The 54,799-nt window shown below is 68.7% G+C and carries 58 protein-coding genes and 1 tRNA gene (2 of these 59 only partly in view); 42 read left to right on the top strand and 17 right to left on the bottom strand.

The genetic code is table 11. The annotated features are described in order from the left end of the window. From AB0L60_RS20980 to AB0L60_RS20965, 4 genes are all read left to right on the top strand, one after another. A protein-coding gene (locus tag AB0L60_RS20980) for a hypothetical protein (protein ID WP_364616391.1) crosses the window boundary here: on the top strand, window positions 1-859 show its 3' portion. Its footprint begins 344 nt before the window's first position; the window shows 859 of its 1,203 coding nt (coding positions 345-1,203); its start codon lies beyond the left edge, outside the window; its stop codon occupies window positions 857-859. 69 nt (window positions 860-928) lie between these two features. Next, window positions 929-1,483, top strand: a complete 555-nt coding sequence (locus AB0L60_RS20975; protein ID WP_364616388.1) for an NADAR family protein — start codon at window positions 929-931, stop codon at window positions 1,481-1,483. A 29-nt stretch (window positions 1,484-1,512) separates the two neighbouring features. After that, a complete protein-coding gene (locus tag AB0L60_RS20970) occupies window positions 1,513-2,049 on the top strand; it encodes an NUDIX hydrolase (RefSeq protein ID WP_364616385.1) in 537 nt (178 codons plus the stop codon). Between the two features lie 10 nt (window positions 2,050-2,059). Next, the gene (locus AB0L60_RS20965; RefSeq protein ID WP_364616383.1) at window positions 2,060-2,317 is read left to right on the top strand and encodes a hypothetical protein; all 258 of its coding nucleotides are present in this window, start codon (window positions 2,060-2,062) and stop codon (window positions 2,315-2,317) included. A gap of 39 nt (window positions 2,318-2,356) precedes the next feature. Here AB0L60_RS20965 and AB0L60_RS20960 read toward each other — a convergent pair whose 3' ends face one another. Further along, entirely contained in the window at window positions 2,357-3,106 is a 750-nt protein-coding gene (locus AB0L60_RS20960; RefSeq protein WP_364616380.1) for an SDR family oxidoreductase, read from the bottom strand. An 84-nt stretch (window positions 3,107-3,190) separates the two neighbouring features. On the opposite strand from AB0L60_RS20960, the gene AB0L60_RS20955 reads away from it, so the two are divergent. Both AB0L60_RS20955 and AB0L60_RS20950 read left to right on the top strand, forming a co-directional pair. Next, a complete protein-coding gene (locus AB0L60_RS20955) occupies window positions 3,191-4,018 on the top strand; it encodes a helix-turn-helix domain-containing protein (RefSeq protein WP_364616377.1) in 828 nt (275 codons plus the stop codon). A gap of 112 nt (window positions 4,019-4,130) precedes the next feature. Further along, window positions 4,131-5,303 (top strand): FAD-dependent monooxygenase, encoded by a 1,173-nt coding sequence (locus AB0L60_RS20950; protein WP_364616374.1) that lies wholly within the window; start codon window positions 4,131-4,133, stop codon window positions 5,301-5,303. A gap of 131 nt (window positions 5,304-5,434) precedes the next feature. Here AB0L60_RS20950 and AB0L60_RS20945 read toward each other — a convergent pair whose 3' ends face one another. Beyond that, the gene (locus AB0L60_RS20945; protein ID WP_364616371.1) at window positions 5,435-6,322 is read right to left on the bottom strand and encodes a helix-turn-helix domain-containing protein; all 888 of its coding nucleotides are present in this window, start codon (window positions 6,320-6,322) and stop codon (window positions 5,435-5,437) included. A 290-nt stretch (window positions 6,323-6,612) separates the two neighbouring features. Here AB0L60_RS20945 and cysD point away from each other — a divergent pair, with 290 nt between their 5' ends. The 5 genes from cysD to AB0L60_RS20920 are packed head-to-tail and all read left to right on the top strand — an operon-like array spanning window position 6,613 to window position 12,522. Continuing rightward, the gene (gene cysD, locus AB0L60_RS20940; RefSeq protein WP_354851579.1) at window positions 6,613-7,518 is read left to right on the top strand and encodes a sulfate adenylyltransferase subunit CysD; all 906 of its coding nucleotides are present in this window, start codon (window positions 6,613-6,615) and stop codon (window positions 7,516-7,518) included. Next, a complete protein-coding gene (cysC, locus tag AB0L60_RS20935) occupies window positions 7,518-9,380 on the top strand; it encodes an adenylyl-sulfate kinase (protein ID WP_364616367.1) in 1,863 nt (620 codons plus the stop codon). The genes cysD and cysC overlap by 1 nt, the downstream gene beginning before the upstream one ends. Beyond that, the gene (locus tag AB0L60_RS20930) at window positions 9,380-10,576 is read left to right on the top strand and encodes a hypothetical protein (protein ID WP_364616364.1); all 1,197 of its coding nucleotides are present in this window, start codon (window positions 9,380-9,382) and stop codon (window positions 10,574-10,576) included. Before cysC ends, AB0L60_RS20930 begins: the two co-directional genes overlap by 1 nt. After that, on the top strand, window positions 10,573-11,370 hold the full coding sequence (locus AB0L60_RS20925) for an SDR family oxidoreductase (RefSeq protein ID WP_364616361.1): 798 nt from the start codon (window positions 10,573-10,575) through the stop codon (window positions 11,368-11,370). Before AB0L60_RS20930 ends, AB0L60_RS20925 begins: the two co-directional genes overlap by 4 nt. Window positions 11,371-11,388: 18 nt before the next feature. Further along, the gene (locus AB0L60_RS20920; RefSeq protein WP_364616358.1) at window positions 11,389-12,522 is read left to right on the top strand and encodes a sulfotransferase; all 1,134 of its coding nucleotides are present in this window, start codon (window positions 11,389-11,391) and stop codon (window positions 12,520-12,522) included. A 341-nt stretch (window positions 12,523-12,863) separates the two neighbouring features. On the opposite strand, the gene AB0L60_RS20915 is transcribed toward AB0L60_RS20920, so the two are convergent. Continuing rightward, a complete protein-coding gene (locus AB0L60_RS20915) occupies window positions 12,864-13,508 on the bottom strand; it encodes a TetR family transcriptional regulator (RefSeq protein WP_364616355.1) in 645 nt (214 codons plus the stop codon). A 105-nt stretch (window positions 13,509-13,613) separates the two neighbouring features. Here AB0L60_RS20915 and AB0L60_RS20910 point away from each other — a divergent pair, with 105 nt between their 5' ends. From AB0L60_RS20910 to AB0L60_RS20895, 4 genes are all read left to right on the top strand, one after another. Beyond that, entirely contained in the window at window positions 13,614-14,426 is an 813-nt protein-coding gene (locus AB0L60_RS20910; RefSeq protein WP_364616352.1) for an SDR family NAD(P)-dependent oxidoreductase, read from the top strand. A gap of 2 nt (window positions 14,427-14,428) precedes the next feature. After that, window positions 14,429-15,262, top strand: coding sequence for a TIGR03619 family F420-dependent LLM class oxidoreductase (locus AB0L60_RS20905; protein WP_364616571.1), 834 nt, complete (start codon window positions 14,429-14,431; stop codon window positions 15,260-15,262). Window positions 15,263-15,275: 13 nt separating this feature from the next. Further along, window positions 15,276-15,776 carry a nuclear transport factor 2 family protein gene (locus AB0L60_RS20900; RefSeq protein WP_364616349.1) on the top strand — a complete coding sequence of 167 codons (501 nt, stop codon included), beginning with the start codon at window positions 15,276-15,278 and terminating at the stop codon, window positions 15,774-15,776. A gap of 86 nt (window positions 15,777-15,862) precedes the next feature. After that, complete coding sequence (locus tag AB0L60_RS20895; RefSeq protein ID WP_364616346.1) at window positions 15,863-17,218, top strand: TIGR03118 family protein; 1,356 nt, start codon at window positions 15,863-15,865, stop codon at window positions 17,216-17,218. 77 nt (window positions 17,219-17,295) lie between these two features. Here the strand turns inward: AB0L60_RS20895 and AB0L60_RS20890 are convergent, their stop codons facing one another. After that, window positions 17,296-17,715 carry a hypothetical protein gene (locus AB0L60_RS20890; RefSeq protein WP_364616343.1) on the bottom strand — a complete coding sequence of 140 codons (420 nt, stop codon included), beginning with the start codon at window positions 17,713-17,715 and terminating at the stop codon, window positions 17,296-17,298. Between the two features lie 639 nt (window positions 17,716-18,354). On the opposite strand from AB0L60_RS20890, the gene AB0L60_RS20885 reads away from it, so the two are divergent. After that, a complete protein-coding gene (locus tag AB0L60_RS20885; protein ID WP_364616340.1) occupies window positions 18,355-18,768 on the top strand; it encodes a VOC family protein in 414 nt (137 codons plus the stop codon). Window positions 18,769-18,783: 15 nt separating this feature from the next. Here AB0L60_RS20885 and AB0L60_RS20880 read toward each other — a convergent pair whose 3' ends face one another. From AB0L60_RS20880 to AB0L60_RS20870, 3 genes are all read right to left on the bottom strand, one after another. Beyond that, window positions 18,784-18,939, bottom strand: coding sequence for a hypothetical protein (locus AB0L60_RS20880; RefSeq protein ID WP_364616337.1), 156 nt, complete (start codon window positions 18,937-18,939; stop codon window positions 18,784-18,786). 122 nt (window positions 18,940-19,061) lie between these two features. Next, complete coding sequence (locus AB0L60_RS20875; RefSeq protein ID WP_364616334.1) at window positions 19,062-20,141, bottom strand: alkaline phosphatase family protein; 1,080 nt, start codon at window positions 20,139-20,141, stop codon at window positions 19,062-19,064. Window positions 20,142-20,237: 96 nt separating this feature from the next. After that, window positions 20,238-20,909 (bottom strand): TetR family transcriptional regulator, encoded by a 672-nt coding sequence (locus AB0L60_RS20870; RefSeq protein WP_364616331.1) that lies wholly within the window; start codon window positions 20,907-20,909, stop codon window positions 20,238-20,240. A gap of 142 nt (window positions 20,910-21,051) precedes the next feature. Here AB0L60_RS20870 and AB0L60_RS20865 point away from each other — a divergent pair, with 142 nt between their 5' ends. Genes AB0L60_RS20865 through AB0L60_RS20845 form a run of 5 tightly spaced genes read left to right on the top strand, consistent with a single transcriptional unit; the run spans window position 21,052 to window position 26,135 of the window. Beyond that, a complete protein-coding gene (locus AB0L60_RS20865; RefSeq protein ID WP_364616328.1) occupies window positions 21,052-22,203 on the top strand; it encodes an acyl-CoA dehydrogenase family protein in 1,152 nt (383 codons plus the stop codon). A 29-nt stretch (window positions 22,204-22,232) separates the two neighbouring features. Beyond that, window positions 22,233-22,982, top strand: coding sequence for a 3-oxoacyl-ACP reductase FabG (gene fabG, locus AB0L60_RS20860; protein ID WP_364616325.1), 750 nt, complete (start codon window positions 22,233-22,235; stop codon window positions 22,980-22,982). An 18-nt stretch (window positions 22,983-23,000) separates the two neighbouring features. Beyond that, window positions 23,001-24,158, top strand: coding sequence for an acyl-CoA dehydrogenase family protein (locus tag AB0L60_RS20855; RefSeq protein ID WP_364616322.1), 1,158 nt, complete (start codon window positions 23,001-23,003; stop codon window positions 24,156-24,158). Window positions 24,159-24,182: 24 nt separating this feature from the next. After that, window positions 24,183-25,667, top strand: a complete 1,485-nt coding sequence (locus AB0L60_RS20850) for a long-chain fatty acid--CoA ligase (RefSeq protein WP_364616319.1) — start codon at window positions 24,183-24,185, stop codon at window positions 25,665-25,667. A 15-nt stretch (window positions 25,668-25,682) separates the two neighbouring features. Then, window positions 25,683-26,135, top strand: a complete 453-nt coding sequence (locus tag AB0L60_RS20845) for a MaoC family dehydratase (RefSeq protein WP_364616316.1) — start codon at window positions 25,683-25,685, stop codon at window positions 26,133-26,135. A 75-nt stretch (window positions 26,136-26,210) separates the two neighbouring features. Here AB0L60_RS20845 and AB0L60_RS20840 read toward each other — a convergent pair whose 3' ends face one another. Further along, complete coding sequence (locus tag AB0L60_RS20840; RefSeq protein ID WP_364616313.1) at window positions 26,211-26,975, bottom strand: YdcF family protein; 765 nt, start codon at window positions 26,973-26,975, stop codon at window positions 26,211-26,213. 299 nt (window positions 26,976-27,274) lie between these two features. Between AB0L60_RS20840 and AB0L60_RS20835 the strand changes: the two genes are divergently transcribed. Continuing rightward, a complete protein-coding gene (locus tag AB0L60_RS20835) occupies window positions 27,275-27,739 on the top strand; it encodes a carboxymuconolactone decarboxylase family protein (RefSeq protein ID WP_364616310.1) in 465 nt (154 codons plus the stop codon). 19 nt (window positions 27,740-27,758) lie between these two features. Here AB0L60_RS20835 and AB0L60_RS20830 read toward each other — a convergent pair whose 3' ends face one another. After that, window positions 27,759-28,040 (bottom strand): carboxymuconolactone decarboxylase family protein, encoded by a 282-nt coding sequence (locus AB0L60_RS20830; protein ID WP_364616307.1) that lies wholly within the window; start codon window positions 28,038-28,040, stop codon window positions 27,759-27,761. A 52-nt stretch (window positions 28,041-28,092) separates the two neighbouring features. On the opposite strand from AB0L60_RS20830, the gene AB0L60_RS20825 reads away from it, so the two are divergent. Continuing rightward, a tRNA-Asp gene (locus AB0L60_RS20825) sits at window positions 28,093-28,167 on the top strand. 46 nt (window positions 28,168-28,213) lie between these two features. On the opposite strand, the gene AB0L60_RS20820 is transcribed toward AB0L60_RS20825, so the two are convergent. Next, window positions 28,214-29,065: an NAD(P)H-binding protein gene (locus AB0L60_RS20820; protein ID WP_364616304.1), complete on the bottom strand. Its 852-nt coding sequence runs from the start codon at window positions 29,063-29,065 to the stop codon at window positions 28,214-28,216. Between the two features lie 85 nt (window positions 29,066-29,150). On the opposite strand from AB0L60_RS20820, the gene AB0L60_RS20815 reads away from it, so the two are divergent. Further along, entirely contained in the window at window positions 29,151-29,621 is a 471-nt protein-coding gene (locus AB0L60_RS20815) for a MarR family transcriptional regulator (RefSeq protein WP_364616301.1), read from the top strand. A gap of 66 nt (window positions 29,622-29,687) precedes the next feature. Beyond that, window positions 29,688-29,963 (top strand): Lrp/AsnC ligand binding domain-containing protein, encoded by a 276-nt coding sequence (locus tag AB0L60_RS20810; RefSeq protein WP_040856541.1) that lies wholly within the window; start codon window positions 29,688-29,690, stop codon window positions 29,961-29,963. Window positions 29,964-29,972: 9 nt separating this feature from the next. On the opposite strand, the gene AB0L60_RS20805 is transcribed toward AB0L60_RS20810, so the two are convergent. Further along, window positions 29,973-30,281: a hypothetical protein gene (locus AB0L60_RS20805; protein ID WP_364616297.1), complete on the bottom strand. Its 309-nt coding sequence runs from the start codon at window positions 30,279-30,281 to the stop codon at window positions 29,973-29,975. 106 nt (window positions 30,282-30,387) lie between these two features. Between AB0L60_RS20805 and AB0L60_RS20800 the strand changes: the two genes are divergently transcribed. Beyond that, window positions 30,388-30,942, top strand: coding sequence for a hypothetical protein (locus AB0L60_RS20800; RefSeq protein WP_364616294.1), 555 nt, complete (start codon window positions 30,388-30,390; stop codon window positions 30,940-30,942). A gap of 11 nt (window positions 30,943-30,953) precedes the next feature. Here AB0L60_RS20800 and trpD read toward each other — a convergent pair whose 3' ends face one another. Next, window positions 30,954-32,009, bottom strand: coding sequence for an anthranilate phosphoribosyltransferase (gene trpD, locus AB0L60_RS20795; protein WP_364616291.1), 1,056 nt, complete (start codon window positions 32,007-32,009; stop codon window positions 30,954-30,956). A 68-nt stretch (window positions 32,010-32,077) separates the two neighbouring features. Further along, window positions 32,078-32,500 (bottom strand): hypothetical protein, encoded by a 423-nt coding sequence (locus tag AB0L60_RS20790; protein ID WP_364616288.1) that lies wholly within the window; start codon window positions 32,498-32,500, stop codon window positions 32,078-32,080. Window positions 32,501-32,669: 169 nt separating this feature from the next. Between AB0L60_RS20790 and AB0L60_RS20785 the strand changes: the two genes are divergently transcribed. From AB0L60_RS20785 to AB0L60_RS20765, 5 genes are all read left to right on the top strand, one after another. Beyond that, on the top strand, window positions 32,670-33,281 hold the full coding sequence (locus AB0L60_RS20785; protein ID WP_083868641.1) for a heme-copper oxidase subunit III: 612 nt from the start codon (window positions 32,670-32,672) through the stop codon (window positions 33,279-33,281). A gap of 82 nt (window positions 33,282-33,363) precedes the next feature. Beyond that, complete coding sequence (locus AB0L60_RS20780) at window positions 33,364-34,224, top strand: cytochrome c (RefSeq protein ID WP_354843124.1); 861 nt, start codon at window positions 33,364-33,366, stop codon at window positions 34,222-34,224. Continuing rightward, window positions 34,221-35,369 (top strand): ubiquinol-cytochrome c reductase iron-sulfur subunit, encoded by a 1,149-nt coding sequence (locus AB0L60_RS20775; RefSeq protein ID WP_364616283.1) that lies wholly within the window; start codon window positions 34,221-34,223, stop codon window positions 35,367-35,369. Before AB0L60_RS20780 ends, AB0L60_RS20775 begins: the two co-directional genes overlap by 4 nt. Beyond that, window positions 35,366-36,985, top strand: coding sequence for a cytochrome bc complex cytochrome b subunit (locus AB0L60_RS20770; protein WP_364616280.1), 1,620 nt, complete (start codon window positions 35,366-35,368; stop codon window positions 36,983-36,985). The genes AB0L60_RS20775 and AB0L60_RS20770 overlap by 4 nt, the downstream gene beginning before the upstream one ends. Before the next feature lie 112 nt (window positions 36,986-37,097). Beyond that, complete coding sequence (locus tag AB0L60_RS20765; protein WP_364616277.1) at window positions 37,098-38,057, top strand: AraC family transcriptional regulator ligand-binding domain-containing protein; 960 nt, start codon at window positions 37,098-37,100, stop codon at window positions 38,055-38,057. Window positions 38,058-38,136: 79 nt separating this feature from the next. Here the strand turns inward: AB0L60_RS20765 and AB0L60_RS20760 are convergent, their stop codons facing one another. After that, window positions 38,137-38,757: a class I SAM-dependent methyltransferase gene (locus AB0L60_RS20760; protein ID WP_364616274.1), complete on the bottom strand. Its 621-nt coding sequence runs from the start codon at window positions 38,755-38,757 to the stop codon at window positions 38,137-38,139. Between the two features lie 107 nt (window positions 38,758-38,864). Next, window positions 38,865-40,658 carry a DEDD exonuclease domain-containing protein gene (locus AB0L60_RS20755; protein ID WP_364616271.1) on the bottom strand — a complete coding sequence of 598 codons (1,794 nt, stop codon included), beginning with the start codon at window positions 40,656-40,658 and terminating at the stop codon, window positions 38,865-38,867. 616 nt (window positions 40,659-41,274) lie between these two features. On the opposite strand from AB0L60_RS20755, the gene AB0L60_RS20750 reads away from it, so the two are divergent. The 10 genes from AB0L60_RS20750 to AB0L60_RS20705 all read left to right on the top strand — a co-directional run bounded on the left by AB0L60_RS20750 (window position 41,275) and on the right by AB0L60_RS20705 (window position 50,677). After that, window positions 41,275-41,901, top strand: coding sequence for a C40 family peptidase (locus AB0L60_RS20750; RefSeq protein WP_364616268.1), 627 nt, complete (start codon window positions 41,275-41,277; stop codon window positions 41,899-41,901). 257 nt (window positions 41,902-42,158) lie between these two features. Next, the gene (locus AB0L60_RS20745) at window positions 42,159-43,163 is read left to right on the top strand and encodes an NlpC/P60 family protein (RefSeq protein ID WP_364616569.1); all 1,005 of its coding nucleotides are present in this window, start codon (window positions 42,159-42,161) and stop codon (window positions 43,161-43,163) included. A 111-nt stretch (window positions 43,164-43,274) separates the two neighbouring features. Continuing rightward, on the top strand, window positions 43,275-44,285 hold the full coding sequence (locus tag AB0L60_RS20740; protein ID WP_364616265.1) for a hypothetical protein: 1,011 nt from the start codon (window positions 43,275-43,277) through the stop codon (window positions 44,283-44,285). 73 nt (window positions 44,286-44,358) lie between these two features. After that, window positions 44,359-45,513 (top strand): glycosyltransferase family 4 protein, encoded by a 1,155-nt coding sequence (locus AB0L60_RS20735; RefSeq protein WP_364616262.1) that lies wholly within the window; start codon window positions 44,359-44,361, stop codon window positions 45,511-45,513. 32 nt (window positions 45,514-45,545) lie between these two features. Beyond that, a complete protein-coding gene (locus AB0L60_RS20730; RefSeq protein ID WP_364616259.1) occupies window positions 45,546-45,938 on the top strand; it encodes a polyketide cyclase / dehydrase and lipid transport in 393 nt (130 codons plus the stop codon). A gap of 19 nt (window positions 45,939-45,957) precedes the next feature. After that, entirely contained in the window at window positions 45,958-46,395 is a 438-nt protein-coding gene (locus tag AB0L60_RS20725; protein WP_364616256.1) for an SRPBCC family protein, read from the top strand. Next, window positions 46,392-47,768 (top strand): ArsA family ATPase, encoded by a 1,377-nt coding sequence (locus tag AB0L60_RS20720; protein WP_364616567.1) that lies wholly within the window; start codon window positions 46,392-46,394, stop codon window positions 47,766-47,768. The genes AB0L60_RS20725 and AB0L60_RS20720 overlap by 4 nt, the downstream gene beginning before the upstream one ends. Next, window positions 47,765-48,667, top strand: coding sequence for a hypothetical protein (locus AB0L60_RS20715; protein ID WP_364616253.1), 903 nt, complete (start codon window positions 47,765-47,767; stop codon window positions 48,665-48,667). Before AB0L60_RS20720 ends, AB0L60_RS20715 begins: the two co-directional genes overlap by 4 nt. Further along, window positions 48,664-49,668, top strand: coding sequence for an ROK family glucokinase (locus tag AB0L60_RS20710; protein WP_364616250.1), 1,005 nt, complete (start codon window positions 48,664-48,666; stop codon window positions 49,666-49,668). Before AB0L60_RS20715 ends, AB0L60_RS20710 begins: the two co-directional genes overlap by 4 nt. Before the next feature lie 283 nt (window positions 49,669-49,951). After that, complete coding sequence (locus AB0L60_RS20705) at window positions 49,952-50,677, top strand: lysophospholipid acyltransferase family protein (RefSeq protein ID WP_364616565.1); 726 nt, start codon at window positions 49,952-49,954, stop codon at window positions 50,675-50,677. Between the two features lie 63 nt (window positions 50,678-50,740). Here the strand turns inward: AB0L60_RS20705 and AB0L60_RS20700 are convergent, their stop codons facing one another. Then, window positions 50,741-51,238 carry a polyadenylate-specific 3'-exoribonuclease AS gene (locus tag AB0L60_RS20700; RefSeq protein ID WP_364616563.1) on the bottom strand — a complete coding sequence of 166 codons (498 nt, stop codon included), beginning with the start codon at window positions 51,236-51,238 and terminating at the stop codon, window positions 50,741-50,743. 138 nt (window positions 51,239-51,376) lie between these two features. Between AB0L60_RS20700 and AB0L60_RS20695 the strand changes: the two genes are divergently transcribed. After that, window positions 51,377-52,765, top strand: coding sequence for a class II 3-deoxy-7-phosphoheptulonate synthase (locus AB0L60_RS20695; RefSeq protein ID WP_354843080.1), 1,389 nt, complete (start codon window positions 51,377-51,379; stop codon window positions 52,763-52,765). Between the two features lie 216 nt (window positions 52,766-52,981). Here AB0L60_RS20695 and AB0L60_RS20690 read toward each other — a convergent pair whose 3' ends face one another. Next, window positions 52,982-54,799, bottom strand: the 3' portion of a protein-coding gene (locus tag AB0L60_RS20690; RefSeq protein WP_364616246.1) for a PASTA domain-containing protein. 183 nt of this gene lie beyond the right edge of the window; only the last 1,818 of its 2,001 coding nucleotides appear in the window; its start codon lies off the right edge, out of view; its stop codon occupies window positions 52,982-52,984.

The raw sequence follows: 54,799 nt of genomic DNA, 5'->3' as shown, positions 1-54,799 counted from the left end.
GCGGGACCTGGTGCTCTCGCGCCCGGCGCTGCCGTTCCTGACCGAGATGGTGGTCATCGATCTGCCCAGCACCGTGCAATTCGTGACGAAGCAGGAACTGTCGAGCTGGGGCGTGGACGCGGAGCAGGTCTATGCCGTCGCGCACGCCAATCTCACCGAGCTGGCCATGAACACGCTGGAGGCCCTCGAACCGCCGCAGGGGATGCGGGTGATGGACTTCGTCGACGACGACGGCGAGAGCTATGTCGGTTCGCTGCCGCTGGTGGCCGGGTGGCTCGAGGGTGTGCGGGCCCGAACCGCCACGCGCCCACTGCTTTTCCTACCCGGGCACCTGGGCATGCTGGTCGTGCTGGGCGCGACGCCCGCCGCCCTGCCGCAATTGCTGGCGCTGGCGGCGGAGCGGCTCGAGGGCGCGCTGCGACCGTTGTCCGCGGTTCCGTACACCGTCGACGACAACGGCGACGTGGTCCCCTTCGAAGTGGCCGCGGACCATCCGGCCCACGGGCTCATCCGCCGCGCGCACGCGCAGCTCGCGGTGGGGGCGTATCACGCGCAGACCGAGCGATTGCGCGCCGAGGCGGAGCGTGAGGGCGCGATCATGGAACTGCTGCACGTGCGGGCGCCCGACAGCAGCGAGTACACCATGACCTCCTGGACCGACGGGGTCACGAATCTGCTGCCCGCCGCCGATTTCATCTGCTTCGTCACCGGCGACGGCGATGTCTTCCGCGTCGCCTGGGAGGACGTGTCCGGGCTGGTGGCACTGGAACTCGCCGCCGAGTACGACCCGCCGCGCTATCGCGTGCACGACCATCCGCCCGCCGAGATCATGACCCGCCTGCGCGCACTCGCGACCTGATCGCGGCGCGTCGGCGGTGTGGCGCGATATCCGCACGATTCTGTCACCTCGGTCGGCTAGGGTCGCGGCGTGGACAGGGCGCAGCTGACAGCGGACATGGCCGACGGGGCGAGACCGGAGTTCCTCTTCTTCTGGGGGCACACCCGCACCCCCGGCCACGAGGTCGGCAAGTGGGTGCTCAGCCAGTGGTGGCCGGTCGAATTCAGTGTCGACGGCCAGAACTACGGCAGCGCAGAGCATTTCATGATGGCCGAGAAGGCGCGCCTGTTCGGCGACGAGGACATGCGCACCCGCATCCTGACCAGCGACACCCCCGCCGACGCCAAGCGCATGGGCCGCGCCATCTCCGGCTTCGACCAGGACACGTGGGAAGCCCACCGCTTCGACATCGTGCTGCGCGCCAGCATCGCCAAATTCGGCCAGCACGAACAGCTCCGCGACTTCTTGCTCGCCACCGCCGGCAAGGTGCTCGTCGAAGCCGCTCCCCGCGACACCATCTGGGGCATCGGCCTGGGCGCCGACAACCCCTCGGCCACCGACCCGGCGCGCTGGCGCGGCGAGAACCTGCTGGGCTTCGCCCTCATGGACGCCCGGGACGCCCTGGCCCCGGCCCGCCAGTCCTGACCCACCCCGCGGTGGGGGAGGATCGGGGGATGGACATGCTGCGGAGTCGTGAGGTGTACGCGAATGAGTGGATCACGCTGCGGGAGGACGTGGTTCGGCAGGCCGACGGGGAGGAGTCGGTGTACGCCTACATCCGGAAGGCGGACTTCGCGATCGTGATTCCGTGGGATGGCGAGCGATTCCACCTGGTCGAGCAGTATCGGTATCCGCTGGGGCGCAGGAGCTGGGAGTTCCCGGGCGGGGCGGTGGCGGGGCAGAGCGATCCGATCGCGGTGGCTCGGCAGGAGTTGCGGGAGGAGACGGGGTTGCGGGCCGGCCGGCTGACGGCGCTGGGGAAAGTGGCTCCCGCCCCTGCCACCAGCACGCACTACGGGACCGTGGTGCTGGCCACCGAGCTGACGGCGGGGCCGCACGAGCGGGAGCCCTCCGAGATGGACATGGAGTCCGCCTGGTTCACCCGGGACGAGTTGGAGGCCATGATCCTGGCGGGCGCGATCGTGGATGCCCAGAGTGTGGCCGCGTATTCCCTGCTGTTGCTGCACGAAAGGCGCGGCGGGCTGGGCTAGCCCGGTCGGCGTGCTCGGTCGCCACGGGAGCGGTGAGCAGGGCGACCACTATCAGTGCCCCGCGGCGGGCGTCACCGCGGCCCGCCACCACGATGGCGATCAGGTTCAGGACGGATCCGGCGGCCAAGGCGGATTCGGCGGTGGCCAAGGCGGATTCGGCGATCAGAACGGACCACGCGACCAGGGTGACTGGTGGTTCGTCCACCACTGCATCCAGCAGCACGAGTGGTGGCAGCAGCGGTGCCGCCGCGACGGCCCCGACATGTGACACCGCGGTGACCCGCAGCCGAACGGCAGCTGGGAGGCCTCACCATTCGATGCGGCCGTACTCCTCCTGTCCCCAGATGTGACCCCAGAACGTGCCGGTCGGGCCGTCGGCGGGCAGTGTCGCGAGGTGGACGCTGGGCTCGGCGCCCTGTTCGGCGGTGCGGAAACCGCTGTTGGCGTTGAGATCCGTCGCCGTGTAGCCGGGGTTGGCGGCGTTCACCTTGATGGGGGTGTCCTTCAGTTCGAGTGCGTACAGGACCGTCACCATGTTCACGGCGGTCTTGGACGAGGTGTACGGGATGGCCGAGACCATGTGCGACATGGGGCTGTTCGGATCGGTGCGCCCGGCCAGGGAACCGACCTCGCTGGACACGTTGACAATCCGGGCCGCCTCCGCGCGCCGCAGCAGCGGCAGCAGGGCATTGGTGACGGCGACCAGTCCGAAGACATTGGTCTCGTATACGTGCCGGAGAGTGGCGAGTGTTCCCGACGACGGCTTGCCGTCACCGTCGAGGCCGCCGCTGATGGCGGCATTGTTGACAAGGATGTCCAGCCGGCCGAAGTCCGCCTCGACCTGGGCGGCCGCCGCGGCAGTGGACTGCTCGTCGGCGACGTCGATCCGGACGAAGTGGGCGTCCGCGCCCTCGGCCCGCAGTTTGGCGGCCGCGGCCTGCCCGAGTTCTGGATCCCGCGCACCGAGCAGGACGGTCATGCCGCGCGCGGCCAGCTGCCGTGCGGTCTCGTAGCCGATGCCCTTGTTGGCGCCGGTGATGAATGCGGTGATGGTCATGGGAGAAGCATCACGCCGGGCGGGTTGCGGCGGGAGGACCGAGTTGTACCACCCAAAATCGAGACAGCGGCCCACACTGGAGCCATGGCTGACAGGAGCGAACTCGCGGCCTTTCTGAAGGCTCGGCGTAATCGGCTGACACCCAGCGATGTCGGCCTTCCCAATGGGCTCAACCGCCGCGCCCTGGGATTGCGCCGGCAGGAGGTGGCACAGCTGGCGGGAATCTCGGTGGATTACTACATCCGCATCGAGCAGGCCCGCGGTGCGAAGCCGTCGCGGCAGGTGCTGGCGGCGCTGGCGCGGGCGCTCATGCTCACCGTGGACGAGCGGGAATACCTGTTCCGGATGGCGGGGGAGTCGCCGCCGGTCACGGCCGGGCCGCACAAGACTGTGCCGCAGGCGGTCCGGTCCATCCTCGACAATCTGGCGGCTCCGGCGTATCTGGTGGACGCGACCTATGAGGTGCTCGCCTGGAACCGGGCGGCCACGCCCTTCGTCGGCGATCTCGACACCGTGCCCGAGCACGAGCGCAATATGATCCGCTGGATGTTCCGGGAGGCCGCCGACCATCCGCAGTGGGCCGACGCCGAGACCCGCGACTTCGCCCGCGCCCTGATCGCCGATCTGCGCGCGGCCTATGCCCGGTATCCGGGGCATCCGGCGCTGGCCGCGCTGGTCACCGAACTGCTGGGCACATCGAAGCGGTTCGCGGACATGTGGGCCGCCCACGATGTGGAGGTGCGCCGGATCCACCGCAAGCGCATCCGTCATCCGGAGCTGGGGCCGCTGGACTTCCACTGCCAGGTGCTGCACATCTCCGACACCGATCAGCGGGTCATCGTCTACTGCGCGATGCCGCACACCCGGACCGCCGCCGTCTTCCAGTCGCTGGCCGCCGCCACCGACGGCTGAAGGTTTGCCAACATTCGTTGGCCAACAAGTGTTGACATGACTACGACCGGGTCGTACGGTCTAAATCAACAGACGTTGGCCAACAAACGTTGGCAGAGCCTCAGGAGTCGTCATGAACACCGTCCCCGCCACCGCCTCGGTCGTCATCGTGGGTGCCGGTCCCGCCGGGCTGACCGCGGGCATCGCCCTCGCCGACGCGGGTGTGAACGTGGTGTTGCTCGACAAGCTGGCCGAGGGCGCCAACACCTCCCGCGCGGTCGTCGTGCACGCCCGCACCCTGGAGGTGCTCGAGCGGTTCGGCGTCACCGAGACCCTCCTCGAGCGCGGAATCGTGGTGCCGCACTTCGTGATGCGCGACGGCGACCACGTGCTGGCCCGCATCTCGTTCGAGGGCCTGCCCACCGCCTACCCCTACACCGTGATGATCGGTCAGGAATCGACCGAGGCGATCCTGCTGGCGCGCCTCGAGCAGGCGGGCGGGCAGGTGCACCGGCACACCGAGGTCACCGGCGTCGTCCAGGACGCCGACGGTGTCACCGTCTCCTTCACCGATGCCGACGGCGCCGCGAATTCCGTTCGCGCGGACTGGGTCATCGGTGCGGACGGCATGCACAGCCCGGTCCGCGAGGCCGCCGGGATCGGTTTCACCGGCGCCACCTACCCCGAGTCCTTCGTGCTGGCCGATGTCCGCATGACCTGGCCGGACCCGCGCGACGAGGTCTCCCTGCACCTGTCGCCCGAGGGTGTCACGGTCGTCGCGCCACTGCCCGACCCGCAGCCCGACCGCTTCCGCATCGTCGCCACCGTGGCCGACGCTCCCGAACATCAGGATCTGGCCTATGTGCAGGCGCTGGTCGACGCCCGCCGGCCCGGTGCGTACGCGAAGATCGAGGAGATCGTCTGGAGCTCGCGCTTCCGCGTGCACCACCGGGTCGCCGACCACTACCGCGCCGGGCGCATCCTGCTCGCCGGGGACGCCGCGCACGTGCACAGCCCGGCGGGCGGCCAGGGTATGAACACCGGCATCCAGGACGCCGCCATGCTCGGCCGCCTGCTCGCCGCGGTGGTCGCGGGCGCCCCCGAGTCCACCCTCGACGAGTACGAGCAGACCCGTCGCCCGGTGGCACTGGGCGTGGTCAGGTTCACCGATCGCATGACCCGTATGGCCACCCTGCGTCCGGTGCCCGCCCGGCTGGTCCGCAACCTCGTCATCAGCACCGCCGCCCGCATCCCGGCGTTCCGTCGCAACATGGCCTACCAGCTCTCGGAACTGGCCAATCGCTGACTGCCGCAGCATGATTCGGCGGCCCGCACCCTCGGGTGCGGGCCGCCTGCCGGGTGGGATTCGACGATCACGCCGCGTCGATCAGTGGCCGTCGCAGTTATCAGTGGCCGTCGCAGGACGCGGATTACGTCTCAGCCGCGCAGGGACGTGGTGACGGTATCGGCCGCGGCAATGGTGGCGGTGGCCAGCTCGTGCAGGCGGGCGGCGGGGAGATTGGTGTCGGGGCAGGAGACGATCGACGCGATGACCGAGCCGTCGGAGGCGAAGATCGGGGCGGCCACCGAGACGACCGCATTGTGGTCGCCGAGTTCGGCGGGGAGATAGTCGATGGTGATGAGGTCGGCGATCATGGCGCTGAGACGGTGCCGCAGCGGATCGGTGACAGGGGAATGGCGAAGTGCCCCCAGGGCTTCCAGCATGGGTGCGGACTCGTCGGCGAGGCGTTCGACGGAATAGCCGCGGGCGGCGATGACGTCGAGGACCGCGGTGAGGCGGGGGCGGTGGCGCGGGTCGGCGGCCTGCAGCCAGGTCTCCCGCTCGGATTCCGGTGCCCAGGCGATGAATTCGCGGCACACCGGCGGCGCGAACGGCATGCGGCGGGCGGGGCGGATCCACGGGACCGACGGGGTGCCGAGCACCTCGGTGATGACGATGGCCTCCTGTTCCCGCTCGGCCAGGAAGATGGGGACGCCGTGGGCGGCGGCCAGTGCGTGCATGGGCTCCACGGCCAGGCGGCGCAGCGGAAAAGCGGTGTCGGCTCGCCGCGCCACCGCCAGTAGGCCGAGGCCGAGGCTGTAGTTCCCCTCGCTGTCGCGCACGGTCCAGCCGTCGGCGGCGAGCTGGGTGAGCACGGCGTGCGCGGTGGCCCGGGACATGCCGGTGGCACGCACGATGCGGGCCAGCGAGAGGCGCTCGCCGGAATGCCGCGACAGCAGCTCGATCGCCTGCACGACCCGGTGGGTCGGCGGTGAGGCGGGCGCGGAACCTGCTCCGGCCGCCGTTCCCGGTTCGGAAGCCACAGGGGCGGTGGTGGATTCAGGCAACTCGATCCCTGCTGGTGTCGGTCCCGGCGCTGCGGGAGGTTCGCGCCCGATCGTATCGACCGGGGTATCGGTCATCCGCACCGGAGTGGCCCGGATCCGGTGTGTCCGAGCTACTCCGATGCGCGGCAATTCGGACGCGGGTATTGACCGTCGCCCGGGTACCGACCTATCGTCGGTGTCACATTATCGAACAATAGCGTCGAATATTCGACACCGCAAGGTCGAATGACCGGACGGATCGGATGACGCGGCGAATGGGACGAGAGATGCGCACGGGATATGAGCTGTCGCACCTGAACGCCTTGGAGGCGGAATCGGTGCACATCATCCGGGAGGTGGCGGCCACCTTCGAGCGGCCGGTGCTGCTGTTCTCCGGTGGTAAGGACTCGGCGGTCATGCTGGAGCTGGCGCGGCGGGCGTTCTGGCCCGCGCCGCTGCCGTTCCCGTTGCTGCACATCGATACCGGGCGCAATTTCGACGAGGTCATCGACTTCCGGGATCGCACCGTGGCGCGGCTGGGAGCCCAGCTGCTGGTCGGTAGCGTGCAGGACGATATCGACGCGGGCCGGGTCACCGAACGGCCCGGTGAGACCCGGAACCGGCTGCAGACCACCACCCTGCTGCGCACCATTCGCGAGCACCGCTTCGACGCGGTATTCGGCGGGGCGCGCCGCGATGAGGAGAAGGCGCGCGCCAAGGAGCGGGTGTTCAGCTTCCGCGACGAGTACGGCGCCTGGGAACCGCGGGCGCAGCGCCCCGAGGTGTGGAACCTCTACAACGGCCGGCACCGTAAGGGCGAGCACATCCGGGTGTTCCCGCTGTCGAACTGGACCGAGCTCGACATCTGGGAGTACATCGACCAGGCCGAGGTGGAGCTGCCGTCGCTGTACTACGCACATCGGCGCACCGTGGTGGCGCGCGACGGAATGCTGCTGGCGGACAACCGATTCCTGGAGTTCGGCCCGGAGGAGAAGCGCTTCGAGGCCACCGTGCGCTTCCGGACCCTCGGCGATGCCGACTGCACCGGTTGCGTGGAATCCACCGCGGCCGACCCCGCCGAGGTGATCGCCGAAACCGCCGCCACCCGGCTGACCGAGCGTGGCGCCACCCGCGCCGACGACCGCATCTCGGAGTCCGGCATGGAAGATCGCAAGCGAGAGGGCTATTTCTGATGCGTCGCAACCTGTTACGACTGGCCACCGCGGGCAGTGTGGACGACGGTAAATCGACCCTCATCGGGCGGTTGCTGTTCGACTCCAAGAGCCTGTTCAGCGATCAGCTGGATGCCATCGAGCGCGCGAGCCTGTCGCGCGGCGGCGACGGGCCGGACCTGTCGCTGGTGACCGACGGCCTGCGCGCCGAACGCGAGCAGGGCATCACCATCGATGTCGCGTACCGCTACTTCGCCACGCCGCGAAGGAAATTCATCATCGCCGACACCCCGGGACACGTGCAGTACACCCGGAACATGGTGACCGGCGCCTCCACCGCCGACCTGGCGCTCATCCTCGTCGACGCGCGCAAGGGCGTCTCCGAGCAGACCCGCCGCCACGCCTTCCTGTCCTCGCTGCTGGGGGTCGGGCACCTGGTGCTGTGCGTGAACAAGATGGACCTGGTCGACTGGTCCGAGCGGCGCTTCGAGGAGATCCGGTCGGAATTCGCGGATTTCGCCACCAAGCTGGATGTCGGCGATCTGAGCTTCATCCCGGTGTCGGCGCTGCACGGCGACAATGTGGTGGATCCGTCCACACGCACCGCCGGCTGGTACCCGGGCCCGCCGCTGCTGCGGCACCTGGAAGAGGTGCACGTGGCCTCCGACCGCAACCTCATCGACAACCGGCTGCCGGTGCAGTACGTCATCCGGCCGCACGGGGAGAACCAGCGCAGCTACGCGGGCACTGTCGCGGGCGGCATCTTCAAGCCGGGCGACGAGGTCGTGGTGCTGCCGTCGGGGCGCACCAGCCGGGTCAACCAGATCTGGGGGCCGGGCGGCGGGAAGGTCGACGAGGCCTTCACCGGTATGGCGGTGTCGCTGACCCTGGACGACGAAATCGATATCGGCCGTGGCGATATGCTCGCCCGCCCCGGCAACCAGCCGCACGCCGATCGTGAGCTCGACGCCATGGTGTGCTGGTTCTCCGACGACACCGAGCTGCGGGCCGGCAACTCCTACGCCATCCGCACCGCCACCCAGACCTCCAAGGTGGAGGTGAGCGAGCTGGACTACCGGCTGGACGTGAACACCCTGCACCGGCAGACGGACGCGGATCGGCTGGGGCTCAACGACATCGGACGCGTGACGATCAAGAGCCGGCAGTCGCTGCTGTTCGACCCGTACCGGGAGAACCGCGCCACCGGCAGCTTCATCCTCATCGACGAGACCACCAACCAGACGGTGGCCGCGGGCATGATCACCGGACGCTCCACGGGCGCACCGCGGGTCGGGCAGAAGTCCTCGAATGTGGTGTGGCACAGCTCCGCCGTGGAGCGCGGGCAGCGGCTCAGCACCGGCGCGACCGTCTGGCTGACCGGACTGTCGGGCTCCGGGAAGTCCACCATCGCAGTCGAATTGGAGCGGCAGCTCATCGAATCCGGCCAGCCCGCCTACCTGCTCGACGGCGACAACCTGCGGCACGGGCTGAACAAGAACCTGGGCTTCACCGACGAGGACCGGCGGGAGAACATTCGTCGTGTCGCCGAGGTGGCGGCGCTGTTCGCGGATGCCGGCGTGGTCGCCATCGTCTCGCTCATCAGCCCGTTCCGTGCCGAACGGCGCGAGGCGCGCAAGCTGCACGACTCCAGGAATCTGTCGTTCCGGGAGATCTTCGTGGACACCCCGCTCGAGGAGTGCGAGCTGCGCGACTCGAAGGGCCTGTACAAGCGGGCCCGTGCCGGGGAGCTGCGCGAATTCACCGGCATCAGTTCGCCGTACGAGCGGCCGGAGTTCGCCGACCTGACCATCACCCCCTCGGCCGGGACGCCGGCCGAGATCGCCCATCGAATTCGAGAGATCCTAGGAATCGCTGATAGCTGATGACAGACATGGAAAAGGCCGAGCTGCCTCTCACCGAACCGTTCCTCGCGGCGGTCGCCGAGGCCGAGAAGCTCATCGCCGCCGCCGATTTCATCCGTGACCCGCACGACCTCGCGGAAGGCTACGACTACCTGCAGGGCAGCATTGCCGCCGTCCTGCAGCTGTCGCGGGCGCACGGCACCTCGCACCCGTACCTCGTGACCGCCACCGGGCCGTACACCAAGATGGGCCTGGACAACCCGGACACGCTGTACTACAGCGCCAATATCGAGCCGACTGCGGAATACCTGCTCACCGGCGTGCGCGGCAGCACCGTCGACCTGAGTTTCCAGGTGCTCAAGGGCGATTACACCGCCACCGACGTCCCGAACGGCGACGACGCGTTCGACGACCGGCGGCTGCAGATCAACGAGGACGGCAGCTATCAGCTGCGCTTCGGCCCGCCCAAGGAGAACCCGGAGCCGAACTACTTCGTGCTCGGCGAGGGCGCGTCCATGCTGGCCGTGCGCGAGGTCTACGGCGACTGGAATGCCGAGCGCAAGGGCAGCATTCGCATCGAGCGGGTGGACACCATCGGGACCGCGCCGGTCGAGGCCGGGGTGGAACAGCTGCGCAAGCGGTACCGGGCGGCCGGGCGCATGCTGTTGACCCGGGTGCACACCTGGTTCAACTTCCCGAAGTGGTTCTACCTGAACCTGCCGGTCAATACGCTGACCGAACCTCGGCTCACGCCGGGCGGATTGAGCACGCAGTACTCCTCCGTCGGGCATTTCGAGCTGGAGGACGATCAGGCGCTGATCATCACGGTGCCGAAATCCGATGCGCCGTATCAGGGTTTCCAGCTGGGCAGCCGCTGGTACGTCTCGCTCGACTACGCCAACCACCAGACCTCGCTGAATCATCAGCAGGCACAGGTGGATCCGGACGGGATGATCCGCATGGTGGTCTCCGCCCGGAACCCGGGGATCGCCAACTGGATCGAGACCACCGGCCGCAAGCTCGGCATTCTGCAGTTCCGCTGGCAGCGCGTGGATCGCGCGATCACGCCGGAGGACGGGCCGACCATCGAGCTCGTGCCGTTGGACAAGGTGGCCGAACGGCTGCCGCACTATGAACACAATCGGATCGACGAGGCCGGATGGCGCGAGCGGATCGCCGCTCGCCAGCGCGCCTTCGCGGAAAGGATGCTGGGATGACCCGCCTGAAGACGGGGCTGCTGGCCGACAAGGTCGTGGTCGTCAGCGGCATCGGGCCCGGTCTGGGCCGTTCCATCGCGCTGGAGGCCGCGGCGGCCGGGGCCAAGGTCGTGCTGGCGGCGCGCACCGAGTCGCGGCTGAAGGAGGTCGCCGACGAGATCGCGGCCGAGGGTGGCGCGGAAACACTCTGCGTGCCCACCGATATCACCGATGAGGCCACGGTCCAGAACCTGGCGAAGCAGACCCTCGAGAGCTTCGGCCGAGTCGACGCGCTGGTGAACAACGCGTTCAAGGTGCCGTCGATGAAGCCGCTGGCGCGCACCGACTTCGAGCAGATCCGCGAGAGCGTGGACCTGACCGTGCTCGGCAATCTCCGCATGACACAGGCGTTCACCGACGGGCTGGCCGAGACCAAGGGCTCGGTCGTCATGGTCAACTCCATGGTGCTGCGGCACTCCGAACCCCGCTACGGCAGCTACAAGGTCGCCAAGGCGGCCCTGCTGGCCATGTCGCAGACCCTGGCGACCGAGCTGGGCGAGAAGGGGATTCGCGTCAACAGCGTGCTGCCCGGCTACATCTGGACCGACCAGCTGAAGTGGTACTTCAGCGAGATCGCCAAGAAGTACGGCATCACCGCGGAGCAGGTCTACCAGCAGACCGCGTCCAAGTCCGACCTGAAGCGGCTGCCGCTGCCCGACGAGATCGCCCAGACCATCGTCTTCCTCATGTCGCCGTGGGCCAATGCCATCACCGGGCAGACCATCGACGTCAACTGCGGCGAATACCACGTCTGAGCAAGGAGTTTCACCACTATGAGCGGACGTACCAACGTCGGCACCGTCGAGGATCTGCACCACTCGGCGTCGAAAGTCTGCGGCCTCACCGACTTCGGGTCCGACGACTACCTGGAGGCGCTCGGCGTCCTGCTGGAATCCTACCAGCGTGACGCCGGGCTCACCGAGCTCGGCTCCAAGATGAGCCGCTACTTTCTGCGCGGCGCGCTCGTCGCCCGCGCACTGAGCGAAGCCTCCTGGCAGGCCAACCCGGCCTACACCGAAACCCAGGTCACCAGGCCGATTTTCGTGACCGGGCTGCCCCGCACCGGCACCACCGCCCTACACCGGCTGCTCGCCGCCGACCCGCAGCACCAGGCCCTGGAGATGTGGCTCGCCGACTTCCCGCAGCCGCGGCCACCGCGCGAGACCTGGGCCGACAATCCGGTCTATCAGGCGGTCGACAAGGGGTTCGCCCAGCACCGGATCGAGAACCCGGAATTCATGGGCGTGCACTACATGACCGCCGCCGAGGTCGAGGAGTGCTGGCAGCTGCTGCGCCAGACGGTGAAATCCATCTCCTACGAGTCGCTGGCCTACCTGCCGAGCTACTCGCAGTGGCTGCGCAAGCAGGACTGGACGGATGCCTATACGCGGCACAAGGCGAACCTGCAGCTCATCGGCCTGGGTGACAACCGGCGCTGGGTGCTGAAGAACCCCAGCCACCTGTTCGCCCTCGACGCGCTCATGAAGGTGTATCCGGACGCGCTGATCATCCAGACCCACCGCGACCCGGTCACCATCGTCGGCTCCTCGTGCAGCCTGTCCGAGCAGGCCACCGCGGGCTGGTCCACCACCTTCGTCGGCGAGAAGATCGGTGCATCGCAGCTCGAACTGTGGTCCCGCGGCCTGCGCGAATTCAATGCTGCGCGAGCCCGGTACAACCCGGACCAGTTCCTCGACATCGAATTCGACGAACTCCGCGCCGACCCCTTCGCCACGGTCGAGAAGATCTACTCGAAGTTCGGCCTGGACTACACGGATGCGGCCCGCACCGCCATGACCACCCTCGATGAGGAGAGCAAGTCCGGCGACCGCAAACCGGTCCACAAGTACTCCCTGGCCGACTACGGCCTCACCGAAGACCAGGTCCGAGCCGAATTCGAGCTCTGACCAACCCATCTCGGACGGCCGGGTGCGCACCTCGCGCACCCGGCCGTCCGCTCACCAACCCCAGACAGTGCCAGCCTCGCGCGAAGCGGACCGGTGCCGGTTCGGCTTCGACCCGGCGGAACCCGTCACGCATCGTTGTCATAGGTACCGTCCTCGCTCGGTGTGAATGCGGAATACCAACTCACGGGCCCCGTCGTCGGAGCGGCCCGCACACTCCTCGTTATTGCGGTGGAAAACCCGTGCCGCGCAGATGATTTCACTGACTGGAAGAGTGGAGAAAGCTCCTCCATGGGGTCTCGGTGACTGGAACGTGAAACGGTGGTCGCCTCCGGGTTCGCCGCTTATCGTGCCGATCGCCAGGGGGCGAGGAGGAGTTCGCAGGCGCGGTGGACGTCGGCGAGGGCTTGGTCGATGGTCAGGCGGCCCGCGATGGTCCAGGTGAGAATGCCGTAGACGCACTGCTCCAGCAGACGTGCCAGGCGGTGGTCCTCGTCGGCCGGGTTCGTGATGCCCGCGGCGGTCAGGATGCGTTCGGGCATCACCTGATCGGTGACCAGAGCTGCTGCGGCGGAAGCCGTTTCGGGGGACGACGGATCGTGGGGCAGAGCGTGGCCTTCGGCGCGCACCGCGTTCATCGACACCATCATCGCCCGGGCCAGCAGGGGGTGGCGCAGCAGCTCGCCGATCGCACGGCTCAGGAACTCGGTCGCACCGGTGACCGGGTCGCCGGGAACCGCTGCGGGGTGCGGCAATTCGCGGACCGCCCCGTCGAGGACCGCCGCGAACAGGTGGTTCTTGGACGGGTAGTACCGGTACAGCGTGCCCAGCGCGACCCCCGCGGACTGCGCGACCTCGCTCATCTGCACCCGCTCCAGGCCGTGCTCGGCGCCCAGTCGGGCGGCCGCGCGCAGGATCGCGCGCTGCCGCTCCAGTTGCCGGGCCGTCGAGACGCGGCCGGGGGCGCGGGAGTCCTGAATGCGCGGCATGAAACCACCTTCTGTCCGATAACTAGAATTCACTCTAGTTTTTGCGGGCGGAAGTTTGTAGAACTGGAAGGGACCGAGTTCGATCTCACAGGTGAGGAAGTAGCGATGAACGGTGTGGACCCGCAACGTTATGGGCCGTGGGCGGTCATCACCGGGGGATCGGAGGGGGTCGGCCGGTCGTTCGCATTGGAGCTCGCCGGGGCCGGGATCGCGCTGCTGCTGGTGGCGCGGCGGGTTGAACCGCTCGAGGCGACGGCCGCGGAATGCCTGGAGCTGGGGGTCGAGGTGCGCACGCTCGCAATCGATCTGACCGCCGCCGATGCGGTGGGCGAGATCGTCGCCGCGGTCGCCGACGTGGAGGTCGGCCTGCTGGTTCTCAACGCCGGGGCCAATACCCACAGCGCACCCTTCGTGGATGGGGATCTGACCGCGTTCGGGCAGGTCATCGATTTGAACATCACCGCGCCGCTCGGGCTGATCCACCACTTCGGGCGCGCCATGAAAACCCGTGGACGGGGCGGGATTCTGATGGTCGGGTCGCTGGCCGGGTATCTGGGCTCGCAGCATCACACCGTGTACGGCGGGGTCAAGGCGTTCGGGCGGATCTTCGCCGAGAGCCTGTGGCTGGAGCTCGGGGAGTACGGGGTGGATGTGCTCGAACTGGTGCTCGGCGTGACCCGGACGCCGGCCATGGAACGGGTCGGACTCGACTTCACCGTGCCGGGGATGACGGTGTCCGAGCCCGATGACGTGGCGCGCGAAGGACTTTCGCGGCTTCCGCACGGGCCGGTGCACATCATGTCCGGCAACGAGGCGGGAGCCGCCCAGCGCAATGACCCGGATCGGGCGGCCGCCGTGCTGCGCGCCGACAAGGGCATGCGGCGGCTCATGGGTCTGCCGGAACGGGTGGTGCGATGAGTATCCGACTCGGTCTGAACACGCCGATCGTCGTGCAGGTGCCCGGCGTCGCCTCGCCCTGGGAGGCCACCGCGGGCCCCGAGGAGCTCACCCGGATCGCCACGGCCGCCGATGAACTCGGCTTCGACCACCTCACCTGCTCCGACCACGTCGGCGTGCCCGCGGCGGCCGCGGCGGTGCGCGGCGCGACCTATTGGGACCCGCTGGCCACACTGTCGTACCTGGCGGCGCGCACCACCCGCATCCGACTCGCCACCTCGGTGCTGGTGCTCGGCTACCACCATCCGCTGGCGCTGGCCAAGAGCTACGGCACCCTCGACCGGCTCAGCGGCGGCCGGGTGGTGCTCGGGGTCGGAGTGGGCTCTCTCGCAGAGGAATTCGCCCTGCTCGGCGCGGCCTGGGAAGACCGGGGCGCGCGGGCCGATGCGGCGCTGACCCGATTGCGCCGGGCCTGGGGTCGCCGCGATGTCGAAGGCTTCGTGCTGGAACCGCACGCCACTTCCACCACCGTGCCGATCTGGGTGGGCGGGCGCACTCGCCGCTCGCTGCGCCGCGCGGTGTCGCTGGGCGCCGGCTGGGTGCCCTTCGGCCTGCCCGCCGACCGGATCGCGGACCTGCTGGCCACGGTGACCGTGCCCGACGGTTTCGATGTGGTGCTCTCGCCCGGTGTGGCGCTGGATCCGCAGGGGAACGCCGAGGATTCCCTGCGCCGGTTGGCCGCGCTGCGGGCGGCCGGGGCGACCCACCTCACCTGCACGGTCCGGGCCACCGATGCCGTCCACTATTGCGATCAGCTCGCCGCGCTGCGCGATCTGGTCGACCGTCATCTCCTGTAGCAGAAGGATTTCCATGATCGAAGAGCGTCTCGCCGTGCTCGAGGACCGGTTGCGCCGGGTCGAGGACGAGCTGGCCATCACCCGTCTGATCGCCTCCTATGGCCCGCTGGTCGATGCCGGGGCCGCGGAGGCGGTCGCCGAATTGTGGACCGAGGACGGCGAATACGACGTCGAGGGCTGGCACATGCGCGATCGCGGGCAGGTCCGCGACATGGTCGAATCGCAGGCGCACCAATCGCTCATCGCCGCCGGATCGGCGCACTTCCTGGGCCCGGTGGCGGTCACCGTGGACGGGGACACCGCGGCGGCGGTGTGCGAATCGCTGCTGGTCCGGCGGCGGGACGGCGGATTCTTCGTGTGGCGGGCCGGGGCGAATCACTTCCGCCTGGTCCGCACGTCCGAGGGCTGGCGGATCGCGCAGCGGATCACCCGGGCTCTGGATGGCTCCGAGACCGCCCGGGAACTGCTCATTGCGCCCTGGACCAGCGGAGATGTCGTTTCCGAATGGAAATGAGGGTCCCCTAACGACGCCGCCGATTCCTCCAGCTATGGTTAGCATCACCTAACGCCGCACCTGGGCGTTTGCTGGAAGGACCTGAAATGAACGGACGCTCGAGCGGCATGCCGCCGGTGCGCAAGACGCTGCTGCGCGTGTCGGCACTGGGCGCAGCGCTGGTGGTCGCGGCGGCATGCAGCACTACGAAGTCGGACAACGACGACGTGAAGGCGCTCGACGGAAACCATTACGCCCAGGTCAATATCGCCTCCAACAAGGAGTCGGACAAGGCGCAGTTCACCGACCCGAAGTTCATCAACGCCTGGGGCATCGCGGATCGTCCCAAGGGCGCCGGCGGGCACTTCTGGGTCGGCGCGGGCGGCTACTCCTTCCAGTTCGTCGGTGACGTCACCAAGTCGCCGGATGCCAAGTACCAGAAGATGTTCCAGGACCCGCTGAAGCTGGTCACCATCCCGGGCGCGGACTCCATCCCGGACGACGACGGCGACGACAGCGAAGGCAAGACCACCGGCGTCGTCTTCAACCCGGCCCCCATCACCTCCGACATCTTCGCGGTGAAGGACCAGCCGGTCAGCTACGACGGCAAGGCCGAGAAGCTCACCGGCTCCGCGCGATTCATCTTCGCCACCGACTCCGGCAAGATCTCCGGCTGGACCGAGCAGGGCGCGGGCGGCGCCATCGTGCGCCACGACGGCCCGGCCGTGCTCGAATACGACGGCACCGCCGCGGGCATGAAGTTCAAGGGCATCGCCCTGGACCCCTCCGGTGCCAAGCTGCTGGCCGCCGACTTCGGCAAGGACCCGCAGGTCCGCACCTTCGACAAGGACTGGAAGCTGGTGCCCACCACCGGTTTCGCCAACCCCTTCGCCACCGGTGACGCCATCGACCCGGCCGACGCGTCCAAGGGCAAGAAGGTGAAGGTCGGCGACCCGGCCCCCTTCAACGTCGCCACCATCGGCGACCGCGTCTTCGTCACCTACGCCGTCACCCAGTCCGAGGGCGGCGACCCGAACAAGCTGAAGGCCGGCGAAGAGGACAAGCTCGACAAGGACCAGGAGAAGAACGCCGGCAACAAGGCCAAGAAGGGCCAGGTCGCCGAATTCGACAAGAACGGCAAGCTGGTTCGCACCCTCGACGCCGACGGCCGCCTCAACGCGCCGTGGGCCGTCACCGTCGCCCCGCAGGGCTTCGGCCCGCTGTCGGGCAAGCTGCTGGTCGGCAACTTCGGCGGCGCGGGCCACATCCTGGCCCTCGACGACCAGTCCGGCAAGTTCGTCGACTATCTGCGCGACGCCGACGGCAAGCCCGCCGAGATCGAGGGCCTCTGGGGCCTCATGTTCGGCAACGGTGAGAGCCTCGGCGACGCCGATGCCCTCTACTTCACCGCGGGACCGAACGACGAGAAGGAAGGCCTCTTCGGCAGCCTCCGCCTGAAGTAATCCGCGAAAGCCCCGGGCCCCGAGTCGATTCCGGCTCCGGGGCCCATTCCTTTTCCGGGGCCGACTCGTCGCCGGGGTCAGCTCGCGCCGACACCCAGTGCGGTGAGCAGGACCAGCACCACGGTGACGACGGCGAAGACGCCGTGCCCGCCCACGACGATGACGGGGAAGTGGTGTTCGGGTGGTGTGGACGACAGAATGCCGCCTGCCCGGCCCCGATAGACCGGCAGCCAGCGCAGCAGCATGAAGAAGCCGAGCAGCGCCACCGGAATCAGCAGCGCGAAGGCGACCCAGGCAACGGCCTTGGTGCTGACCACCAGGTAGATGATCCACAGCACCAGCCCGGCCACGGCCAGCAGGAAGTGGCCGAAGATGACGGGCGGGGGCAGATGGCTGGAACTCCGTTGCTGGACACCGCCTTTGGCGATCCAGGTGCCGAGCAGAACGAAACCGCCGGCCGCGGTGAGCAGCCAGGTGATGAGTGCCGCGATGGCCATGATCAACTCCTGTCGAGCGACCGCCCGGACCACCCTTCGCCCGCCCCGGGCTCATCGGCAGCCTCCGCCTGAGGGAGATGTGGCTATTCCATGGTCTTCCCGATCAGGAACAGCGTGAGGACGATGCCCATCACCACGACCAGTCCGTAGTGCCCGGCCGCCCGGCCGTAGTCATAGGTGGAGGCTGCGACGATGATCGTCATGATCAGGAAGAGAAAGCGCTTCACCACAGACCCCCACAGGCTCGTTCCCAACCGTACGAGCGGTGGATTCGGTTGTGCCACAGCGTAATGGGTGAAAGGCAGTGCAGTGGCAGCGGCCCGGCCGATGAATCCGGGACGGTCGCCCCGTCCTATGGGTAACCGCACGACCCACCCTGACCCATTCGCAAGGAGCACATTGATGCGCAGGCCCCATCCCCCTGCGCAGCGACGGCCTGCGGCTCTTCGACGAGGGCACTCCCATCCCGCTGCGGCTGCTGTCGGCCGCGCCGTTCGAAACCGGTGTGCTGCACCTGATCTACGGCCCCGCCGACGCTCCCGAGGAGGCCGGTTACGAGGACGCGCGAGCGCACCTCGCCTGAGCAGCCGCGCCGTCTCGAACCAGCGAGTAGGGCCGCGGTATGCCAGCATCGGCCGCATGGCGATCTCTGTGGAGTCTGTTGCGCATATCCGGCTCACCGTGGGTGACATCGGGCGGTCGAGAGCCTTCTACGATGCGGTCTTCGGGTGGCCGGTGGCGCTGGAGATCGCGGCCGATGCGGACTACGAGACACGGCAGCGGCTGAGCTTCCTGGACGGTGGGGTGATCTACCGGATGGCACTGGGGCTGATCGGTCTGCGGCCGGTCGGAACCGATCGGTTCGACGAGAACCGTGTCGGTCTCGACCATCTCGCCTTCCCGGTCGGTTCACTGGCCGAATTGGAGGCTGCCGCGGCGCATCTCGATGCCTGCGGTGTCGCGCACGAGGACATCAAGGACATCGGCGTCAGCTACATCCTGGAGTTCCGGGACCCGGACAACATCGCGCTGGAGTTGATTGCGCCGAAGTAGGTGCGGGGGCCGGGGTCAGTTCATGGCCTTGCCGACGAAGAACATGGTCAGGATTGCGCCGAGGGCTATTGCCGCGCCGTAGTGGCCGGGGGAGAGGGCATAGGTGTAGGTGGATGCGGCGAGGATGATCGCGGCGGTGAGGAATAGCAGGCGCTTCGCTGTGGGCTCCACAGGCTGGAATTCAACCGTAGGACGGAGTGGATTCCGGGGCGCCACGGCGGCGGGGGTCAAGGACGGGAGCGGGTCCGCCCACGGCGGGCCCGCTCCTTGCCGGGCAGTGGCGCTCCGACCGGTTACTTGCCGAAGGATCCACCGGCCGAGCCGCTGGCGACCAGGCAGAGCGGATTGTTGACCATGAGCATTTGCGCCGAGCCCGAGGACGAACCGGTGATGCCGGAGTCGATGGCGGGCGTGTTCGGCGGTGTAGCGGCGGGATCACCGGAACCGCCGAGTCGCACCGAGCGGCCGTCGGAGTTCGGATCGGCCGGTGCACCCAGCAGGTCCAGCACCGTCGGGGTGATGTCGGCCAGGGTGTAGCCGTTGTTCTGCGCACCCGCGGCGAAGTCCGGCCCGCGCGCGATCATGAAACTCGCTGTCTCGTAGGCGCTCTGACCACCGTGGCCGCCCTCGGGCTTGTGCCCGTGGTCCGTGGTCACCAGGATCGTCCAGCGCTCGCCGGCGTGCGTACGGGCGCGATCGTCGACCGCCTTGGTGATCTTGCCGACCAGCGCGTCCACCCGGCCGATGGCATCCCGGTACGCCTGCGGCCAGATGCCACGCAGGGTGTGGCCGACGATATCGACCTGATCGAGGTGGGTGAACACGAAATCCGTGCCGTCGTCGGTGATGGCGGACACCACCTGCGCCGCGGCATTCGAATCCGCGGTCGTCTCACAGACTCCCGCGCCGGTCGGATCGACCTGCGTCACGGACACCCTGTCCGCCGCGGGATTTCCGGTCCGGGCGATCATGCCGATCTTGTCCCAGGTCCCCAGCGACGCCGTGGCCAGGCTCGGCTTCGCGCGCTCCAGCTGCGTGAACACCGTCGGATACTGCGCGAAAGGCGCAGGGGTGCAGGTGGAGTCATTGTCCTTGATGCCGTGCTTGGTGTCCCACACCCCGGTCAGGGCCGTCGCCCAGGAGACGCACGACATGGTGGTGTGCGGGGCGATGGAGGTCCGCGCCAGGGTGCCCTGGGCCGCGAGCAGCCCCAGGTTCGGGGCATTGGCCGCCTGCACCTCGCTCCACAGCGTGCCGTCGATGCCGATCACCACGACCTTGTTCACCACGGGTGCGGCCGTTGCCGGGGCGGCGGTGGCCAGCGGGAGTGCGGCCAGCGCGGCGGCGGCCACCAGTGCACGAGTACGAGACATGCGCGGCAACCTAGCCGGGGTTCGGCACTTCCGCAGCAAATTCGGACAATTGACCAGAACTGTCCCGCTGAGTGAAACGCCGGCGGGACGCATCCCTTAGCCGGAGCGGGGGTTCGAGCGGGTCTGCCGCCGGCGGGCCCGCTCCTTCTCGATGGCGTCGAAGCGGAGCTGCAGGCCGTCGGTGAAGGCCGACAGCGCCAATTCGAAACTCTCCGAATCGATCTCGTCGGCCTTGGCGCGCAGCAGATGCGCCTGCTCCAGATGCGGGTAGCGGTCGCGATAGACCTGGACGTCGTCGACGAAACCGCGGGAGAACGAGCCCATGGTGGCGCCCATGACCAGGTAGCGGGTGGCCGCGCCGATCATGGTGGCGTCGCGCGGGGGCCAGCCGGCGGAGACCAGGCCGCCGTGGACGGCGTCTGCGGCGCGCAGGTTCTCGTCGCGGGTGCCGGGTCCGGCGGCCAGGTAGGCGACGAAGTTGGGGTGCCGGACCAGGGCGTCGCGGTAGGAGTGGGCCCATGAGGTGAGGCCGGCGCGCCAGCCCTGGTCGAAGGCCGACACATCGACCCGTGCCATGAGACCGCCCGCGATGTCGTCGAGGACGGCGTCCTTGGTGGGGTAGTGGGTGTAGAGGGAGGCGGCCTGCACGCCCAGTTCGGCGGCGAGCTTGCGCATGGACAGCTCGGCGAGTCCGTCGCGGTCGATCAGGGTCAGGGCCGCGTCGCGAATCCGTTCGCGGCTCAGCAGCGGCACCTTCGGCCTGGCCATCCGGCTCACCTCCTTCGATGGAAGACCTCGGCGATCCCCCGGCGGACGTCGAATTTATCACCCGGTCCTTGATTAACCGAACGCTGTTAGGATAATTTCGAGTCATAAACCTAACAACGTTTGGTTAGGAGCTATCACAACCATGGACTTCGAACTCGGCGAGTCGCAGCGCGAACTGCGCGAGCTGGCCCGGGCCTGGGTGGACAAAGAGGTCGTTCCGCACGCGGCCGCCTGGGATCGGGCGGAGGCGGTCGATACCGCGATCGTCGGCAAGCTCGGTGCGATGGGCTTCCTCGGCATCGAGATCCCGGAGGAGTACGGCGGCTCCGGCGGCACGGCCCTGGACTACTGCGTCCTGCTCGAGGAACTCGGCCGCGGCGACAGCTCGGTGCGCGGCATCGTGTCCGTCTCGCTCGGACTGGTGGCCAAGTCGATCAAGACCTACGGCACCGAGACCCAGAAGCGGGAGTGGCTGCCGCGTCTGTGCGCCGGCCAGGCGCTGGGCTGCTTCGGCCTCACCGAACCCGGCACCGGCTCCGACGCGGGCAGCCTCACCACCAAAGCCGTTGCCGACGGCGACGATTGGCTGCTCTCCGGCAGCAAGATGTTCATCACCAACGGCACCTGGGCCGATGTCGCCATTATTTTCGCCCGTACCGGCGGCCCCGGCCCCAAGGGCGTGACCGCCTTCCTGGTGCCCACCGACGCCCCGGGCTTCGCGCGCACCGAGATCAAGGGCAAGCTCGGCCTGCGCGGCCAGGCCACCGCCGAACTCGTCCTCGACCAGGTCCGGGTGCCCGACGCCAACCGGCTCGGCGAGCTCGGCCAGGGCTTCAAGATCGCCATGGCAGCGCTGGACAAGGGCCGCATGGGTGTGGCCGCCGGGTGTGTCGGCGTCGCGCGCGGCTGCCTGGAGGCCGCCGTGAAATACGCTCGGGAGCGCGAGCAGTTCGGCAAGCCGATCGCCTCCTATCAGCTGGTCCAGGAACTCATCTCCGATATCGCCGTCGATGTCGAGGCGGCGCGGCTGCTCACCTGGCGGGTCGCCGACCTGATCGGGAAGGGCAAGCCGTTCGGCACCGAGGCCTCGGTCGCCAAGCTGTTCGCCAGCGAGGCCGCGGTGAAGGCCGCCAACAATGCCATCCAGGTGTTCGGCGGATACGGCTACATCGACGAGTACCCGGTGTCGAAGTACCTGCGCGACGCCCGCGTGCTCACCCTCTACGAGGGCACCAGCCAGATCCAGAAACTGCTCATCGGGCGCGCCCTCACCGGCGTGAACGCCTTCCTCTGAACGTCATTCACAGACAGGGAGATTCAGTCATGTCGAAAGTCGCAGTCGTGACCGGTGCGGCCCGCGGAATCGGCGCGGGCACCGCGGCCCGCCTGGCCGCCGACGGCTTCGCCGTCGCCATCGTCGATCTCGACGAGGCCGCCTGCAAGGACGCCGTGGACGCCATTGCCGCCCAGGGCGGCACGGCCATCGCGGTGGGCTGCAATGTCACCGACGAGGCGCAGGTCGCAGCGGCGTTCGAACGCATTGCCGCGGAACTGGGTTCGGTCGACGTGCTGGTCAACAATGCCGGCGTGCTGCGCGACAACCTGCTGTTCAAGATGTCGGTGGACGATTGGGACATCGTCATGTCCGTGCACCTGAAGGGCACGTTCCTGTGCTCGCGGGAGGCGCAGAAGTACATGGTGAAGCAGAAGTCCGGCAAGATCGTGAACACCTCCAGCGTGTCCGCGCTGGGCAGCCGCGGCCAGGCCAACTACTCGGCCGCCAAGATGGGGATCCAGGGCCTGACCCGCACGCTGGCCATGGAATTGGGCCCGTTCGGTATCAATGTGAATGCCGTCGCGCCGGGCTTCATCGTCACCGAGATGACCGATGCCACCGCCGCCCGCGTGGGCGTCTCGCCGGAGGAGTTCCGCGCCGAGGCCGCCAAGATCACCCCGCTGCGCCGGGTCGGCGAGCCCGCCGACATCGCGAACGTGGTGTCCTTCCTGGTCTCCGACGACGCCTCGTTCGTCACCGGCCAGACCATTTACGTCGACGGCGGCCGCCGCCTCTAGTTCGGAGAGATCTTCCCCATGCAGAGAACAGTTTTCGACAAGGACCACGACGCCTTCCGCGAGACCGTGCGCGCGTTCATCGAAGCCGAGGTAGTGCCTGTCTACGAGCAGTGGTACGCCGCTGGCATCGCGCCGCGCGACTTCTATTACAAGCTGGGCGAACTCGGCGTCTTCGGCATCGAGGTGCCCGAGGAGTACGGCGGCGCGGGCATCGAGTCGTTCAAGTTCCAGGCCATCCTCATGGAGGAATGCGCCCGCGCCGCGGTGTCCTTCGGCGGCTCCGGCGTGCACGTCGGACTGTGCCTGCCCTACCTCGAGAATCTCGCGAGCGAGGAGCAGAAGCAGCGCTGGCTGCCCGGCTTCGTCACCGGCGAGATCATGTTCGCCATCGCCATGACCGAGCCCGGCACCGGCTCCGACCTGGCCGGAATGCGCACCACCGCAAAGCTTTCCGCGGACGGCACGCACTACGTGCTGAACGGGTCCAAGACCTTCATCACCGGTGGCGTGCTCGCCGACCGCGTCATCGTCTGCGCCCGCACCGCCGCGCCCAGCGACACCGATCGCCGCCACGGCATCTCGCTGTTCGTGGTGGACACCAAGTCCCCGGGCTACAGCGTCGGCCGCAAGCTGGACAAGCTGGGCCTCAAGGTCTCCGACACCGCCGAGCTCAACTTCACCGACGTCGAGGTGCCGGTCGAGGATCTGCTGGGCGAGGAGCACAAGGGCTTCTCCTACCTGGGCCAGAACCTCCCGCAGGAGCGGCTGTCCATCGCCGTCGGTGCGTACGCGCAGGCCAAGGCCGCGATCCGTTTCGCCAAGGAATACACCCGGCAGCGCAACGTCTTCGGACAGCCGGTGGCCAGCTTCCAGAACACCAAGTTCGAACTCGCCGCCTGCCAGGCCGAGGTGGACGCCGCCGAGGCCGTGGTGGATCGCGGCCTCGAGGCCCTCGACGAGGGCACCCTGACCCCGGCGGATGCCGCCTCCGCCAAGCTCTTCTGCACCGAGGTCGCCCACCGCGTCATCGACCGCTGCCTGCAGCTGCACGGCGGATACGGCTTCATCAACGAGTACCCCATCGCCCGCCTCTACGCCGACAACCGCGTGAACCGGATCTACGGCGGCACCAGCGAAGTCATGAAGATGATCATCGCCAAGGACATGGGTCTCTGACCAACCGATCGAACCGAGGTATCGATGAACGCGACTCTGTCCCTGGCCGGCATCCTCGCCGAACCGGCGTGGCGGCGACCCGACCACATCGCCCTGATCGAGGGCGACCAGCGCATCACCTTCCGCGACCTGTGGCGGCAGGCCCGCGAACAAGCCGGTGCCCTCATCGAACTCGGGGTGCGGCCGGGTGACCGGGTCGCGCTCATGGGACCCAATACCGCTGATTTCCCGCGTGCGTACTTCGCCATTCTGGCGGCGGGTGCGACCGTGGTACCGGTGCACCTGCTGCTCACCGCGGACGAGGCGGAATACGTGCTGCGCGACAGCGGAGCCAAGGTCATGGTCTGCCATCCGATGGTGGAGGCCGTCGGCAAAGAAGCGGCCGACCGGGTCGGCATCGACTGCCTGAGCCCGAAAGAGCTTTCCGGCGAGGCGATTCCGGCGTATGTGGCGCGCAGCCCGCTCGACACCGCGGTGGTGTTCTACACCAGCGGCACCACCGGCCGTCCCAAGGGCGCGGAGCTCAGCCACCTCAATATGGTCATGTGCGCGACGGTGAACGCCTTCGACGCCAACGAGGTCCAGCGCGAGGACATCGCGCTGGGCGCGCTGCCGCTGTTCCACGTGTTCGGGCAGACCGTTTCCATGAACTCGCACTGGCGGCTCGGCGCGACCCTGGTGCTCATGCCGAGATTCGATGCGGCACAGGCGCTCGAGCTCATGGTGAAGGAGAACGTCAACACCTTCCACGGTGTGCCGACCATGTACCACGGGCTGCTCGAGGCGGCCGGGGGCGCGGCGGAACTGCCGAAGCTGCGGCTGTGCATCAGCGGCGGCGCGGCCATGCCGCCGGTCATCATCGAGGAGTTCGAGAAGGTCTTCGGCTCGCACATCCTCGAGGGCTACGGCCTGTCCGAAACCTCGCCCACCGCAACGGTGAACCAGCCGCTGCTCGGCCCGCAGATCGGCACCGTCGGCCACCCGGTGTGGGGCGTCGACGTCGAGATCGCCGCCGCCGACGTGCGCGACCGCGTCGAACTCCAGCCCACCGGCACCATCGGTGAAGTCGTGGTGCGTGGCCACAATGTGTTCAGCGGCTACACCGGCAAGCCCGAGGCCACCGCGGAGGTCATGGTGGACGGCTGGTTCCGCACCGGCGACCTCGGCGTCAAGGACGAGCAGGGCTACCTGCGCATCGTGGACCGGATCAAGGAGATGATCATCCGCGGCGGGTTCAACGTGTACCCGACCGAGGTGGAGGCCGCGCTGCTGCGGCACCCGAACATCGCGCAGGTGGCGATCATCGGTGTGCCGGACGAGAACTACGGCGAGGAGATCCTCGCGGTCGTCGTGCCGTCCGGACCGCTCACCGCCGAGGACGTCATCGACTACGCGAAAGAGCATGTGGCGCGGTACAAGTACCCGCGCCGCGTCGAGTTCGTCACCGAACTGCCCATGGGGCCCACCCACAAGATCCTCAAGCGCGAACTGAAGCAGCGCTACGCCTAGCGAGAGGAACACCGCATGATCGACTTCAGCGACTTCGACCACCTGCGCGCCGCCGCCGGCACCGAAATCGGTGTCAGCGACTGGATCACCGTCGACCAGCAGCGCATCGACACCTTCGCCGACGCCACCGACGACCACCAGTGGATCCACGTCGACGCCGCCCGCGCGGCCGCCGGACCCTACGGGCGCACCATCGCCCACGGGTTCCTCACCCTGTCGCTGGTGGTGCCGATGACCGCGCAGGTCATGACCGTCAGCGCCGCGAACATGGCGATCAACTACGGGCTCAACAAGGTTCGGTTCATCAACCCGGTGCCGGTGGACAGCCGCATCCGCGGGCGCTTCACCCTCGACGCCGTCACCGACATCCCCGGCGGCGTGCAGGCCGTGCGGACGGTCACCGTCGAGATCGAGGGGCAGGACAAGCCCGCCTGCGTCGCGGAGAGCATCGCCCGCTACCTCGCCTGAGGCGCGCAGACCAGGGCCCGCCGATCAATCGATCGGCGGGCCCTGGCTTTTCGCGGACCGGCGGTGTTCCGCGGGCTAGCCGCGTGGTCCGAACGGCACCGCCGACAGCGGGGCGGCGTCCGGCGTCATGGTCGCCACCACCGAGATCCCGGCCGCCTGGAAATTCATCAGCGCCCGGGCGATATGGTCCGCCGAGGTGATCAGGATCGCCGCGTGCGCGCCGATGGCGTCCATCAGCTGCGCCGAGAACGCCGCGTTCTGGACCGTCGAATTCGCCTTGGTCTCGGTATGGATGCGGGCGCGGTCGATACCGCGCTCGACCAGCCAGTCCGCCATGGCGTCCGCCTCGGTCACCCCGTTCTGCGGATTGCCGCCGGTCACGATGACCGGGGCCTGCGGCGAGAGCAGGGCCGAGACGTAGCCGGCGTAGAGCCGGGCCATGAGCTCCGGGCGCATCGAGCCGTCGGGCTGCAAACCGTAACCGAGCACCACGATCGCGGTGTCCGGGGTGAACAGCGCGGGCAGGTTCACGCCCGGCAGGTCCATGCCGGGGATATTGAAGGTCTGCAACGCGTTGATGGTCGCCAGCATGTTCTGGGAGAGCCCGGCGATGGAATCGATCTGTACCGGCTGCGGCGGCGCGTCGGCGTGGGCCGGCGCGGCGGCCGCCGCCAGCGCGATGACGGTGGCGGCGGGCAGCAGGGCCTGGATGGCCTTGGTGCGGAACTGATTCGATGTTCTGCGGTGATGGCGGCCGGGCCGGGCGCGCCCCAGCTGGGGGCGGACTCCTTGCCACTGACCACTGGGTGAGATTCTCCGATGTCTGCCTGCGTCGAGCATCGCAACCCCCTAGGTAGCCGGGATGTGACTACCGGTCGGTTCACAATCGTCCGAATCATGATCGCGCCGGATCCACTTCTATGGAGGCGATTTCGCGAAATCAAGATTCACATCGTCGCGAGACGGCGTCCGAACAGCGGAAATATCAAGGCGGACCGGCATTGTCGTGAGGTCGGCGCGACCGGTTGGACCGCTCCAGTTGGCGTGACCGGCATCACACAACACCCGATGTCACACCCGCGTGGGCCGCGTCGTCAACCTGACGAAGGCAACGAACGACACAGAGAAAAGAGAGAACAATGACCCGCTTCGCCCTGCACGAGAACGAAGTCGCCGCCAAGTTCAACAAGCGCCTCGTCACCGCCGCCCGCGTCGTCGACGAGTCCAGCCTGCCCAAGGCCACCCAGGAACTGGTGAAGATCCGCGCCTCGCAGATCAACGGCTGCGGCATGTGCCTGGACATGCACACCAAGGACGCCGCCCACGCCGGCGAGACCGCGGTCCGCCTGGCCATGGTCGCCGCCTGGAAGGAATCCACCGTCTTCACCGAGCCCGAGCGCGCGGCGCTCGCCCTCACCGACGAGGGCACCCGCCTCGCCGACGGCGGCGCCATCTCCGAGGACACCTGGGCCCTGGTGCGCAAGAACTACGACGATGACCAGATCGGCGCGCTGATCTCCCTCATCGCCACCATCAACGCCTGGAACCGTCTGAACGTCATCTCCGGTCAGCTGGGCGGCCAGTACGTCCCCGGCCAGTGGTGACCACCTACCCGCGCCCCAATCACCTTGGGGCGCAAGGGTGGACATTGAAGGCCAGGGCCGCTTCGGCTTCCGGGTCCGCGGACGCGGCCTGCCGGGCGCGGATCGTCTCCTCCTCGGGCAGGCCGGTTACCTTGGCGCCGCGGTAGGCGTGGGCCGACAGCTCGTAGTCGCTGCGATTGTGCTGGGCCACCAGCAGCGCGAGGCGCTCGCGGGTGGCGGGCGGAATCCGGCCCGCGCCCTCCTCGCCGACCTCGGCTGACCCCGCCGCGGAAAATCGGTACCGCTTTCCGCGACGTGTCATTACTGTCATCGTCGCCACCGACGCCCTGGCGCGCAGGTCGTGGGGTGGTCCAGCCGGTGTGGAGGAGTCCGGAGTCCTCGCTTCCCCGTCAGGGAAGAAACCGCGGGTTCGAATCCCGCCACTGGTGCAGGTGATGTCAGCCGGGTGCGGCCCGACGGTCCTCGAAGGCCCGGTCAGTCCTCGAAGGCGGCGCGGTGGGCCGCACACCATTCGGCGAAGGTGCGCGGCGGGCGGCCGAGCAGTTCGGTCACGGTCTCGGTGCGCGCGCCCGCGGTGTCGGCGCGCATGAGGGCGAAGCCCGCCACGATCGCCGCGGCCAGCGGCGGGGGAGCGCCGTTCGGGAAGCGGGCCGCAACCGCCTCCTCCGGCGTGGCGGCCTCACGAATCTTGATGTCGCGGTCCAGGATTCGGGCGAGGATCGCGACCTGCTCGCCGACGGTCAGGCTCTCCGGCCCGGTGAGGTGATAGGCCGCTCCGGCGTGGCCGGGCTCGGTGAGGCAGCGGGCCGCCGCAGCGGCGATGTCGGCGGGATCGATCGGGGCGAAGCGGCCGGGACCGGAGGGGTCGAGGATCGGGTCGCCCGCCCGCAACGCCGGAATCCACTCCAGGGCATTGGACATGTACCCGCCCGGACGCAGGATCGTGCACGGAATTCCGCTGGCGCGCACCAGATTCTCGCGCTCATGGTGCCAGCTGCCCATGGCGGGCAGCGGTTCGACCAGCACGTGGGCGGAGGAGATCATGACGATCCGTCGCACCCCCGCCCTGGCGGCGGCGTGCAGCAGGTTGCGGGTGTGGTCCAGCCCGATGCCCGGGACCAGCAGGAACAGGCCGGTGACTCCGGTCATGGCCCGGTCCAGGCTCGCCGGATCGTCGAGGTCGCCCAGGCAGGTTTCGGCACGCGCGGGCAGGGTCGCCGCCCGTGCCGGATCCCGCACCAGGGCACGGAAATCGAGGTCGTTGGCGTCGAGGATGCGGGTGAGTTCGCGGCCGATGTTCCCGGTCGCTCCGGTCAGCAGTAGCATGACATCTCCAGATCGTTAGCCGTCTACCGAAAACGTTAGACGGCTAACGATCGATGGTCAATACCCGCACCCGACCGGAGGCCTCATGTCTTCCCCAGGCTCAGCCGACTTCCTGGACCTGCACGGCCGCACCTCGAAAGCCTTGCGCGCCTTGGCCGATCGCGACATGCGCCGCCTCGGCCTGCACCTCGGCCAGAATCACGTGCTGGCCGTGCTGTGGGAACAGGACGGCCGCACACCGGGGGAGATGGCGGCCGCGCTGAACGTCACCACGCCGACCGTCGTCAAGATGGCCACCCGCATGGCCGCCGCCGGCCTGCTCACCCGCCGCCGCGACGACAAGGACAACCGCCTGGTCCGGCTCTGGCTCACCGACCGCGGCCGCGATCTCCGCGACCCCGTCGAAGCCGACCGGAAGACCCTGTCCGACAAGGTGACCGCCGACCTCACCGACGCCGAGCGCCGCCACCTGATGTCGGCGCTGGAAAAAATCCACCGCGCCGCCGCCGACCTTCTCGGCGAACCGCTCGACCACACCGACTCGATCCCGGACTGACCCGGACCCCCGCCGTTCGATCCCGGACCGGCGCTGCCGTCCCGGCCATCACCTAGAGTTGGGCTCATGATTACCGCGATCGTGTTGATCTCCGCCGAACCGGATCGGATTCCGGAGACCGCGCAGGAACTGGCCGACATCAAGGGGGTGGCCGAGGTCTATTCGTGCGCGGGGGATGTGGACCTGATCGCCGTGGTCCGGGTGCGCGACCACGAGGAGATCGCCGACGTGGTCACCGGCCGGATCAACAAGACGCCGGGCGTGCTGCGCACGGCCACCCACATCGCGTTCAAGTCCTACTCGCGCGCGGACGTGGAGGCCGGCTTCTCGATCGGCGAATAGCCGCCCGGGTCAGCGGGTCTGCACGGACGCGCCCAGCGCGGTGCCGGTGTGGCCGGGCTCGATGGTGTGCGTGACGCCGCCCTTGCAGCCGGGGAACAGGTACACCTGGGCGCGCAGGGCGGTTTCATTGTCGACACTGAGCCGGCGCGGCACGCTGCGGATGGTCACGCAGTCGCCCGGAATGCCGTAGCTGTGGCCGTCCACACTGAGGGTGCCGGGATCGGCGGTCTCGTCGTGAGCCCAGTGAGCGGCGCTCACCGGAATGCCGATGCCCAGGAACACGGCCACCAGGCCGGGTAGCACCACTCCGTATCGCATGTCGAAACTGTAACGCCGCCTCGGTGACCCGAACGGCAAACACACAGCTGGGTGACCCGAACTCTCAGGACACTCGGAGGAACTCTTCCATGAGAGGGCAGGAACCGTGTTCGTGAAGGTGTGCGGGCTCACCACCGAGGAACAGATCGACTGGGCCGTCGAGCTCGGCTATTCCGCCATCGGCGTGGTCGGCACAGCCAAGAGCAAGCGGTATGTCGAGCCCGCCCGGGCCCGCGAGCTGGCGGCGTACGCGCGCGGCCGGATCCGCTCGTTCGTGGTGGCGTTCGACCGGGCCGAGGTCGCCGAGGTGATCGGCGACTTCGACGTCATCCAGCTCTACAACTGGACCGGCCTGCCGAATCTGGCCTACTGCTCGGCCGTCGCACCCACCCCGGAACAGGTCTGCGAATACTTCTTCTACGACGCCAGCACCGGATCGGGCGTCTTCGCCGAATTCCCGGACTGGCTGGAGCAGGTGCCCGGACAGGTGGTGCTGGCCGGTGGCCTCAGCCCCGACAATGTCGCCGAGGTGATCACGACCCACCGGCCGTTCGGCGTCGACGTCTCCAGCTCGGTCGAAACCGCCCCTGGCATCAAGAGTTTCGATGCCATGAGCCGTTTCAAACAGGCCGTGGACTCCGTGGCCGAACCGCTGGCCTGAAGCCCCCGGGGTCAGTTCGCGCCGAGCCCGTTGGAGACGGTGACCCAGCGATCCAGCAGGGCCGAGGCCGCACCCGAATCCACGGTCTCGGCCACCCGCTTCAATGTCGCGGCCAGCTTGGTGTGCAGATCGTCGTCCACCCCCGCGGCGGACAGCTCGAACGCCACCAGCGCCGCCGCCGAATTCAGCAGCACCGCGTCCCGCACCGGGCCCGGGTCGCCGGCGAACATGGCGCGCGCGATCTCCGCGTTCATCGTCGCGTCGCCGCCGCGCAGCGCCGACGGATCCACCCGCTCGATGCCGAGTTTGGTTGGGTCGATGGTGGTTTCGTGCAACCGGCCGCCCGATACCACCCACACATCGGTGGTGTCGGCGGTGGTGATCTCGTCGAGGCCGTCGTTGCCGCGGACCACCAGCGCCGAGGCGCCGCGTTCGGCGAACACGCCCGCGATCACCGGCACCAGATCCGGGAAAGCGCAGCCGATCAGGCCCGTGCTGGGCTGGGCCGGATTGGTCAGCGGGCCCAGAATATTGAAGACCGTCGGAATCCCGATCTCACCGCGCGCCTGACTCGCGAACCGCAGCGAGGGATGGAACACCGGCGCGAAGCAGAACCCGATGCCGGTCTGCCGCACGCACTCGGCCACCGACTCCGGCCCGAGCGCGATTTTCACGCCCAGTGCCTCCAGCACGTCCGCGCCGCCGCTCTTGGACGAGGCCGCCCGGTTGCCGTGCTTGATCACCGGAATCCCGCTGGCCGCCACCACGATCGAGGACATGGTGGAGATGTTCACGCTGCCCGAGCGGTCGCCGCCGGTGCCGACGATATCCACCGCCGCGCCCTCGAACGGCACCCGCTTCGCGTGCGAGAGCATGCCGGTGGCCAGGCCGCTCAGCTCGGTCGGGGTCGGGCCCTTCATCTTCAGGGCCACGCCGAAGGCCGCGATCTGCGCGGAGGTGGCGTTGTCGGAGAAGATCTCGTTCATCGCCCACGCGGCCTCATCCGAGGACAGATCGTTGCCGTCGGTGAGGATGCCGAGAATTTCTCTCCAGCTGCGCGCGCTCATTGCCTTCTCTTCCCGTTGCCGGTCCACGCCGGACACCAGTGTTGTTGGGGCAAGCCTAGTGTGCGGGGCTAGTTCTTTCCGCCAGGACCGGCGGCGGGCTGCAGGGCATCCCAGCCGAGGACATGGCCGTCGTAGCGATGGGCGATTCCCGTCATGCGGGAACGCTCCTGGGAGCAGTGCAGGGCGTCGAGCACCTGCACGCGCTGCAACACCAGGTTCGCGGGGTCGGCCGTGTCCACCGAGGCTGTGTCATAGCCGATCTGCGCGGCGATGACTTGCACCTCACCGACGCGGGCGGCGGGAACCCGGAGGTGATGCCGAAGGACTACTGGATTGTCCGATGTCCACTGCAGAGCCTTGCCCAGGGCCGCCGAACAGGCTTCGGCGTCATCGAAACTCGATGCCACCACCACCAGATCCGGCCGGGTCGGGTCCAGTTCGGTCGTCCCGCCGCGTCCGGCTATCCGCCGCCACCACGATTTCACGCTCATACATCCCTCTCCACCGGGCTCAGCTTCCTCTTACCTGCGCAATCTAGGCTCATCCGGGACACGCCGAGAGCCCGGCCAGACGAGCGCTCGCCCTGGGCTTTCCGACACGTACGACAAAGTTTCGTACCCGCCTACGCCTGTCGTACTACGACAAGTCATACTTACCGGCGTGACGACCGCAGTAGGGACCCCAGGATCGGCCATTACCCAGCGTGTGCATTCGCTGAACCGGCCCAACATGGTCAGCGTCGGTACCATCATCTGGCTGTCGAGCGAGCTGATGTTCTTCGCCGGCTTGTTCGCCATGTACTTCGTTGCTCGCGCGCAGGCGCACGGAAACTGGCCGCCGGAGCCGACCGAGCTGAACATGAAGCTCGCCGTGCCGGTGACCGCGGTGCTGATCGCCTCCTCCTTCACATGCCAGATGGGCGTGTTCGCGGCGGAGAAGGGTGACGTCTTCGGCCTGCGCCGCTGGTACCTGCTGACCTTCCTGATGGGCGCGTTCTTCGTCGGTGGCCAGGCCACCGAGTACCACGCCCTGTACTCGGAGGGCACCTCGATCTCCAGCAGCGTGTACGGCTCGGTGTTCTTCATCACCACGGGCTTCCACGGTCTGCACGTCATCGGCGGTCTCATCGCGTTCGTGTTCCTGCTGATCCGCACCAAGCTCAGCAAGTTCACCCCGGCGCAGGCCACGGCGGCGATCGTCGTCTCCTACTACTGGCACTTCGTCGACATCGTCTGGATCGGCCTCTTCGCCACGATCTACTTCGTCCGCTAGTACCGGACGTGCCGAGGCCCAGCCCGCGTCGGCAACCCAGAAACTTGTACAAGTCGGTTCCGTCTACTCCAAAGGGACACAGATGAGTTCATCTCCCCCGTCAGCGCCAGATCCCGAGGGGATCGGCCAGGCCACCAAGATCCGCAAGCAGCGCCGGATGCGCCGGAAGCTGGCCGGCGGTCTGGTCCTCCTGATGGGCCTCGTCGGAGCCGGCTTCGCGGCGTCGGCCCTGACCCCGCAGGCTCAGGTCGCCACCGCGAAAGAGGACCAGTCCGCGCTGATCCGCGAGGGCAAGCAGATCTACGACACCTCCTGCGTCACCTGCCACGGTGCCAACCTGCAGGGTGTCCAGGATCGCGGCCCCAGCCTGATCGGCGTCGGTGAGGCCGCGGTCTACTTCCAGGTTTCCACCGGTCGTATGCCCGCCGCCCGCAACGAGGCGCAGATCGTGCGCAAGCCCCCGAAGTTCGACGCGCACCAGACCGACGCGCTCGGCGCGTACGTCCAGTCCCAGGGCGGCGGTCCGACCGTGCTGCGCGACAGCAACGGCGAGATCGCGCAGGAGTCCATCGTCGAGGACCGTGACCTCGGCCGCGGTGGCGAGCTGTTCCGCATGAACTGCGCCTCCTGCCACAACTTCACCGGCAAGGGTGGCGCGCTGTCGTCCGGCAAGTTCGCGCCGCCGCTGGAAGAGGCCACCGAGCAGCAGCTCTACCTGGCCATGCTGACCGGCCCGCAGAACATGCCCCGGTTCTCCGACCGGCAGCTGACGCCGGACGAGAAGAAGGACATCGTCGCCTACATCAAGGACCGCATGGAGACCCCGTCCGAGGGCGGCTACGGCCTCGGCGGCTTCGGTCCCGCGACCGAGGGCCTGGCCATCTGGGTCGTCGGCATCGTGGTCCTGGTCGGCTCCGCGATGTGGATCGGTTCCCGGTCATGAGTGAACAGGAGCGAAACAGCATGGGGGACAACCCCACCGAACCCACCGATGAGCAGCTCGACGCCATGTCGCGGGACGAGCTGGTCAAGCTCGGCACCGAGCTGGACGGCGTCGACGTCGCCTACCGTGCCCCGCGCTGGCCGGTCCCGGGTACCCGGGCCGAGAAGCGCGCCGAGCGCCGGGTGGCGCTCTGGTTCGGCATCTCCGCGCTCGCGGGTGCCGCGCTGATCGGTGTCTTCCTGTTCTGGCCCTGGGAGTACAAGGGCCGTCACCAGGACGGCAACGGCATGTACACGCTGACCACCCCGCTCTACGGCCTCACCCTCGGCATCGCCGTGCTGGCCGTCGGCGTCGCGGTGGTGCTGATCCGCAAGCACTTCATCCCCGCCGAGATCTCCATCCAGGACCGCCACGACGGCGCGTCCAAGGAGGTCGACCGGCGCACCCTGGTCGCGCAGCTGCAGGACGCCGCCGAGACCTCGACCCTGGGCCGCCGCAAGCTCATCACCCGCACCGCGGGCCTGGGCGTGGGCGTCATGGGCGTCGGCGCGCTGCTCGTCTTCGTCGGCGGCATGATCAAGAACCCGTGGGCCAAGCGCGACAAGTCGCCGCTGTGGGTCTCGGGCTGGACCCCGGACTACCCGGGCGAGACCATCTACCTGCGTCGCGACACCGGCCGTCCCGAGGACATCGTCCTGGTCAAGCCGGAGGATCTGGACGCCGGTGCCATGGAGACCGTCTTCCCCTGGAAGGAATCCTGGCGCGGTGACGAGCACAAGACGCTGGAATCGCTGCGCGGTATCCGCAACGCGGTCATGCTGATTCGCTTGCGCACCCACGATGCCGAGCACGCCATCAAGCGCAAGGGCCAGGAGAGCTTCAACTTCGGCGACTACTTCGCCTACTCGAAGATCTGCACCCACCTCGGCTGCCCCACCTCGCTGTTCGAGCAGCAGACCAACCGGATCCTGTGCCCCTGCCACCAGTCGCAGTTCTCCGCGACCGAGTGGGGTAAGCCGGTCTTCGGTCCCGCCGCGCGTGCGCTGCCGCAGCTGCCGATCACCGTCAACGCCGATGGCTACCTGGTCGCCCAGCACGACTTCATCGAGCCCCTCGGCCCGGCCTACTGGGAGCGTCGTTCATGAGCCCTAGCAAAGTGGCCGTCCAGGCCAACGAGATGGACGAGCGTTACCGCCTCGCGGCGTTCGCCAAACGATCGATCAACAAGGTCTTCCCGACCCACTGGTCGTTCCTGCTCGGTGAGATCGCGCTGTACGCGTTCATCATCCTGCTGCTGTCGGGTATCTACCTGACGCTGTACTTCGACCCGTCCATGTCGGAGACCGTCTACCAGGGCGCCTACCAGCCCCTGCGCGGTGTCACCATGTCGCGGGCCTACGAGACCGCGCTGAACATCTCCTTCGAGGTGCGCGGCGGTCTGTTCGTGCGCCAGGTGCACCACTGGGCGGCGCTGCTGTTCGCGTCGTCGATCATCATCCACCTGTTCCGCATCTTCTTCACCGGCGCTTTCCGCAAGCCGCGTGAGGCCAACTGGGTGATCGGCTCGCTGCTGCTCATCCTGGCCATGTTCGAGGGCTTCTTCGGCTACTCGATCCCGGACGACCTGCTCTCCGGCACCGGTCTGCGCGCCGCCTTCGGTGGTATCACCATGGGCATCCCGGTCATCGGCACCTGGATGCACTGGCTGATCTTCGGCGGTGACTTCCCGGGCACCATCATCATTCCGCGTCTGTACATCGCGCACGTGCTGCTGCTGCCGGGCATCATCCTGGCGCTCATCGCCGCGCACGTCGCGCTGGTGTGGTACCAGAAGCACACCCAGTTCCCCGGACCGGGCCGCACCGAGAAGAACGTCGTCGGCGCTCGCATCATCCCGGTGTTCGCCGCCGACCAGGGCGCGTTCTTCGCCTTCACCCTGGGTGTCGTGGCCATCATGGGTGGCGTGTTCCAGATCAACCCGATCTGGAATCTGGGTCCCTACAACCCGTCTCAGGTCTCGGCGGGTTCGCAGCCGGACTTCTACATGATGTGGACCGACGGTATGGCGCGTCTCATGCCGCCGTGGGAGCTGTACCTGGGCCGCTACACGGTCCCGGCGCCGTTCTGGGTCGCGCTGATCATGGGTGCGGTGTTCGCTGTGCTGATCGCCTACCCGTGGATCGAGAAGCGCCTCACCGGCGACACCGCCCGGCACAACCTGCTGCAGCGTCCGCGCGACGTGCCGGTCCGCACCGCCATCGGTGCCATGGCCATCGCGTTCTACCTGGTGCTGACCCTGGCGTGTGTGAACGACATCCTGTCGCTCAAGTTCGACATCTCGCTGAACGCGACGACCTGGTTCTTCCGCATCGCGCTGCTGCTGGCCCCGCCGATCGCCTACTTCGTCGCGTACCGGTTCTGCATCGGCCTGCAGCGGTCCGACCGCGCGGTGCTCGAGCACGGCATCGAAACCGGTGTCATCAAGCGGCTTCCGCACGGTGAGTACATCGAGGTGCACCAGCCGCTGGGCCCGGTCGACTCGCACGGTCACCCGATCCCGCTGGAGTACCAGGGCGCCCCGGTGCCCAAGAAGATGGCCAAGCTGGGTTCCGCGGGCAAGCCCGGCACCGGCTCCTTCCTGCGCGCCGACCCCGCGTCGGAGCAGGCGGACCTGGTCGCCGTCGCCCACGAGGAAGAGCACAAGATGCTCGAGGTGCTGGAGGAGGCGCAGAACGCCGCCGCCGGCAAGCACGAGCACTGATCCTCGCCGTCACACGGGAAGGCCCCGAGTCGAATTCGACTCGGGGCCTTCCCCGTTCCGGGACTCGGCCGATCGGATGACAAGGTGACCGGGACCTGTTAGCTTCCGGACTATGGCTGTCCAGCCGGATCGACGGGCGGTCGCCCGGCCCGCGGTGGCGACCCGCTATGCGGTGGAGACCGGTCGGGCACAGGGGATTCCGGCCTCGGCCTGCCTGGCCGGGACCGGGCTGCGCGGCAGTGACCTGGAAGAACCCGGCGCGCAGGTGCGGTCGGGCCAGGAACTGCGGGTCATCCGGAATCTGATCGCGCACGGGGGAGACCCGGCCGAACTGGGGGCCGCGACCGGGCGGCGGTACGCGCTCCCCGGAGCGGGGATCGTGGGCTACGCCATGATGACGAGTCCGACCGTGCGGGAGGCGATCCGGCTGCTGCCCGGGTACTTCGCGGTGACCTCCGTCCGATTCGGGCCGTCGTTCACCGAGACCCGGGCGGGGCTGGCGGTTTCAGCCGGGGACGGGGAGGTGCGCGGCGAAGTGCGGGCGTTCCTGCTGGCCCGCGATCTGACGGCCGCCTGCACGCTGGTCTCGGCGCTGGTCTCGGACACCGATGTGCTGCTCGACCTCGAATTCGAGGTCGGCCGAGGCAGGTTCACCGTGCCACCCGAAGTGCTCGATCAGCGCGCCCGGCCGCCGGACGCGCACACCGGTGCGCTGTGCATCCAGCAGTGTGAGCTGGCACTGGACCGCCGGCATCGATACACCGGTCCGGCGGCGCAGGTGCGCCGAGTGCTGCTGCGGACGCCCGCGACCGCGCCGTCACTCGCCGAGGTCGCCCGGGAACTCACACTGTCCGAACGCGGCCTGCACCGCCGACTCGCAGACCAGCACATCAGCTTTCGCGGCCTGGTCGATCAGATCCGGCAGCAGCTCGCTGCCGAACTCCTCGAGCTCGGACTCACCGCCGAGACCGTCGCACACATGGTCGGTGCACCTGCCCAGCCCGTCTTCGGCCACGGTTACCGAGGGCGCCCGGGCGCTCAACCCGGCCGCACCCACGACATCCCGCGTTAGCGATGGTGCTGACGGTGCGCGGTTGCGTTCCTGCCGACGTACCGCACTCGCGGTCCGCGCTGACCTCCCATTTCGGCGGCTAACCCTGCGGCACAGCCGGATTCGGCCTGGTCCACACCAGTGAGAACCGCCACAGTACGTGCCGTCGGTAGCGCACGCCCGGCAGGATTTCCGCCGCTGTTCGCCGCGTCTCGGCATAGGTTTGCGGTGGCGGCCACACCACCGGCGAGGGGTGCGCCCACTGCGCCCGGCACAGCCGATCCTTGAAACTGGTGAGCAGGGCGGCGGCCTCCCACGGTAGATCCGCCGGAAAGTCGTTGCGTGCCATGCCCACCACGGCCAAGGTCCCTCCAGGCCGCAGCAGCTCCCGCATCCGGGTGAGGGCCTTGACGGTGTCCATGTGGTGCAGCGCCGCGATGGACACGATCCCGTCGAACGACTCCGGCTCGAAGGGGTACTCGAGGAAATCCGCCCGGAGATAGGTGATGTCGTCCGCCCCGGACTGGTCCCGGGCCAGCTCGATACTCCGCGCATCGGGATCGATCCCGGTCACTGCGGCCCCGCCCCGCCGAATCCGCCTGGCCAGCATGCCTTCCCCGCACCCGACGTCCAGCACATTCCGCGCCCCCGCGACCGCCGCCGCCAGCAGTGGGTGGTATTCGATGTTGTGATTCCAGCGCTCCGCATCTGGCACATACATCCCGCCATTCTGGCAGCGCGCCGCTCCCGCCGCCCGCACGTTCCGGTACTCACGTCCGCATCTACCCCGAATGGCCTCGAAGCCGCGCGTTTTCACCGCGCTGGTCATCAGCCCGTCGGGGACTGATCCGGGGTGGTGATCTGGGCGGCGGCTTCGGCGCGGGCGACCCAGTCGAGCCAGGCGCCGGCGCCGCGGCGGGGTTCGCCGTAGCCGTCGGTGGTGCGGACGATGCGGGTGCCGGGCTGTTCGAGCCAGCGGACCAGCAGGCCCGCCTCCTCCGGAAGTGCCCCGCGCAGTGGGGGATAGGCGGGGTCGTCGTCCGGGCCGGGGAGGCGGGGCGGGATGACGGTTTCGGCGGCTGCCGCCAGGCGGTCCACCACCGCCATGGGGGAGATACCGCGCACGGCGGTACCCGCGGCGGCGAGGCGGGCGTGGCGGATGATCGCGAACTCCCAGCCACCCGCACCGTCGGGGCGGGCAGCTATCAGTTCCGGAATGGCCGCCAGGGCGGCCAGGCGCTGGGTGCGGCGCAGGGCGCGGATCACCGTCACGGTGCGATCCCGCAGCCGGGCTGCGGCCTCGAAATGTTCCGCGGTGGAAAGGCTTTCGAGCCGCTCGGCAATCGCGTGCAGCAGGGCGTCGTCGGCGCCCGCGAACAGGGCGCGGACCATGGCCGGAGTTCGCTCGTACTCCTCTATATATAGAGGGCTGCCGTGGGCGCTCGCGGGGCAACCGCCGACCACCGCCGGCGGGCACTCATGGCGGCCGGTGCGCGGGATGCGGGTGGTGCAGGTGCGCAGGCCCGCCTGCTCGGCGACGGTGGCGGCGATCTCCAGAGCGTCGGCGCGAGAGGTGAACGGGCCCAGCGTGTCCCGGGCCGGGGTGCGCGAGACCGCGAACCGCGGGAAAGGCTCGTCGGTCAGCGTCAGCCACCAGGCGCGTTGCGGGAACTTCGATCTCCGGTTGTAGGGCGGAGTGTGGGCGAGCAGCAGCCGCAGCTCCCGCACACCTGCCTCCAGGCCGTGCGAGCACTCGACATGGTCGACCCGGGTGGCCAGCTGCACCATCTCGCGCATGCGCGGGCGGGTGTCGGAACCGGTGAAGTAGGTGCGGACGCGACGGCGCAGATTCACCGCCGTCCCTATGTAGAGGACTTCGTCCGACGGACCCCGGAACAGGTACACCCCCGGCGTGGCCGGAAGATCCGCCGCCATCACACGTTTCGCGCGTTGGCGGCGTGTCACCTCGGGCAGATAGTCGAGCAGTTCGGTGAGACTCTGAACCCCCTGATTGCCGACCCGGGCGATGAGCGCGTGCAGCACGTCCACCGTGGCGCGGGCGTCGTCGAGGGCGCGGTGCGTGGGCCGGGTCTCGGCGCCCAGCAGCTGGGCGAGGTACCAGAGCTTGGCCGAGGGCGCTTCGTCCTTGCCGAGCACCCGCCGCGCCAGCTGGACAGTGCACAGCGTTTGGAAAGCGGGCCAGGGTAATTCGCACCGGGCCGCGGCGGCCTTCAGGAATCCGGTATCGAAGCGGGCATTGTGGGCGACCAGCACCGCACCGCGCGCGAACTCCAGAAACCCGGGCAGCACCTGCTCGATGCGCGGCGCGTCCACCACCATGGCGGTCGTGATCCCGGTGATCTGCACGATCTGCGGCGGAATCGCGCAGCCGGGATTCACCAGGGTCGCGAACTCGCCGAGCACCTCGCCGCCGCGTACCTTCACCGCGCCGATCTCGGTGATCGAGTCGCCCTCGGGGCTGGTGCCCGTCGTCTCCAGGTCCACCACCACGAACGTCGTGTCATAGAGCGGGGTTTCGAGCTCGTCGAAGGCCAGCTGTCCGGACACGGACGGGAAGCCTAGGCGCAGGGTCCGACAACCTTTCCCCGCCAAGTCATTCATCGCAGCCCCGGAGGGGCGTGACCGTGTCCGGGAACGCGTGATCCGGCACTTTCCGCAGGTCGGGCCGGGAACTCGGGCGGGGCCCGGGGAGTTGCTTCGCGCGACCTGGGGAAAGGTCTGAATATGTGGTGGAGATTCTCGAGATGAAATCCCCGAATTGCGGAAATATGCGAGATTGTGGTCAGGGTCACAGTTATTCAGAAAGTGAATCAATCATGGGTGTGAGGGCGGTCGGTGCGCGCCGGTCTCGGGGCATGCCGCCCCGCTATCCTGCGGTCGGGCGTGTCGCGTGGGCGTGTCGGAATCGCCCAGGTCGGCGGCCATCGCTCTGACCTTGTGTTATGCGTAATTTGTCGAGGTCGGGAGGGCCTCGAGCGAGCGCTGGCTACTTGTCGGTAGCTATTGGTGCGCTCCCCGGAAAATGGCCGCTGTTATCGTTTCGTGATTGCTGTGACGTTTATCGCACCGAAATAGGGTCGCGTAACAATTTCGACGGACGGGCGGTCCGTCTCGGCTTTACAAAGCGCCGTTATGGACTCGTAATCTTCCTGAGACCTCGCGGAGTCCGACGCACCACCGGGTGCGGCGTCGCGGGGGAGATTGGAAGTACCTCATCATGGCGACCACCACCGTCAAGCGACAGGTCCAGGGCATGCAGCGCACCGCGCGTCGTGCCGCTGCGGCCGGTGCCGTCGGCGCCGCCGCGGTGAGCGCGCTGCTGCTGCCAGCGACCCCCGCGTCGGCCCAGCCGGTGAACACTCCGGTCGGCACCATCGACGTGCCCGACCAGATCCAGCTGCCCGCCGGCATCCCGGGCCTCCCGGAATCCCTCCCGCTGAACATCCCCGCCATCCCCGGCATCATCACCCCGTGGGGCCCGGCCGCCCCCAGGCCGCAGAGCGGCCCGCGTCAGGCCGCGGTCAACGCCGCCCTGAGCCGCGTCGGCGACCCCTACGTCTACGGCGCCGCCGGCCCGGACGCCTTCGACTGCTCCGGTCTGGTGCAGTGGTCCTACGCGCAGGCCGGAGTCAGCCTGCCGCGCACCAGCTATGAGCAGCTCAACACCGGCAGCCCGGTGTCGTACGACGATCTGGAGCCCGGCGACGTGGTGTCGTTCTACGGCGGCAGCCACTCCGGCATCTACGTCGGCGACGGCAATGTGGTGCACGCGTCGACCTCCGGTCAGCCGGTGAAGGTCGCCCCGATCTCCTCGATGCCGTTCGCGGGCGCGCGCCGCATCTGATCCGCTGCTCGACCGGGGAGTTCTCCCCGTAGCCGACCGCAGGCGGCCGACCTGCGGAAGAGACGGTGACCGTGATGATTCCGTGGCCTGCTGGACACAAGCGGTCGCCGTTTCGTAATCTTATCGAGACCTTCTGAACCGGCTCGGGGTAAGAGAACGGGACGACACCAACGGTGGCAGCGCCGCAGCGACATCATCGGACACACAGTCAGCGAACCAGGCGACTGGTGGGTGAAGCCCTCACGGTAGGCGCGCTCATGGTCGGCACCTACGGCACCCTGGGCCTCGGATCCGCGACAGCCGATCCGGTCTCCGCACCGGCATCTGCTGGGGAAGCGGTGCAGCGGCTCATCGACCTGTCGCGGCAATCCGAACAGCTCAATCAGCAGGCGCTCGACGCGCAGTCCGATCTGGACACCAAGGCCGCCGCCGCCGGCGTCGCCGATCAGCGGGCCGCCGACGCGGCCGCCACCCTGGACGCGGCCAAGGCGGAAATCCGTCGCTACCAACCGGTCATCGATCGGGCCGCGACCTCCGCGCTGCTCGGCAGCCGCACCAACCGGCTCACTTCGCTACTGGTCAGCAATTCGCCACAGCAGCTGCTCGACCAGATGTCCATCGTGGACTTCGTGGGCGCGCGCACGAATGATCAACTGGGCCAGTACGAGAAGGCCACCGACGCGGCCTCGGTCGCCGAGGCCGCCGCCCGCTCCGCCGCCGACACCGCGCGCGCCGCCAGCGCCGCCGCCGACGCGGTCCGCAAGGACCTGGAATCCAAACGTGCTGCGCTGCAAGGATCCATGGCTCAGGTGATCGCCGCCTGGGGGCAGCTCTCCGCCGGTGACAAGTCCGCGCTCGCGGGCTCCATGTTCCCGCCCGGCTTCGACCGCGACAGCCTGCTCCGGGGCCTGGTGCCCGGTTCCGGCACCAGCGCGCTGGCCGCCGGCCTCACCCGCGTCGGCGATCCCTATGTCTGGGGCGCCACCGGTCCCGACCAGTTCGACTGCTCCGGCCTGGTGCAGTGGGCCTTCCGACAGGTCGGCAAGAGCGTGCCGCGCACCAGCCAGCAGCAGTCCAGCTACGGCACGCCGGTCGACGAGAAGGACCTCCAGCCCGGCGACGTCGTCTTCTTCTACTCTGACATCTCGCATGTGGGCATCTACGCCGGCAACGGATTGATGCTGCACGCTTCGACTTTCGGCGTACCGGTTCAGGTCGCGCCGATGAGCTCTACACCGTTCCATTCGGCGCGCCGGTTCTGAGCTCTCGCGGACCCGGCGTGAGTGGTCAGGACCCGGAGGAGGCAGCTTGCGTAACCACGTGGGGTCCCCACTCGTGCCCGATGTGCAGAGCATGATCACGACGAGGTGGCGATGAGCGCTCTGCGGCGGATGCGCGGCTGGCTGGCGGCGCGGCGGCGGTTCCAGTTCGTCGCCACCCTGGTCATGGTCAGCACGCTGACCGCGGCCTGCGGGGCGCTGCTCATGTTGCCGAACTCGGTGCTGCCCAAGCTGCGCGCGGTGACGCCCGGGCAGGACTCGGGTCGGGTGACAGCCTCCGATCCGCAGGTGCCGCTGGTGAAACGGACCATGGAGGGCTACGGCAAGGTGGTCGCCGAGACCGCGGCGACCGGGTCGGGGCGGATCGGTGTCGTGCTCGGTCATTCCGGGCAGCGCGCCGATATCGATGTGCTGGCAGGCGAACTCGCGGCAAGCACCGCCGCGGTCACCGCGCTGTGGGGTTCGGACTGGAATCAGGCCCCCGTCGTGGTGGTGGCGTCCAGCGTCTCCGAATTCGCCGCCCTCACCCACGCCGCCGGTGACGTGCCCGCCGAGGTCGCGGCCTCGACCGTCGCCGACCCCTTCCGCCCCGGCGCCCAACTGACCGGCCAGCGCGTGGTTTTCGGACCCGACGCCGGACGCCGCCTGGGACCCGACGGCCTGCGCTCGGTGCTGCGGCACGAACTCACCCACATGGCCTCGCGCGCGGTCACCGTCGACGGCTCCCCGATGTGGACGCTCGAGGGCTTCGCCGAATATTCGGCCCATCGCAATCTGCGCCGGCCCATCACCGAGATCGCCCCCACCCTCACTACCCGCGCCCGCGCCGGCGACCTCCCCGCCGACCTCCCGCCCGACGCCATGTTCGAGCCCACCAGTGGCCAGGCCTCGCTGGCCTACGAACAGGGCTGGTCTGTCTGCGCTTTCATCGCCGACCGCTACGGCGACCCGAAACTCGTCGCCCTCTACCGCCAACTGGCATCGGGCCCCAAGGACCGCGCCGCCGTCGACACCGCCCTGCGCGCCACCCTCGGCACCGGCTACCAGGACCTCGTCACCGATTGGCGCGCTTGGCTCGCCACCCGCACCGCCGAAGGGGCGTAGCACTCGGAGGCCCGGGGGTGCGAGGTTTCGGGGTGGGAGGAGTGCGGGCCCCGGGTGCAGTAGGTTTGACGGCATGGGGCGAACTCTGCTGGTTACCAATGATTTCCCGCCGCGACCGGGTGGGATTCAGTCGTATCTGCATGCGCTCGCCCGGCAGCTGCCCGCCGACGAACTGGTGGTGTACGCGCCGCGATGGCGGGGCGACAGTCACTGGAAGTTCGATGCGCAGCAGCCCTTTCAGGTGGTGCGGCATCCGACGACGCTGATGTTGCCGACGCCGCTGGTGGCGCGGCGGGCCAAGAAGCTCATGCGCGACGAGAAGTGCGATCGGGTGTGGTTCGGGGCGGCGGCGCCGCTTGCGCTGCTGTCGCCGGTGCTGCGTCAGGCGGGCGCGGAGCGGATCCTGGCGTCCACGCACGGGCACGAGGTGGGCTGGTCGATGCTGCCGGCGGCGCGGCAGGCGCTGCGGATCATCGGCGATCACACCGATGTCGTCACCTATGTCAGCAAATACACGCGGCGGCGGTTCTCGTCCGCGTTCGGGGCGCGGGCCGCGCTCGAATACCTGCCCCCCGCCGTGGATTCGGAGGTGTTCAAGCCGGATCCGGCCGCCCGCGCCGAACTGCGGGCCCGCTACGGGCTGGGGGACCGGCCGACCATTCTGTGCCTGTCGCGGCTGGTGCCGCGCAAGGGCCAGGACATGCTGATCACGGCCATGCTCGAGATTCGCAGGCGGGTCGACGGGGCGGTGCTGGTCATCGCTGGCGGCGGGCCGTACGAGCAGAAGCTGCGGCAGTTCGCCGAGGTCATGGGCCTCGGCAATGACGTGGTCTTCACCGGACGCGTCCCGTCGGGCGAGCTCGCCGCCCACCACACCATCGCCGACGTGTTCGCCATGCCCTGCCGCACCCGTGGTCTCGGCCTGGACGTCGAGGGCCTGGGCATCGTGTTCCTGGAAGCCTCCGCCACGGGAGTGCCGGTGGTGGCGGGCAATTCCGGTGGCGCGCCGGAAACCGTGCGCGAGGGTGAGACCGGACGGGTGGTGAACGGTCGCTCCGCCGAAGAGCTCACCGACGCCATCGTCGACATCCTCTCCGACCGGGACGCCGCCGCCCGTATGGGCGCGGCCGGGCGCGCCTGGGTGCAGCAGCAGTGGCGCTGGGACCTGATGGGCGCGCGACTACAACAACTGCTGGATCCCACGGCTCCCCGGTCGGCGCGGGTCTGAGACGATTCCCAACCTGCGCTAGGCTCAGCGCCGTGAGCAGTATCCAGGTTGCCGACCAGACATTCGTCGCCGCGCCGGGCACGGCCGTGGCCGAGGTGCTGGCCGATCGTGCCCGCTGGCGCCGCTGGTGGCCCGACCTGCAGTTGGAGGTCCGGGAAGACCGGGGCGACAAGGGAATTCGCTGGACCGTCAGCGGTGGTGCGGACGGCACCATGGAGGTCTGGCTGGAGCCCATGCTGGACGGCGTCATCATGCACTACTTCATGCACGCCGAACCCCGCGGCGGCATCGGCGGTATGTCCGGACGTGAGCTGCTGGCCCTGAACCGGACTCGCCGCGTCGCGGGCAAGGCCATGTCCTTCGAGATCAAGGCCCGCCTCGAGGCGGGGCGCAAGGCCGGGGTCGCTCCCGCGGCCGCTCACTAGAAAGGAAGCGTTGCCGCCCATGGCCGATCGAACTCAGAGGTCGATCGTGATCGACGCCCCCTCGGATCGAGTGATGGCGGTCATCGCCGACCTGGAGTCGTATCCGGAATGGGTCTCCGCGGCCCATTCGGTCGAGGTGCTGGACGAATTGCCGGACGGCCGCGCCCGCACCGCCCGCTTCGTGCTGGACGCCGGCGTCGTGAAGGACACCTACACCCTGTCCTACACCTGGCGGCCCGACGGTCGCGCGGTGAGCTGGAGCCTGGTCTCGGGTGACCTGCAGAAGGCGCAGGACGGCACCTACGAATTGATCGCGCTGCCCGACGGCACCACCCAGGTGGTCTACGAACTGACCGTGGATCTGAACATCCCCATGATCGGCATGTTCAAACGCAAAGCGGAGAAGGTCATCACCGACACCGCCCTCAAGGAACTCAAGAAACGGGTCGAAGGCTGACCGCCGGCGGTACCGAACGCTCGCCGCACCCCGCCACCCGCGTCGAGCTGTTCATCGGCAAGGGCGGTGTCGGAAAAACAACCCTGGCCTGCGCCACCGCACTCGCCTACGCCCGCAACGGCCGCCGTGTCCTGCTGGCCTCCCTGGATCAGGCCCACTCCCTCGGCGATGCCCTGGGCTACCGCCTGCGCCACGGCGCGACTCCCACGGTCGCCACCCTGCCCCTCCCCATGTTGAACAGCCCGGCACCGGCTTTCGCGGACGTCCGCGACCCCGACGCCGAGCCGGCGCTGGATGTCATCGAGGTGGATTCGCTTGCGCTGCTGGAGGATCGGTTCCGGCAGGTGCTGGTGATGGCGTCCGGGGCCGGGCACGAGCACGGATTCGACCTGGGGGCACTGGATCCCGCGGAGCTCACCGGGCTGCCGGGGGTACAGGAACTACTGGCCATGCTGGAGATCACGCGGTTCGCCAACGACGCGCGGTGGGATGTGATCGTGGTGGACTGCCCGCCGTCGGCGGACATGCTGCGCATCGTCACCGCGCCGGACACCGTGCTCGGTTACCTGGAGCGGGTGTGGCCCGCGCACGCCAGGACGATGGAGGCGATCGGCGCGGACTTCCGCAAGGCGGTGCTCGCGGTGACCGTCGAGCAGATCGTGCAGGCGGTGACGGAAGCCCGTGACCTGCTGGCGGATCAGGCCCGCACCGGCGCCCGCCTGGTGACCGCCGCGGAACTGGTCGCGGTGGCCGAGTCGGCGCGGGTGCGCTCGGCGGCGGCGCTGCTGGGTCTCCGCCTGGACGCGGTGCTGGTGAACAAGGTGCTCCCCGAGATGCCAGCCCCGCACCCGGTCGAGCCGCCGCATCCGGCGGTGCAGTGGTACTTCAACCGGCGCGGCGAGCAACTCGATGTCGTGGGGGAGCTGCGTCAGCGGTTGCACGGGGTTCCGGTACAGGTCGTGGCGCATGCGGGAGCCGAACCGGTGGGGATCGGCTCGCTGGCGGCGCTGTCCTACGCGGTGGACGCGAGTGGTAACTGGGTGGGAGGGCGTCCGGTCCCTATGCTTGGCACAGATGCGGACGGTGTGCTGCCCGGCCCCGAGACGAGTACCGCCGCCGAGCCGATGGTGCGGCTCGAGTCCGGGGCGGGCGTGCACTCGGTGTTCGCGATGCGCATGCATCTGCCGGTGGTCGATTCGTCGACCCTGCGGCTGGGACGAGTGGAGGACGATTTGATCGTGGGAGCGGACGGGGTCCGGCGGCGGTTGCGGCTGGCCCCGGTATTGCGGCGGTGCACGGTCGAGGCCGCCGAGCTCGACGGCGACCACCTGGTGATCCGTTTCCGGCCCGATCCTCAGGTCTGGCCGAAATGACCGCCACGCACCACCCGCGTCCCGGCCACCCCGACGAGAATCTCGGCGAATTCGCCGAGGAGCTACGGCTGTTGGCCGAGGCCATCCTCGAGCGCGTCGAACCGGTGCTGCGCCGCACCGCCGCCGACGGCCGCACCGAATGGTCCAGCTGCAGCTGGTGTCCCGTGTGCGCGGCCGCGGCCATCGTGCGCGGCGAGCACCACGATGTGGTGGCGGCCATCGCCGAACACGGCACCGCCATCGTGACCGTGCTGCGCGAGGCGCTCGCCGGTGTGCCGGTGGATCCGGTGATCCCGCCGGACCTGGATCCGGAATCGCCGGAATATGAAGCCTGGCATTACTTTTCGCACGTCGCCGAAACCGGCTCCGGTGCAGGTGATCTGCCGTTCGCCGACGATGCCGCCGGGCGCGGCGATGTCGGCCCGGACGATGAGAGCGAATCCCCCCGTGCCGGCGGGCAATCCGGCGACCCGCACGGTGCTGCGGGCCTGGCCGCGGTGTTCGCGCGTTTCCTCGCCGGTGCGCAGGGCCGTGCGGCGGCCAGGAGCCGGTCCCACGCCTACCCGGCCGCCGAGGCGTCGGACGACCCCTTCGGTCCCGGCCCGGGCGCGGCACGCCGCCCCGGAGGCAGTGACCCGGGTGACTCGGACGCGGTGCCGCACAACGATTTCCGTACCGAGTCCGCCGGCGGACGAGTGACCGGTGATCAGCCCGCCCCCGACCGTCCCTTCGGCCCGCCGGTCGCGCACCCGGACGCCGAGCCCGGTTCCGCCGGATCCACGGGACAGCCCGCCCGCGATTCGGGCCCGGCCGCCGGTCGCCGCGGTGCGCAGCCCGGTGACGGCAGGAGGTCCAAGCGCGCCAAGTACGTGCCCATCGACGTGACGATCAAGGCATGACGGGCGGTGAGGACGTGCCGTTGACCGTGGGTATCGATGTGGGCGGCACGAATATTCGGGCGTCGGTGGTGGACGGTGCGGGCGAGGTGCTCGACACCGTGACCGCGCCGACCCCGCATTCCGCCCGCGCCCTCGAGGACGGTCTGGCCCGGGCGGTGCGTGACCTGTGCTCCCGCCACGCCATCGGCGCGGTCGGTCTCGCGGTGGCCGGTTTCGTCGACGAGGACCGCGCCACCGTGCGTTTCGCCCCGCACCTGCCGTGGGAGGACGCCCCGGTCGCGCAGCGGCTCACCGACCGCCTCGGCCTGCCGGTGATCCTCGAGCACGACGCGAATGCCGCGCTGTGGGCGGAGTATCGCTTCGGTGCGGCGGCGGGTGGTCGCAATGTGGTGCTGGTGGCCATCGGCACCGGTATCGGCGCGGCGCTGCTCAGCAACGGCCAGCTGTATCGCGGAAGCTTCGGTGTCGCACCGGAACTCGGGCATCTACAGGTGGTGCCGAACGGGCGCGCGTGCCCCTGCGGCAAGCGTGGCTGCTGGGAAAGGTATTGCAGCGGAACGGCTCTGGTGGACACCGCGATCGAGCTGCTGGCCACCGATCCGCAGCGTTCCACGGTGCTGGCCCGGGAGTCCGGGCGCGATCCCGGCTCGCTGACCGGTCGCCGGGTGGCGGGCGCGGCGCAGGACGGCGATCCGGTCGCCCTCGACGTGATGGCCGATTTCGCGCGCTGGCTCGGCCTGGGCCTGGCCTTCGTGAGCGACATCTTCGACCCGGACCTGATCGTGGTGGCGGGCGGCGTGAGTAGTTCGGCCCCACTGTTCCTCGACGATGCCCGTGAGCATTACGCGGCCTCCATCACCGGCGCCCGGCACCGCCGCCTGGCCCGCATCCGCACCGCCCAACTGTGTGAGGCGGCCGGCATGATCGGCGCTGCCGAACTGGCCCGCGCAGCGGTGCTTGCCCAGCAGGATCCGGTGTCGGTCGCACCGGCCCGCCGCTGATCACCGCCCGATCGATTCCGCTTCGTCGTCCCGTTGCTAGAAGTAGCAACTGATTCGGTGTCTCGTTACTCGAAGTGACAACTGATTCAGTGCCGGTTGGGGTAACTCGTCGGATACCCCCAAAATCGGTTCGGCACTTGACCGCCGGCACGGGTACACGACGGGCAACGGCTCCGGGCTGTCCGCTGAAGGTTCGGGGAGGCGGTGGAGTAGGGTAGGCAAGCGAGTGGTGGTGCCCGCAACGAAGCCGGTCCCGGGTATCGAAAACAGGGGAAAGGACGCGATGTTCTACTGGCTGCTGAAGTATGTGTTCCCGGGTCCATGGATGCATCTCGTCAACCGGCCCCAGGTTGAGGGCGTCGAGAACATTCCCGCCAAGGGCGCAGCGATTCTGGCCGGCAATCACTTGTCGTTCACCGACTGGCTCTTCACCCCGCTGATGAGCCCGCGCCGGATCACGTATCTGGCCAAGGCCGAATACTTCACCACGCCCGGTCTCAAGGGCCGGTTGCAGAAATGGTTCTTCTCCGGTGCCGGTCAGTACCCGATCGACCGCTCCGGTGCTGACGCCGCCGAGAGCGCCCTCAATACCGCGCGCAAGCTGCTGGACGAGGGTCGCCTGGTGGGCCTGTACCCCGAAGGCACCCGCTCCCCGGACGGCCGCCTCTACAAAGGCAAGACCGGTGTGGCACGCCTCGCCCTGGAGACCGGAGTACCGGTGATCCCGGTTGCCCTGATCGGCACCGACGAGGTGTGCCCGCCCGGTCCGTTCCGCTGGCGGCCGCGCAAGGTCACCGTGAAATTCGGTGAGCCGATCGACTTCTCGCGCTACGAGGGCATGGGCGGCAACCGCTTCGTCGAGCGCGCCGTCACCGACGAGATCATGTACGAGCTCATGCGGATGGGCAATCAGGAGTACGTCGACGTGTACGCCGCGAGCCTGAAGAAGGGTGTGCCGTCGGGCAGCCGCCCCGACGCGGACCGCATTCCGGAGACCATGGCGGGCTAGCCTGCCGGACCATCGAGAAGGCCCCGGGAGACCAAGTCTCCCGGGGCCTTTCGCATGCTGATCTCAGACCGCGCGCAGGCGCCGGGCCGCTTCGATGGCCTCGAATTTGGCGAGGTTGTGGCGGGCGTCGGCGAGCGCGTCGTGCGCGTCCTTCGGTATCGGCGGCAGCGGCGGGCGGCCGTGCTGCTCCCAATGCTGGCGCAGCTCATTGGTGTAGCGGGGCAGCGCGTTGGGGAGATCGACCATGGAGCCCCACAGCTGGCACAGCGCCACGTGGTCGTAGGCGCCGACCCAGGCCCACAGTTCGGGTTCCACGCCGGTGCGGGGGACCAGGAACTTGTAGAGGTCGTCGCGGATACGCTCGCGCGAACGCCACAGCGGCGAGGACGGCGGCGGTAGCTTGGGCAGGACATTGCGGCGGACGAACGGCCCGGCCTTCTCGGGATCGAATTCGGTGGAGACCGCGTAGAACTCGCGCCCGTCCTCGCACACCACCGCGATGGACACGAGGTCGATGACGGTCCCGTCCTCGATGAATTCCGAATCGTAAAAGTACCGCAGTGAGATGGGTCTCTCCTCAGCTCAGGTCCGGGTCGGATGGGCAGATCATCGGGTCCCAGCGTAGGCGGCGACACGGTGTGAGGAACTCGAGCCCTGGGGGTGGTCCGGTTCACCGAGAGCAATCCGTATTCTGAACTGGTGAACTGGACCGTCGACGTACCGATCGATCGCTTGCCGGAACTTCCTCCGCTGCCCGCCGAGCTCCGTCGGCGTCTCGACGACGCGCTGGCCCGCCCGGCGCTGCAGCAGCCGTCCTGGGATCCAGAGCAGGCCGCCAAGATGCGCACCGTGCTGGAGAGCGTGCCGCCCATCTGCGTGCCCGCCGAGGTCGAGGAGCTGCGCCTGCGCCTGGCCGAGGTGGCCCGCGGCGAGGCGTTCCTCATGCAGGGCGGTGACTGCGCGGAGACCTTCGCCGACAACACCGAGCCGCACATCCGCGGCAATATCCGTACCCTGCTGCAGATGGCCGTGGTGCTCACCTACGGCGCCAGCCTGCCGGTGGTGAAGGTGGCCCGCATCGCGGGTCAGTACGCCAAACCCCGTTCCGCCGACATCGATTCGCTGGGCCTGCGGTCCTACCGCGGTGACATGGTGAACTCGCTGGTCGCGGATGCGGCGCTGCGCGAACACGATCCGTCGCGACTGGTCCGCGCCTACGCCAACGCCTCGGCCGCCATGAACCTGGTGCGGGCGCTCACCTCCGCCGGCATGGCCGACCTGCACAAGGTGCACGACTGGAACCGCGAGTTCGTGAGCCAGTCCCCGGCCGGCGCCCGCTACGAGCAGATGGCCACCGAGATCGATCGGGCGCTGGCCTTCATGAAGGCGTGTCGCGTCAACGATCCCAACCTGTCCAGCGCCCGGCTGTACGCCAGCCACGAGGCGCTGGTGCTCGACTACGAGCGGGCCATGCTGCGCCTGAGCGAGCACCCGGTCTCGGGTGAGCCGGTGCTCTACGACCTGTCGGCGCACTTCCTGTGGATCGGTGAGCGCACCCGTCAGCTCGACGGCGCGCACGTCGCCTTCGCGGAGCTGGTGGCCAACCCGATCGGCCTCAAGATCGGCCCGACCACCACGCCCGATCAGGCCGTGGAGTACGTCGAGCGCCTGGACCCCAACAACGAGCCCGGCCGCCTGACCCTGGTCGCGCGTATGGGCAATCAGAAGGTCCGCGACGTGCTGCCCCCGATCATCGAGAAGGTGCAGGCCACCGGCCACCAGGTGATCTGGCAGTGCGACCCCATGCACGGCAACACCCACGAGTCCTCGACCGGCTACAAGACGCGGCACTTCGACCGCATCGTCGATGAGGTGCAGGGCTTCTTCGAGGTGCACCACGCGCTGGGCACCCACCCCGGCGGCCTGCACATCGAGCTCACCGGTGAGAACGTCACCGAGTGCCTCGGCGGCGCGCAGGACATCTCGGACCTCAACCTCGAGGAGCGCTACGAGACCGCCTGCGACCCGCGACTGAACACCCAGCAGTCGCTGGAGCTGGCCTTCCTGGTCGCGGAGATGCTGCGCTAACCGCCTCCCGGGACTTCAGCGGGCGGCGGGGAGCCGTTGCCGGTCGCGCACCCGTGCCGGCGGTTGGTTGCCGAACCGATTTCGGCCGTGCCCGGTGAGTTACCCACCGGTGGGGTAACTCGTCGGGTACGCCCAGAAGCGGTTCGAACCTGCCCGCCGGCACGGATGCATAACGGGCTACGGCTCCCCGCCGCCCGCTGAAGACGCGGGGGGCGGCTAGGGAATCGCTACCAGGGTGATGGTGGAGCCGGGCTGGACGGTGTCGCCGGGGGCGGTGCTCTGCGAGATGACGATCGAGCTGTCGTTGTTGGCCAGTTGCCGGACGGTGACCGAGAGGCCGAGGGCCTGCAGTTTGCTGCGGGCGGTGGAGACGTTGGCGCCGAGCAGGTTCGGCATGTCGATCGCGCTGTTGACGATGAGGACCACGCCACTGCCGGACTCGGTGCTGGTGCCCGTGGCGGGATCGGTGCCGATCACCTGCCCGGATTTGATCTTCGCGTCGTACTGGTCGCGGGTGGAGCTGACGGTGAGCCCGGCCTTCTGCAGGGCCGTCCTGGCCTCGTCCTCGGTCTTGCCGCGCACATCCGGCACCTTGACCGGCTGGGAACCCTTGCTGCGGTAGACCTTCACCTGGGCATTGGCCGGGAGCACGGTGCCGGGCCCCGGATCCACCTTGGCGACGGTGCCTTTCGGCGCGGTACTGCCCATCTCACCGGCGTCCACCGGCGTCAGTCCGGCGTCTCTGATGGCCTTGTCGACCGAGGTGACGTCCTGTCCGGGCTGGATGTCGGGGACCTTCGGCTTGCCGCTGGAGACCAGCACGGCGACCAAGGATCCCTTGGTGACCCGGGTGCCCGCGGGCGGATCGGTGCCGACCACATTGCCCACCGGAATCATGTCCGAGGCCTTCTGCCGGGTCTCGGTCTTGAAGCCCGCGCCCTGCAGTGTGGAAACGGCCTTCTGGGTGTCCATGCCGGCGATCGACGGCACCGCCGAATATCTGCCGACGCCGAGCCACCAGCCGCCGAGGCCCAGCAGCACCGCCAGCGCCACCACGATGCTCAACCAGATGACGACCTTGCGCCGCGACTTGCCGCGGTCCTCGATCAGGTCCGAGCCGTAGCCGTGGCCGCCCGGCGCTCCGGGCGGCGGCACGTACTCGGGCTGCGGCTGGTACTCCGGCGGGAGTTCCCGCGCAGCGGTCATCACCCGGGTCTGCTGCGCCTGCGGCTGCATGTGCACGGTCGGCGGGTCCGCGGGTAGCCGGGTGGTGAGATCGGCCGCGCCCGGCAGGGGCCGGGACGGCGGCGAGACCGGTCCGCGCGGTGCGGGGGTGGGCCCGATCCGGTACTTGGCGCTGAGATGCTCGGCCGATTCGGTGGGCGCGGGCACCCGGTAGTCGGGCAGTTGCAGTTCGCGGGCGATGCGGCGCAGGTCGTTCGCCATCTCGGTGGCGTCGGCGTAGCGGTGCATCGGTTCGCGCGCGGTGGCGTGTGCGACCAGCTCGTCGATTTCCGGTGGAACGCCGTTGATCAGGCGGCCCGGGCTGGGCACGTCCTTCTCGACCCGCTGCAGCGCGATCGACAGCGAGTTGTCGCCGGTGAACGGTGTTCGGCCGGTGAGCATTTCGAAGATCAGCACGCCCGCGGAGTAGACGTCGCTGCGGGCGTCGGCGGTGCCGCTGGTGACCTGCTCGGGCGAGAGGTAGGCGGCGGTACCGAGGATCACGCTGTCGGAGGTGATCTTGGCTTCGGCGACCGCGCGCACCAGCCCGAAGTCGGCGATCTTCACCTCGCCGGAGTCGGAGATGAGCACGTTCTCCGGTTTGATGTCGCGGTGCACCAGCCCGGCCGCGTGGGCCACGCCGATGGCGTAGAGCACGGGCTCGGCGACGGCGCGCACCGCGTGCGGGGGCATGGGCCCGCGTTCGCGCAGTAGTTCGCGCAGGGTGCCGCCCTCGACCAGTTCCATGATGAGGAACGGATGGTCGCCGTCCACGCCCTGGTCGTAGACCGCGACCAGCGACGGGTGCTT

It is taken from the genome of Nocardia sp. NPDC051981 (assembly GCF_040680715.1).
Classification (GTDB): Bacteria; Actinomycetota; Actinomycetes; order Mycobacteriales; family Mycobacteriaceae; genus Nocardia.
Note: the sequence above shows the minus strand (reverse complement) of the source record. Positions and strands in the feature narration are given on the sequence as shown.

Bases quoted from the DNA above. Each gene is read 5' to 3' on its own strand.
- fabG (WP_364616325.1), top strand. From the start codon at position 22,233: ATGTCGAAAGTCGCAGTCGTGACCGGTGCGGCCCGCGGAATCGGCGCG.
- AB0L60_RS20715 (WP_364616253.1), top strand. From the start codon at position 47,765: ATGACCGCCACGCACCACCCGCGTCCCGGCCACCCCGACGAGAATCTC.
- AB0L60_RS20950 (WP_364616374.1), top strand. From the start codon at position 4,131: ATGAACACCGTCCCCGCCACCGCCTCGGTCGTCATCGTGGGTGCCGGT.
- AB0L60_RS20835 (WP_364616310.1), top strand. From the start codon at position 27,275: ATGACCCGCTTCGCCCTGCACGAGAACGAAGTCGCCGCCAAGTTCAAC.
- AB0L60_RS20955 (WP_364616377.1), top strand. From the start codon at position 3,191: ATGGCTGACAGGAGCGAACTCGCGGCCTTTCTGAAGGCTCGGCGTAAT.
- AB0L60_RS20915 (WP_364616355.1), bottom strand. From the start codon at position 13,508: ATGCCGCGCATTCAGGACTCCCGCGCCCCCGGCCGCGTCTCGACGGCC.
- AB0L60_RS20790 (WP_364616288.1), bottom strand. From the start codon at position 32,500: ATGAGCGTGAAATCGTGGTGGCGGCGGATAGCCGGACGCGGCGGGACG.
- AB0L60_RS20815 (WP_364616301.1), top strand. From the start codon at position 29,151: ATGTCTTCCCCAGGCTCAGCCGACTTCCTGGACCTGCACGGCCGCACC.
- AB0L60_RS20750 (WP_364616268.1), top strand. From the start codon at position 41,275: ATGGCGACCACCACCGTCAAGCGACAGGTCCAGGGCATGCAGCGCACC.
- AB0L60_RS20745 (WP_364616569.1), top strand. From the start codon at position 42,159: ATGGTCGGCACCTACGGCACCCTGGGCCTCGGATCCGCGACAGCCGAT.
- AB0L60_RS20960 (WP_364616380.1), bottom strand. From the start codon at position 3,106: ATGACCATCACCGCATTCATCACCGGCGCCAACAAGGGCATCGGCTAC.
- AB0L60_RS20840 (WP_364616313.1), bottom strand. From the start codon at position 26,975: ATGCTCGACGCAGGCAGACATCGGAGAATCTCACCCAGTGGTCAGTGG.
- cysD (WP_354851579.1), top strand. From the start codon at position 6,613: ATGCGCACGGGATATGAGCTGTCGCACCTGAACGCCTTGGAGGCGGAA.
- AB0L60_RS20910 (WP_364616352.1), top strand. From the start codon at position 13,614: ATGAACGGTGTGGACCCGCAACGTTATGGGCCGTGGGCGGTCATCACC.
- AB0L60_RS20870 (WP_364616331.1), bottom strand. From the start codon at position 20,909: ATGGCCAGGCCGAAGGTGCCGCTGCTGAGCCGCGAACGGATTCGCGAC.
- AB0L60_RS20805 (WP_364616297.1), bottom strand. From the start codon at position 30,281: ATGCGATACGGAGTGGTGCTACCCGGCCTGGTGGCCGTGTTCCTGGGC.
- AB0L60_RS20740 (WP_364616265.1), top strand. From the start codon at position 43,275: ATGAGCGCTCTGCGGCGGATGCGCGGCTGGCTGGCGGCGCGGCGGCGG.
- AB0L60_RS20810 (WP_040856541.1), top strand. From the start codon at position 29,688: ATGATTACCGCGATCGTGTTGATCTCCGCCGAACCGGATCGGATTCCG.
- AB0L60_RS20735 (WP_364616262.1), top strand. From the start codon at position 44,359: ATGGGGCGAACTCTGCTGGTTACCAATGATTTCCCGCCGCGACCGGGT.
- AB0L60_RS20875 (WP_364616334.1), bottom strand. From the start codon at position 20,141: ATGTCTCGTACTCGTGCACTGGTGGCCGCCGCCGCGCTGGCCGCACTC.
- AB0L60_RS20900 (WP_364616349.1), top strand. From the start codon at position 15,276: ATGATCGAAGAGCGTCTCGCCGTGCTCGAGGACCGGTTGCGCCGGGTC.
- AB0L60_RS20770 (WP_364616280.1), top strand. From the start codon at position 35,366: ATGAGCCCTAGCAAAGTGGCCGTCCAGGCCAACGAGATGGACGAGCGT.
- AB0L60_RS20775 (WP_364616283.1), top strand. From the start codon at position 34,221: ATGAGTGAACAGGAGCGAAACAGCATGGGGGACAACCCCACCGAACCC.
- AB0L60_RS20885 (WP_364616340.1), top strand. From the start codon at position 18,355: ATGGCGATCTCTGTGGAGTCTGTTGCGCATATCCGGCTCACCGTGGGT.
- AB0L60_RS20780 (WP_354843124.1), top strand. From the start codon at position 33,364: ATGAGTTCATCTCCCCCGTCAGCGCCAGATCCCGAGGGGATCGGCCAG.
- AB0L60_RS20925 (WP_364616361.1), top strand. From the start codon at position 10,573: ATGACCCGCCTGAAGACGGGGCTGCTGGCCGACAAGGTCGTGGTCGTC.
- AB0L60_RS20820 (WP_364616304.1), bottom strand. From the start codon at position 29,065: ATGCTACTGCTGACCGGAGCGACCGGGAACATCGGCCGCGAACTCACC.
- AB0L60_RS20920 (WP_364616358.1), top strand. From the start codon at position 11,389: ATGAGCGGACGTACCAACGTCGGCACCGTCGAGGATCTGCACCACTCG.
- AB0L60_RS20755 (WP_364616271.1), bottom strand. From the start codon at position 40,658: ATGAATGACTTGGCGGGGAAAGGTTGTCGGACCCTGCGCCTAGGCTTC.
- AB0L60_RS20895 (WP_364616346.1), top strand. From the start codon at position 15,863: ATGAACGGACGCTCGAGCGGCATGCCGCCGGTGCGCAAGACGCTGCTG.
- AB0L60_RS20850 (WP_364616319.1), top strand. From the start codon at position 24,183: ATGAACGCGACTCTGTCCCTGGCCGGCATCCTCGCCGAACCGGCGTGG.
- trpD (WP_364616291.1), bottom strand. From the start codon at position 32,009: ATGAGCGCGCGCAGCTGGAGAGAAATTCTCGGCATCCTCACCGACGGC.
- AB0L60_RS20725 (WP_364616256.1), top strand. From the start codon at position 45,958: ATGGCCGATCGAACTCAGAGGTCGATCGTGATCGACGCCCCCTCGGAT.
- AB0L60_RS20845 (WP_364616316.1), top strand. From the start codon at position 25,683: ATGATCGACTTCAGCGACTTCGACCACCTGCGCGCCGCCGCCGGCACC.
- AB0L60_RS20865 (WP_364616328.1), top strand. From the start codon at position 21,052: ATGGACTTCGAACTCGGCGAGTCGCAGCGCGAACTGCGCGAGCTGGCC.
- AB0L60_RS20710 (WP_364616250.1), top strand. From the start codon at position 48,664: ATGACGGGCGGTGAGGACGTGCCGTTGACCGTGGGTATCGATGTGGGC.
- AB0L60_RS20970 (WP_364616385.1), top strand. From the start codon at position 1,513: ATGGACATGCTGCGGAGTCGTGAGGTGTACGCGAATGAGTGGATCACG.
- AB0L60_RS20765 (WP_364616277.1), top strand. From the start codon at position 37,098: ATGGCTGTCCAGCCGGATCGACGGGCGGTCGCCCGGCCCGCGGTGGCG.
- AB0L60_RS20760 (WP_364616274.1), bottom strand. From the start codon at position 38,757: ATGTATGTGCCAGATGCGGAGCGCTGGAATCACAACATCGAATACCAC.
- AB0L60_RS20930 (WP_364616364.1), top strand. From the start codon at position 9,380: ATGACAGACATGGAAAAGGCCGAGCTGCCTCTCACCGAACCGTTCCTC.
- AB0L60_RS20890 (WP_364616343.1), bottom strand. From the start codon at position 17,715: ATGGCCATCGCGGCACTCATCACCTGGCTGCTCACCGCGGCCGGCGGT.
- cysC (WP_364616367.1), top strand. From the start codon at position 7,518: ATGCGTCGCAACCTGTTACGACTGGCCACCGCGGGCAGTGTGGACGAC.
- AB0L60_RS20855 (WP_364616322.1), top strand. From the start codon at position 23,001: ATGCAGAGAACAGTTTTCGACAAGGACCACGACGCCTTCCGCGAGACC.
- AB0L60_RS20705 (WP_364616565.1), top strand. From the start codon at position 49,952: ATGTTCTACTGGCTGCTGAAGTATGTGTTCCCGGGTCCATGGATGCAT.
- AB0L60_RS20830 (WP_364616307.1), bottom strand. From the start codon at position 28,040: ATGACACGTCGCGGAAAGCGGTACCGATTTTCCGCGGCGGGGTCAGCC.